Annotated in this window: 65 protein-coding genes and 3 pseudogenes (2 of these 68 cut by a window edge); 37 read left to right on the forward strand and 31 right to left on the reverse strand. The window is 63.6% G+C overall.

The window, feature by feature from the left end; translation table 11 throughout:
• Positions 1-630, reverse strand: partial view of a FadR/GntR family transcriptional regulator gene (locus AV521_RS00475; protein WP_076082137.1) — the 5' portion only. The gene continues 96 nt to the left of window position 1, outside the view; only the first 630 of its 726 coding nucleotides appear in the window; it begins with the start codon at positions 628-630; the stop codon falls past the left edge of the window.
• 196 nt (positions 631-826) lie between these two features.
• Here AV521_RS00475 and AV521_RS00480 point away from each other — a divergent pair, with 196 nt between their 5' ends.
• Genes AV521_RS00480 through AV521_RS00515 form a run of 8 tightly spaced genes read left to right on the forward strand, consistent with a single transcriptional unit; the run spans position 827 to position 8,637 of the window.
• Positions 827-1,891 (forward strand): sugar ABC transporter substrate-binding protein, encoded by a 1,065-nt coding sequence (locus tag AV521_RS00480; RefSeq protein WP_076082138.1) that lies wholly within the window; start codon positions 827-829, stop codon positions 1,889-1,891.
• A complete protein-coding gene (locus tag AV521_RS00485) occupies positions 1,888-3,378 on the forward strand; it encodes a sugar ABC transporter ATP-binding protein (protein WP_076082139.1) in 1,491 nt (496 codons plus the stop codon). Before AV521_RS00480 ends, AV521_RS00485 begins: the two co-directional genes overlap by 4 nt.
• Positions 3,371-4,399, forward strand: coding sequence for an ABC transporter permease (locus AV521_RS00490; RefSeq protein WP_076082140.1), 1,029 nt, complete (start codon positions 3,371-3,373; stop codon positions 4,397-4,399). Before AV521_RS00485 ends, AV521_RS00490 begins: the two co-directional genes overlap by 8 nt.
• A 36-nt stretch (positions 4,400-4,435) precedes the next feature.
• Positions 4,436-5,776, forward strand: a complete 1,341-nt coding sequence (locus AV521_RS00495; protein WP_076082142.1) for an L-fuconate dehydratase — start codon at positions 4,436-4,438, stop codon at positions 5,774-5,776.
• Positions 5,773-6,528 carry an SDR family NAD(P)-dependent oxidoreductase gene (locus AV521_RS00500; protein WP_076082144.1) on the forward strand — a complete coding sequence of 252 codons (756 nt, stop codon included), beginning with the start codon at positions 5,773-5,775 and terminating at the stop codon, positions 6,526-6,528. The genes AV521_RS00495 and AV521_RS00500 overlap by 4 nt, the downstream gene beginning before the upstream one ends.
• Positions 6,525-7,496 carry an aldo/keto reductase gene (locus tag AV521_RS00505; protein ID WP_076082146.1) on the forward strand — a complete coding sequence of 324 codons (972 nt, stop codon included), beginning with the start codon at positions 6,525-6,527 and terminating at the stop codon, positions 7,494-7,496. The genes AV521_RS00500 and AV521_RS00505 overlap by 4 nt, the downstream gene beginning before the upstream one ends.
• Entirely contained in the window at positions 7,493-7,807 is a 315-nt protein-coding gene (locus AV521_RS00510) for an L-rhamnose mutarotase (protein WP_076082148.1), read from the forward strand. The genes AV521_RS00505 and AV521_RS00510 overlap by 4 nt, the downstream gene beginning before the upstream one ends.
• Positions 7,804-8,637 carry an amidohydrolase gene (locus tag AV521_RS00515; RefSeq protein ID WP_076082150.1) on the forward strand — a complete coding sequence of 278 codons (834 nt, stop codon included), beginning with the start codon at positions 7,804-7,806 and terminating at the stop codon, positions 8,635-8,637. The genes AV521_RS00510 and AV521_RS00515 overlap by 4 nt, the downstream gene beginning before the upstream one ends.
• On the opposite strand, the pseudogene AV521_RS00520 reads toward AV521_RS00515, so the two are convergent.
• Positions 8,625-8,909: pseudogene (locus tag AV521_RS00520) on the reverse strand (lipase maturation factor family protein); the annotation flags it as partial. The gene AV521_RS00515 and the pseudogene AV521_RS00520 sit on opposite strands and share 13 nt — an antisense overlap.
• 49 nt (positions 8,910-8,958) lie before the next feature.
• Between AV521_RS00520 and AV521_RS00525 the strand changes: the two are divergent.
• Positions 8,959-10,590 carry a recombinase family protein gene (locus tag AV521_RS00525; RefSeq protein WP_076082152.1) on the forward strand — a complete coding sequence of 544 codons (1,632 nt, stop codon included), beginning with the start codon at positions 8,959-8,961 and terminating at the stop codon, positions 10,588-10,590.
• Between the two features lie 139 nt (positions 10,591-10,729).
• Here AV521_RS00525 and AV521_RS00530 read toward each other — a convergent pair whose 3' ends face one another.
• Together AV521_RS00530 and AV521_RS48515 are read right to left on the reverse strand one after the other, a co-directional pair.
• Positions 10,730-11,110 (reverse strand): hypothetical protein, encoded by a 381-nt coding sequence (locus tag AV521_RS00530; protein WP_076082154.1) that lies wholly within the window; start codon positions 11,108-11,110, stop codon positions 10,730-10,732.
• A gap of 355 nt (positions 11,111-11,465) precedes the next feature.
• On the reverse strand, positions 11,466-11,783 hold the full coding sequence (locus AV521_RS48515) for a hypothetical protein (RefSeq protein WP_143658549.1): 318 nt from the start codon (positions 11,781-11,783) through the stop codon (positions 11,466-11,468).
• Positions 11,784-12,511: 728 nt separating this feature from the next.
• Here AV521_RS48515 and AV521_RS48520 point away from each other — a divergent pair.
• The 17 genes and pseudogenes from AV521_RS48520 to AV521_RS00620 all read left to right on the forward strand — a co-directional run bounded on the left by AV521_RS48520 (position 12,512) and on the right by AV521_RS00620 (position 22,842).
• Positions 12,512-12,733, forward strand: a complete 222-nt coding sequence (locus AV521_RS48520) for a hypothetical protein (RefSeq protein WP_143658550.1) — start codon at positions 12,512-12,514, stop codon at positions 12,731-12,733.
• A gap of 2,133 nt (positions 12,734-14,866) precedes the next feature.
• Complete coding sequence (locus tag AV521_RS00540; RefSeq protein WP_076082157.1) at positions 14,867-15,646, forward strand: hypothetical protein; 780 nt, start codon at positions 14,867-14,869, stop codon at positions 15,644-15,646.
• 1 nt (position 15,647) lies between these two features.
• Positions 15,648-15,989, forward strand: a complete 342-nt coding sequence (locus tag AV521_RS00545; protein WP_143658551.1) for a hypothetical protein — start codon at positions 15,648-15,650, stop codon at positions 15,987-15,989.
• An 87-nt stretch (positions 15,990-16,076) separates the two neighbouring features.
• Positions 16,077-16,325, forward strand: a complete 249-nt coding sequence (locus AV521_RS00550) for a hypothetical protein (protein WP_143658552.1) — start codon at positions 16,077-16,079, stop codon at positions 16,323-16,325.
• Between the two features lies 1 nt (position 16,326).
• The gene (locus AV521_RS00555) at positions 16,327-16,518 is read left to right on the forward strand and encodes a hypothetical protein (protein ID WP_076082162.1); all 192 of its coding nucleotides are present in this window, start codon (positions 16,327-16,329) and stop codon (positions 16,516-16,518) included.
• A complete protein-coding gene (locus AV521_RS00560) occupies positions 16,518-17,066 on the forward strand; it encodes a hypothetical protein (protein ID WP_143658553.1) in 549 nt (182 codons plus the stop codon). Before AV521_RS00555 ends, AV521_RS00560 begins: the two co-directional genes overlap by 1 nt.
• 10 nt (positions 17,067-17,076) lie before the next feature.
• Positions 17,077-17,397, forward strand: a complete 321-nt coding sequence (locus tag AV521_RS00565; protein WP_143658554.1) for a hypothetical protein — start codon at positions 17,077-17,079, stop codon at positions 17,395-17,397.
• A 237-nt stretch (positions 17,398-17,634) separates the two neighbouring features.
• The gene (locus tag AV521_RS00575) at positions 17,635-18,168 is read left to right on the forward strand and encodes an antirestriction protein ArdA (protein ID WP_076082166.1); all 534 of its coding nucleotides are present in this window, start codon (positions 17,635-17,637) and stop codon (positions 18,166-18,168) included.
• A 98-nt stretch (positions 18,169-18,266) separates the two neighbouring features.
• The gene (locus tag AV521_RS00580; RefSeq protein WP_076082167.1) at positions 18,267-18,569 is read left to right on the forward strand and encodes a hypothetical protein; all 303 of its coding nucleotides are present in this window, start codon (positions 18,267-18,269) and stop codon (positions 18,567-18,569) included.
• Positions 18,566-18,817, forward strand: coding sequence for a hypothetical protein (locus tag AV521_RS00585; protein ID WP_076082168.1), 252 nt, complete (start codon positions 18,566-18,568; stop codon positions 18,815-18,817). Before AV521_RS00580 ends, AV521_RS00585 begins: the two co-directional genes overlap by 4 nt.
• Positions 18,817-19,260: a hypothetical protein gene (locus tag AV521_RS00590; protein WP_076082169.1), complete on the forward strand. Its 444-nt coding sequence runs from the start codon at positions 18,817-18,819 to the stop codon at positions 19,258-19,260. The genes AV521_RS00585 and AV521_RS00590 overlap by 1 nt, the downstream gene beginning before the upstream one ends.
• On the forward strand, positions 19,260-19,406 hold the full coding sequence (locus AV521_RS49000) for a hypothetical protein (RefSeq protein ID WP_179022744.1): 147 nt from the start codon (positions 19,260-19,262) through the stop codon (positions 19,404-19,406). Before AV521_RS00590 ends, AV521_RS49000 begins: the two co-directional genes overlap by 1 nt.
• A gap of 276 nt (positions 19,407-19,682) precedes the next feature.
• Complete coding sequence (locus tag AV521_RS00600; RefSeq protein WP_076082171.1) at positions 19,683-19,961, forward strand: hypothetical protein; 279 nt, start codon at positions 19,683-19,685, stop codon at positions 19,959-19,961.
• 111 nt (positions 19,962-20,072) lie between these two features.
• Positions 20,073-20,414, forward strand: a pseudogene (locus AV521_RS50275) (Lsr2 family protein); the annotation flags it as partial.
• A gap of 471 nt (positions 20,415-20,885) precedes the next feature.
• A complete protein-coding gene (locus tag AV521_RS00610; protein WP_076082174.1) occupies positions 20,886-21,074 on the forward strand; it encodes a hypothetical protein in 189 nt (62 codons plus the stop codon).
• A gap of 21 nt (positions 21,075-21,095) precedes the next feature.
• Entirely contained in the window at positions 21,096-22,526 is a 1,431-nt protein-coding gene (locus tag AV521_RS00615) for a DUF3987 domain-containing protein (RefSeq protein ID WP_076082176.1), read from the forward strand.
• Between the two features lie 118 nt (positions 22,527-22,644).
• Positions 22,645-22,842: a hypothetical protein gene (locus tag AV521_RS00620; protein ID WP_076082178.1), complete on the forward strand. Its 198-nt coding sequence runs from the start codon at positions 22,645-22,647 to the stop codon at positions 22,840-22,842.
• Positions 22,843-22,951: 109 nt separating this feature from the next.
• Here the strand turns inward: AV521_RS00620 and AV521_RS00625 are convergent, their stop codons facing one another.
• The 25 genes from AV521_RS00625 to AV521_RS00745 form a co-directional block, all read right to left on the reverse strand.
• Positions 22,952-23,224, reverse strand: coding sequence for a hypothetical protein (locus AV521_RS00625; RefSeq protein WP_076082180.1), 273 nt, complete (start codon positions 23,222-23,224; stop codon positions 22,952-22,954).
• Entirely contained in the window at positions 23,214-24,347 is a 1,134-nt protein-coding gene (locus AV521_RS00630) for a LysM peptidoglycan-binding domain-containing protein (RefSeq protein WP_179022746.1), read from the reverse strand. The genes AV521_RS00625 and AV521_RS00630 overlap by 11 nt, the downstream gene beginning before the upstream one ends.
• Positions 24,348-24,602: 255 nt before the next feature.
• Positions 24,603-24,833, reverse strand: coding sequence for a hypothetical protein (locus AV521_RS00635; protein ID WP_076082184.1), 231 nt, complete (start codon positions 24,831-24,833; stop codon positions 24,603-24,605).
• Between the two features lie 58 nt (positions 24,834-24,891).
• On the reverse strand, positions 24,892-25,446 hold the full coding sequence (locus AV521_RS00640; RefSeq protein ID WP_143658555.1) for a hypothetical protein: 555 nt from the start codon (positions 25,444-25,446) through the stop codon (positions 24,892-24,894).
• Positions 25,430-26,656 carry a hypothetical protein gene (locus AV521_RS00645; protein ID WP_076082186.1) on the reverse strand — a complete coding sequence of 409 codons (1,227 nt, stop codon included), beginning with the start codon at positions 26,654-26,656 and terminating at the stop codon, positions 25,430-25,432. Before AV521_RS00645 ends, AV521_RS00640 begins: the two co-directional genes overlap by 17 nt.
• An 8-nt stretch (positions 26,657-26,664) precedes the next feature.
• Positions 26,665-27,387, reverse strand: a complete 723-nt coding sequence (locus tag AV521_RS00650; RefSeq protein ID WP_076082187.1) for a hypothetical protein — start codon at positions 27,385-27,387, stop codon at positions 26,665-26,667.
• A gap of 118 nt (positions 27,388-27,505) precedes the next feature.
• Positions 27,506-28,315, reverse strand: a complete 810-nt coding sequence (locus AV521_RS00655) for a hypothetical protein (RefSeq protein WP_143658556.1) — start codon at positions 28,313-28,315, stop codon at positions 27,506-27,508.
• Positions 28,316-28,327: 12 nt separating this feature from the next.
• Entirely contained in the window at positions 28,328-29,425 is a 1,098-nt protein-coding gene (locus AV521_RS00660) for a hypothetical protein (protein WP_076082189.1), read from the reverse strand.
• The gene (locus AV521_RS00665) at positions 29,426-30,763 is read right to left on the reverse strand and encodes a siphovirus ReqiPepy6 Gp37-like family protein (RefSeq protein WP_076082190.1); all 1,338 of its coding nucleotides are present in this window, start codon (positions 30,761-30,763) and stop codon (positions 29,426-29,428) included.
• Between the two features lie 8 nt (positions 30,764-30,771).
• Positions 30,772-31,770, reverse strand: coding sequence for a phage tail domain-containing protein (locus AV521_RS00670; protein WP_079249051.1), 999 nt, complete (start codon positions 31,768-31,770; stop codon positions 30,772-30,774).
• 66 nt (positions 31,771-31,836) lie between these two features.
• The gene (locus AV521_RS50280) at positions 31,837-37,653 is read right to left on the reverse strand and encodes a transglycosylase SLT domain-containing protein (RefSeq protein WP_076082191.1); all 5,817 of its coding nucleotides are present in this window, start codon (positions 37,651-37,653) and stop codon (positions 31,837-31,839) included.
• Positions 37,654-37,661: 8 nt separating this feature from the next.
• Positions 37,662-37,994, reverse strand: a complete 333-nt coding sequence (locus AV521_RS48525) for a hypothetical protein (RefSeq protein ID WP_143658557.1) — start codon at positions 37,992-37,994, stop codon at positions 37,662-37,664.
• A 74-nt stretch (positions 37,995-38,068) separates the two neighbouring features.
• A complete protein-coding gene (locus AV521_RS00685) occupies positions 38,069-38,356 on the reverse strand; it encodes a hypothetical protein (protein WP_076082193.1) in 288 nt (95 codons plus the stop codon).
• Positions 38,357-38,469: 113 nt separating this feature from the next.
• A complete protein-coding gene (locus tag AV521_RS47390; RefSeq protein WP_076082194.1) occupies positions 38,470-39,384 on the reverse strand; it encodes a hypothetical protein in 915 nt (304 codons plus the stop codon).
• A 104-nt stretch (positions 39,385-39,488) separates the two neighbouring features.
• On the reverse strand, positions 39,489-39,872 hold the full coding sequence (locus AV521_RS00695; RefSeq protein WP_076082195.1) for a hypothetical protein: 384 nt from the start codon (positions 39,870-39,872) through the stop codon (positions 39,489-39,491).
• Positions 39,869-40,147, reverse strand: coding sequence for a hypothetical protein (locus AV521_RS00700; RefSeq protein ID WP_179022748.1), 279 nt, complete (start codon positions 40,145-40,147; stop codon positions 39,869-39,871). The genes AV521_RS00695 and AV521_RS00700 overlap by 4 nt, the downstream gene beginning before the upstream one ends.
• 50 nt (positions 40,148-40,197) lie before the next feature.
• Positions 40,198-40,530 carry a hypothetical protein gene (locus AV521_RS00705; RefSeq protein ID WP_076082199.1) on the reverse strand — a complete coding sequence of 111 codons (333 nt, stop codon included), beginning with the start codon at positions 40,528-40,530 and terminating at the stop codon, positions 40,198-40,200.
• Complete coding sequence (locus AV521_RS00710) at positions 40,527-40,937, reverse strand: hypothetical protein (protein ID WP_076082201.1); 411 nt, start codon at positions 40,935-40,937, stop codon at positions 40,527-40,529. Before AV521_RS00710 ends, AV521_RS00705 begins: the two co-directional genes overlap by 4 nt.
• A gap of 35 nt (positions 40,938-40,972) precedes the next feature.
• Positions 40,973-42,091: a hypothetical protein gene (locus AV521_RS00715; protein WP_179022750.1), complete on the reverse strand. Its 1,119-nt coding sequence runs from the start codon at positions 42,089-42,091 to the stop codon at positions 40,973-40,975.
• A gap of 72 nt (positions 42,092-42,163) precedes the next feature.
• Positions 42,164-42,724, reverse strand: a complete 561-nt coding sequence (locus tag AV521_RS00720) for a hypothetical protein (RefSeq protein ID WP_143658558.1) — start codon at positions 42,722-42,724, stop codon at positions 42,164-42,166.
• A 75-nt stretch (positions 42,725-42,799) separates the two neighbouring features.
• Positions 42,800-44,293, reverse strand: a complete 1,494-nt coding sequence (locus AV521_RS00725; protein WP_256725370.1) for a phage portal protein — start codon at positions 44,291-44,293, stop codon at positions 42,800-42,802.
• A 22-nt stretch (positions 44,294-44,315) separates the two neighbouring features.
• The gene (locus tag AV521_RS00730; protein WP_256725371.1) at positions 44,316-45,878 is read right to left on the reverse strand and encodes a terminase large subunit; all 1,563 of its coding nucleotides are present in this window, start codon (positions 45,876-45,878) and stop codon (positions 44,316-44,318) included.
• Positions 45,879-45,890: 12 nt separating this feature from the next.
• Positions 45,891-46,331 (reverse strand): hypothetical protein, encoded by a 441-nt coding sequence (locus AV521_RS00735; protein ID WP_076082204.1) that lies wholly within the window; start codon positions 46,329-46,331, stop codon positions 45,891-45,893.
• The gene (locus AV521_RS00740) at positions 46,331-46,513 is read right to left on the reverse strand and encodes a hypothetical protein (RefSeq protein ID WP_076082206.1); all 183 of its coding nucleotides are present in this window, start codon (positions 46,511-46,513) and stop codon (positions 46,331-46,333) included. The genes AV521_RS00735 and AV521_RS00740 overlap by 1 nt, the downstream gene beginning before the upstream one ends.
• A gap of 34 nt (positions 46,514-46,547) precedes the next feature.
• Complete coding sequence (locus AV521_RS00745) at positions 46,548-46,883, reverse strand: HNH endonuclease (RefSeq protein WP_076083354.1); 336 nt, start codon at positions 46,881-46,883, stop codon at positions 46,548-46,550.
• Between the two features lie 611 nt (positions 46,884-47,494).
• On the opposite strand from AV521_RS00745, the gene AV521_RS00750 reads away from it, so the two are divergent.
• Complete coding sequence (locus tag AV521_RS00750; RefSeq protein ID WP_076082208.1) at positions 47,495-47,980, forward strand: hypothetical protein; 486 nt, start codon at positions 47,495-47,497, stop codon at positions 47,978-47,980.
• 69 nt (positions 47,981-48,049) lie between these two features.
• Here the strand turns inward: AV521_RS00750 and AV521_RS00755 are convergent, their stop codons facing one another.
• Positions 48,050-48,454, reverse strand: a complete 405-nt coding sequence (locus AV521_RS00755; RefSeq protein ID WP_076082210.1) for a thioesterase family protein — start codon at positions 48,452-48,454, stop codon at positions 48,050-48,052.
• Positions 48,451-49,293 carry a helix-turn-helix transcriptional regulator gene (locus AV521_RS00760; protein WP_076082212.1) on the reverse strand — a complete coding sequence of 281 codons (843 nt, stop codon included), beginning with the start codon at positions 49,291-49,293 and terminating at the stop codon, positions 48,451-48,453. The genes AV521_RS00755 and AV521_RS00760 overlap by 4 nt, the downstream gene beginning before the upstream one ends.
• A 441-nt stretch (positions 49,294-49,734) precedes the next feature.
• On the opposite strand from AV521_RS00760, the gene AV521_RS48530 reads away from it, so the two are divergent.
• The 10 genes and pseudogenes from AV521_RS48530 to AV521_RS00805 all read left to right on the forward strand — a co-directional run.
• A complete protein-coding gene (locus AV521_RS48530) occupies positions 49,735-50,073 on the forward strand; it encodes a hypothetical protein (RefSeq protein ID WP_143658559.1) in 339 nt (112 codons plus the stop codon).
• On the forward strand, positions 50,070-50,876 hold the full coding sequence (locus AV521_RS00765; RefSeq protein WP_256725372.1) for a PD-(D/E)XK nuclease family protein: 807 nt from the start codon (positions 50,070-50,072) through the stop codon (positions 50,874-50,876). The genes AV521_RS48530 and AV521_RS00765 overlap by 4 nt, the downstream gene beginning before the upstream one ends.
• Positions 50,877-50,905: 29 nt before the next feature.
• Positions 50,906-51,730, forward strand: coding sequence for an AAA family ATPase (locus tag AV521_RS00770; RefSeq protein ID WP_076082214.1), 825 nt, complete (start codon positions 50,906-50,908; stop codon positions 51,728-51,730).
• A gap of 66 nt (positions 51,731-51,796) precedes the next feature.
• Positions 51,797-52,228, forward strand: coding sequence for an endonuclease VII domain-containing protein (locus AV521_RS00775; RefSeq protein ID WP_218639322.1), 432 nt, complete (start codon positions 51,797-51,799; stop codon positions 52,226-52,228).
• Positions 52,225-52,473: a hypothetical protein gene (locus tag AV521_RS00780; protein WP_076082218.1), complete on the forward strand. Its 249-nt coding sequence runs from the start codon at positions 52,225-52,227 to the stop codon at positions 52,471-52,473. Before AV521_RS00775 ends, AV521_RS00780 begins: the two co-directional genes overlap by 4 nt.
• A gap of 1 nt (position 52,474) precedes the next feature.
• A pseudogene (locus AV521_RS52495) lies at positions 52,475-52,660 on the forward strand (CHC2 zinc finger domain-containing protein); the annotation flags it as partial.
• Positions 52,661-52,691: 31 nt separating this feature from the next.
• On the forward strand, positions 52,692-53,378 hold the full coding sequence (locus AV521_RS50285) for a toprim domain-containing protein (protein ID WP_256725373.1): 687 nt from the start codon (positions 52,692-52,694) through the stop codon (positions 53,376-53,378).
• Positions 53,375-53,782 (forward strand): DUF3310 domain-containing protein, encoded by a 408-nt coding sequence (locus AV521_RS46270; RefSeq protein WP_079249054.1) that lies wholly within the window; start codon positions 53,375-53,377, stop codon positions 53,780-53,782. The genes AV521_RS50285 and AV521_RS46270 overlap by 4 nt, the downstream gene beginning before the upstream one ends.
• Before the next feature lie 74 nt (positions 53,783-53,856).
• Positions 53,857-54,522: a ribonuclease H-like domain-containing protein gene (locus AV521_RS00800; protein WP_079249055.1), complete on the forward strand. Its 666-nt coding sequence runs from the start codon at positions 53,857-53,859 to the stop codon at positions 54,520-54,522.
• 8 nt (positions 54,523-54,530) lie between these two features.
• A protein-coding gene (locus AV521_RS00805) for a hypothetical protein (RefSeq protein ID WP_079249056.1) crosses the window boundary here: on the forward strand, positions 54,531-54,992 show its 5' portion. The gene runs 105 nt beyond the window's last position; only the first 462 of its 567 coding nucleotides appear in the window; the start codon lies at positions 54,531-54,533; its stop codon lies off the right edge, out of view.

A 54,992-nucleotide genomic window follows, 5' to 3' on the forward strand; every position in this document is an offset into this window, starting at 1 on the left:
CTCCGGATCACGCGCGGCGAGGGCGCGGTGGATGGCGGCGTGTTCGCGCCGGGTACGGGCGAACGCGCCCTCCTCCTGGTAGCCGCGCCAGACACGGGCGCGGAAGGTGCGGGAGGACAGGCCGTCCAGGATGGCGGCCATGGTCTCGTTGCCCGCGGCGGCGGCGATCTCGCGGTGGAAGGCGAGGTCGTGGGCGAGGATCTCCTCGGGGTCGTCGGTGGCGTTCATTGCCGCCAAGTGCTTCTCGACCGCGGCCAGTTGGTTCCCGGTGATGCGGGCCGCGGCCAGCGCGGTCGCCGTCGACTCCAGGATCCGCCGTACTTCCAGCAGTTCCACCAGCCGTGGGCCCCGGGACAGGTCCGCGACCACCCCGAAGGTCTCCAGCAGGTCGCCGGCCTCCAGCGCGGTGACGTAGATCCCGGAGCCGTGCCGGGCCTCCAGGACGCCCATCACGGTCAGGGCGCGGATCGCCTCCCGCATCGAGCTGCGGGAGATGCCCAGCCGAGCCGCCAGATCCCGCTCGGTGGGAAGCCGCTGGCCGGGCTCCAGCCGGCCCTCGGCGATCATCGCCTTGATCTCCTCGATGGCGCGCTGGGTCACCGTGCCCTTCTGCGGGGCTTCCTCGTCCACGCCACTCCTCCAGTCACCCCGTGCCGACGGCCGGTCACCCGGCGCGACGCAGTCTAACCACCCAAGTGGTCCGACCACTATGGGTCGGACTCCCGGATTTTCCCTGCACGAGGGTGTTGTCTTCGCTCATTGGTCTGATAAGTATGCGGCGTCTGCTCGAAAACCCTCGACAACACCCTCAACGAGGAGCCGCGAGATGCCCGCCAGCACTGTCAGGAAGCGCAGCAGGTCCCGGATCATCGGCGCGGCGGCTCTGGCCGCCGGTGCCTCGCTCATGCTCGCCGCCTGCGGCAGTACCAAGGACACCGCGAGCCCGGGCGGTGGAGGCACCGGCAAGGTCGGTGTCATCCTGCCGCTGCTGACCTCGCCGTTTTGGCAGTCGTACAACGACTACGTGCCCAAGATGGCCAAGTCCGAGGGCGTCGAGGTGCTGAAGACGGTCAACTCCAACAGCGACCCCTCCCAGCAGATCACCGACATCGACAACGAACTCACCCAGGGGGTCAAGGGGTTGGTGGTCGCGCCGCTGGACAGCGCCGCCATCCAGGCCGGACTCGACCAGGCCGAACGCAAGGGCGTGCCGGTCGTCGCCGTGGACGTCGCACCCGACAAGGGCAAGGTCGCCATGGTCGTCCGCGCCGACAACGTGGCCTACGGCGAGAAGGCCTGCGACTACCTCGGACAGCATGTGAGCAGCGGCAAGGTCGTGCAGATCATGGGCGACCTGGCCTCGGTCAACGGCCGCGACCGCTCCGAGGCCTTCCGCTCCTGTGTGAAGAAGAAGTACCCGCGGCTCAAGGTGCTGGAGATCCCCGCCAAGTGGGAGTCCGACACGGCCGCCGCCAAGCTGGACACCCTGCTCAACGCCAACCCCGACATCAAGGGCATCTACCTGCAGGCCGGCGGCGTCTATCTCGCACCGACCCTGCAGACCCTGAAGTCCAAGAACATGCTGAAACCGGCCGGGCAGCAGGGCCACATCGCCATCGTCTCCAACGACGGCATCCCGCAGGAGTTCGACGCCATCCGCAAGGGCCAGATCGACGCCACGGTCTCCCAGCCCGCCGACGCCTACGCCCAGTACGGCCTCTACTACATCAAGGCGGCGATGGCCGGGAAGACGTTCAAGCCCGGGCCCACCGATCACGGCTCCACGATCGTGAGGCTGCCGGGCGGCATCCTGGAGGACCAGCTGCCCGCGCCGCTGGTCACCAAGGCCGACGTCGACGACCCCAAGCTGTGGGGCAACACGGTCAAATGAGTACACCGCTGGTCGAAGCCGAGGGCATCGTCAAACGGTACGGCCCCACCCTCGCCCTCGCCGACGGACGGCTCACCGTCCTGCCCGGCGAGTCCCACGCCCTGGTCGGCCGCAACGGCGCCGGCAAGTCCACCCTGGTCAATGTCCTCACCGGCCTGCAGGCGCCGGACGCGGGCACCGTCCGCTTCGACGGCGTGCCCGCGCCCCCGCTCGCCGACCGGGACGCCTGGCGTCGCAAGGTCGCCTGCGTCTACCAGAAGCCGACGGTCGTCCCGGAGCTGACGGTCGCCGAGAACCTGTTCCTGAACCGGCAGCCGACCGGCCGTGGCCTCATCAACTGGCGCCGACTGCGCCGCGAGGCCGCCCGACTCCTCGACACCTGGGACGTGCGCGTCGACCCCGAGGCGCGTACCGCCGACCTCCGGGTCGAGGACCGTCAAATGGTGGAGATCGCACGGGCGTTGAGCTTCGGCGCCCGGTTCATCGTGCTGGACGAACCCACCGCCCAGCTCGACAGCCGGGAGATCGAGCGGCTGTTCACCCGTATGCGCTCCCTGCAAGGTTCCGGCGTCACCTTCCTGTTCATCTCGCACCACCTCCAGGAGGTGTACGAGGTCTGCCAGACGGTCACCGTGCTGCGCGACGCCCGCTGGATCACCACCGCACCCGTCGCCGACCTGCCGAAGGCCGCCCTGGTGGAGGCCATGGCGGGGGAGTCCATCACCGAACAGGCCGTTCAGGAAAGGACAGTCGACGCCGGCGCTCCGGTCCTTCTGGAAGCACACGGGCTCACCTCACCGGCATACGACGGCGTCGACCTCACCGTGCGCCGCGGCGAGGTCGTCGGACTCGCCGGGTCCAGCGGCAGCGGCAAGACCGAGCTCGCCGAGTCCTTCGCCGGACTGCACACCCCGACCGGCGGCAGCGCGCAACTCGACGGCAGGGGGCTCCCGTTCGGGGATGTACGGGCCGCGCTGCGGGCCGGGATCGGCTGTGTCCCGCGCGACCGGCACGAGCAGGGACTGGTGTCCGGCATGAGCATCGGCGACAACGCCACGCTGAGCGTGCTGGACCGGCTCGGCAGGGCAGGTTTCGTCGCCACCGACGCGCGACGCCGCTTCGCCGCCGAGCTGATCCAGCGCCTCGACATCCACGCCGAAGGCCCCGACCAGCCCGTGTCCGACCTGTCCGGCGGCAACGCGCAGAAGGTCGTCATGGCCCGTGCCCTCGCCTCCGACCCGCGCCTGCTGGTCCTCATCAACCCCACCGCCGGGGTGGACGTGAAGTCCAAGGAGTCGCTGCTCGCCCGCATGGACAGCGCCCGCGACGACGGCACCGCCGTCCTCGTCGTCTCCGACGAACTCGACGACCTGCGCCGCTGCGACCGCGTCCTCGTCCTCTTCCACGGCCGTGTCGTCGCCGAGCACCGGGCCGGCTGGCGTGACCACGAGCTGATCGCCTCCATCGAAGGAGTTGACCATGGCTGACACCCGGGCCGCCCCGCCGCTCGCACCCCCGAAGACCCCGGACGCCCGCTCGGCCCGCACCGTCCTGCTCCGCCGGGCCCGTGAACTCGCCCTGGTCCCCGCGCTGTTGCTGCTCATGGTGCTCGGCACGGTGGTCAACGACTCGTTCCTCACCGAGCGGAACCTGATCTCGATCCTCGGCGCCTCCGCCGCGCTCGCCATGGTCGTCCTCGCCGAGTCCCTCGTCCTGATCACCGGCAAGTTCGACCTGTCGCTGGAGTCCGTGGTCGGCATCGCACCGGCCGTCGGCGCCCTGCTGGTGCTGCCCGCGAGCCAGTCCGGCTGGGGCACCGGCTTCCCGGCCACGCTCGCCCTGCTCGCGATCCCCGTGGCCGGCGCGGTCATCGGCGCCTTCAACGGTGTCCTCGTCGTGAAGTTCCGGCTCAACGCCTTCATCGTGACGCTCGCGATGCTCATCGTGCTGCGCGGCCTGCTGGTCGGCGCCACCAAGGGCAAGACCCTGTTCGGCATGCCCGACAGCTTCTACTCCCTGGCCACCACCACCTTCCTCAACGTGCCCATGTCGGTGTGGCTCGCCGCGGTCGCCTTCGCGGTCACCGGGTTCGTCCTGAAGTACCACCGCACCGGCCGTGCCCTCTATGCGATCGGCGGCAACGCGGACGCGGCCCGCGCGGCCGGAGTCCGGGTGGACCGGATCATGCTCGGCGTGTACGTCGTCGCGGGCGTGCTCGCCTCGGTCGGCGGCCTGCTGCAGACCGGCTACGTCGGCGCGATCAGCGCCAACCAGGGCCAGAACATGATCTTCACGGTGTTCGCGGCCGCGGTGATCGGCGGCATCAGCCTGGACGGCGGCAAGGGCACCATGTCCGGCGCCCTGACCGGTGTCCTTCTGCTGGGCGTCGTACAGAACCTGCTCACCCTCGCCCAGGTCCCGTCGTTCTGGATCCAGGCCATCTACGGCGGGATCATCCTCGTCGCCCTCGTGATCGCCCGCGTGACCACGGGCCGCGCTCAGGACTGACGAGCAGACAGGCATTCCACGACCGAAAGGACTTCAGTGTCCCAGGCCCCCGCCCGCGTCACCGCGGTCGACACCCACGACATCCGTTTCCCCACTTCGCGCGAGCTGGACGGCTCCGACGCGATGAACCCGGACCCCGACTACTCGGCGGCCTACGTCGTGCTGCGCACCGACGCCGCCGACGGGCACGAGGGACACGGGTTCGTGTTCACCATCGGGCGGGGCAACGACGTCCAGGTGGCCGCGATCGACGCGCTGCGGGACCATGTGCTCGGCCGGGACGTGGCCGAGCTGTGCGCCGACCCGGGCTCGCTCTTCCGGGACCTGATAGGCGACAGCCAGCTGCGCTGGCTCGGCCCCGAGAAGGGCGTGATGCACATGGCGATCGGGGCCGTCGTCAACGCCGTCTGGGATCTCGCCGCCCGGCGGGCCGGCAAGCCGCTGTGGCAGCTGCTCGCCGACGCCGAACCCGAGTGGCTGGTCGGGCAGATCGACTTCCGCTACATCGCGGACGCGCTCACCCCTCAGGAGGCTCTGGGTCTGCTGCGTCGGGGCAGGGAAGGCGCCGCGAAGCGCCGGGCCCGGCTGCTGGAGCGCGGCTACCCCGCCTACACCACCTCACCGGGCTGGCTCGGCTACGACGACGACAAGCTCGGCCGGCTCGCCGCACAGGCCGTCGCCGACGGCTTCAAGCAGATCAAGCTGAAGGTCGGCGCCGACCTCGACGACGACATCCGGCGCTGCCGGGTCGCCCGCGCGGTCGTCGGACCCGACATCCGCCTCGCCGTCGACGCCAACCAGCGCTGGAACGTGGACGAGGCGATCCGCTGGACCCGGGCCCTCGCCGAGTTCGGCCCGTACTGGATCGAGGAGCCCACCAGCCCCGACGACGTCCTCGGCCATGCCGCCATCCGCCGCGCGGTGGCCCCGGTCAAGGTCGCCACCGGCGAACACGTGCACAACCGGGTCGTGTTCAAGCAACTCCTCCAGGCGGGCGCCCTCGACATCGTCCAGATCGACGCGGCCCGCGTGGCCGGCGTCAACGAGAACCTCGCCATCCTGCTGCTCGCCGCGAGGTTCGGCGTCCCGGTCTGCCCGCACGCCGGCGGCGTCGGCCTGTGCGAACTCGTCCAGCACCTGTCGATGTTCGACTACCTGGCGATCTCCGGCACCACCGAGGACCGGGTCATCGAGTACGTCGACCACCTGCACGAGCACTTCGTCACCCCGGTCGTCATCCAGGACGGCCACTACTCGGCACCCACCGCGCCCGGCTTCTCCGCCGCCCTTCGCCCGGAGTCCCTCGCGCGGTACACGTTCCCCGGCGGCACCTACTGGGCCGCCGCCCCCGACCCCCGGAAGGGACAGGCCGCATGAGCGACTTCGAGGGCCTCAGGGCCCTGGTCACCGGCGGGGCGTCCGGTATCGGCCGGGCCACCGCCGACCTCCTCGCCCACCGCGGAGCCCGGGTCGCCGTCCTCGACCGGGATCCGGCGGACGTCGACAAGCCGCTCCACGCCCACCGCGCCGACGTCACCGACGACACCTCGGTACGGGCCGCCGTGGAGCGGGCGGCCGAGGACCTCGGCGGCCTGGACGTCCTGGTCAACAACGCCGGGATCGGCGCCCGGGGCACGGTCGAGGACAACGACGACACCGAGTGGCGGCATGTCTTCGACGTCAACGTGCTCGGTATGGTCCGCGCCGCCCGCGCCGCCCTCCCGCACCTGCGCCGCTCCTCACACGCGGCGATCGTCAACACCTGCTCCATCGCGGCCACCGCCGGTCTCCCGCAGCGCGCCCTGTACAGCGCCACCAAAGGCGCGGTGTACTCCCTGACCCTCGCCATGGCCGCCGACCACGTCCGCGAGGGCATCCGCGTCAACTGTGTCAACCCCGGCACCGTGGACACCCCATGGATCGGCCGGCTGCTGGCCGCGGCCCCCGACCCGGCCGCCGAACGCGCCGCCCTGGAGGCCCGCCAGCCCACCGGACGGCTGGTCTCTGCCGCCGAAGTGGCGGGCGCCATCGCCTACTTGGCGAGCCCGCTGTCCGGCGCCACCACCGGCATCGCCCTCGCCATCGACGGTGGCATGCAGGGCCTCAGGCTCCGGCCGGTGGAACGGTGAGGAGGCTCGGCCGCAGCGGCGTCGAGGTCACTCCGCTCGGCCTCGGCGCCGCGCCGCTCGGCAACCTTTTCACCCCACTGGACGACGAACAGGCCGGGGAGGCGGTACGGGCCGCCTGGCAGCGGGGCATCCGGTACTTCGACACGGCCCCGCACTACGGCCTCGGCCTCTCGGAACGCCGGCTCGGCGCGGCCCTGCGCGCGTACGACCGCGCCCACTACACCGTCTCCACCAAGGTCGGCCGCCGCCTGGACCCCTCCGACGGCACGGGCGACGACCTGGCCAACGGCTTCGCCGTACCCGCCACCCACCGGCGTGTATGGGACTTCAGCGCCGACGGAATCCGCCGCACGCTGGAGGCGAGCCTGGACCGGCTCGGCCTGGACCGCGTCGACGTCGTCCATCTGCACGACCCCGACGACCACGCCGAGCAGGCCTTCCGCGAGGGCTACCCGGCCCTGGAGAAGCTGCGCGCCGAAGGCGTCGTCGGCGCGATCGGCGCGGGCATGAACCAGACCGGGATGCTCACCCGGTTCGTCCGCGACACCGACGTGGACGTGGTCCTGTGCGCAGGCCTCTACACCCTGCTCGACCAGAGCGCCGCCACCGAACTGCTGCCCGCTGCCGCCGAGCGCGGGGTGTCCGTGATCCTCGGCGGCGTCTTCAACTCGGGCCTGCTGGCCGATCCGAAGCCCGGTTCGACGTACAACTACACACCGGCGCCAGGCGAGTTGCTGGACCGAGCCCTGCGCATGAAGGCGGTCGCCGAACGGCACGGCACCACCCTGCGCGCCGCCGCACTGGCCTTCTCCGCCGCCCATCCGGCCGTCGCCACCGTGCTGGTCGGCGCCCGTTCGGCGGCCGAAGTGCAGGACTGCGCAGACCAGTTCGCGGCAGCGGTGCCTGCGGCACTCTGGCCTGAGCTACGGGAGGCCGGCCTGCTGCCCGGCGAAGAGGAGCTGTCATGAGAGTCGCCCTGCACACCAAGGTCCGCCCCGACCGCATCGCCGCCTACGAGGCCGCCCACCGGGACGTCCCGAAGGAACTCACCGCGGCCATCCGCGCCGCCGGCGCCACCTCCTGGACCATCTGGCGCAGCGGCACCGACCTGTTCCACCTGCTGGAGTGCGAGGACTACGCCCGGCTGCTCGCCGAACTGGAGCAGCTGCCGGTCAACGTCGCCTGGCAGGCCCGCATGGCCGAGCTGCTCGACGTCGTGCACGACTACTCGCGCGACGGCGCGGAAGCCGGGCTGCCGGTCGTCTGGGAGCTGCCGTGACCGTCGACGCCCACCACCACGTCTGGGACCTGTCGGTCCGCGACCAGGACTGGATCCCCGAACACAGCCCGCTCAGGCGGGACTTCACCCTCGCCGACCTCGAACCCGAGGCGCGCGCGGCCGAAGTCACCCGTACCGTCCTCGTCCAGACGGTCACCGTGCCCGAGGAGACCCCCGAGTTCCTGGCCCTGGCGGCCGCACATGACCTGGTCGCGGGCGTCGTCGGCTGGACGGACCTCACCCGCCCCGACATCGCCGACGAACTGGCCCGGCTGCGCGCACTCCCCGGCGGCGCCCACCTGAAGGGCATCCGGCACCAGGTGCAGGGCGAGCCGGACCCGGAGTGGCTGCTGCGTCCGGACGTACTCCGGGGCCTGACCGCACTCGCGGACGCGGGCCTCGTCTACGACCTCGTCGTCCTGCCCCACCAGCTCCCGGCCTGTGCCAAGGCCGCCGAGACCCTTCCCCAACTGACGTTCGTCCTTGATCACTTGGGTAAACCGCCGATCGCCTCCGGAGCGCGCGAACCCTGGGCATCCGCCCTGCGCGCACTCGCCGCCCGCCCGAACACGGCCGCCAAACTCTCCGGCCTGCTCACCGAGGCCGACCCCGCCTCCTGGACGACCGCCGACCTGCGGCCGTACACGGACATCGCCATGGAGGCCTTCGGCCCCGACCGGCTGATGTCCGGCTCGGACTGGCCGGTGTGCACCTTGGCGGCCACCTATGCCGTAGCGCTGCACACCACGGCCGAGCTGACCGCAGGCCTCAGCGCGACGGAGCGCACCGCCGTCCACGAGGGCACGGCCACCCGCGTCTACGACCTCTGAACCGCCCGCGCCAGCCTGGTCGGCGGCAGATACTCGCGCACATACGTCCGCTCCCAGCACGCGCCCGTCTCACGCAGTTCCCGCCAGGTGGTGTAGCGGTAGCGGAAGAGACGGGCCCGGATGTAGTGGGGCGGGGTGTCCGGTGGGAAGGGGGAGCGGCGCAGCAGGCGCAGAGTGGCACGGTCGTTCTCCAGCAGGCGTTCCACCAGTCCGCCGAACCAGTCGCCGGCATAGGCGGGGGACAGCGCCGCGAACCACATCAGCCAGTCCAGGTACCGAGTGGTTTGACAAAAATGTCACATCCCAACTTAGGATACCTGTATGTTCCACCGCGCCACCCCCTCTGACCAGGTAATACGCTGCCTCGGCAGCGTCCGACTCTCCCTTGAAGGCGACCACACCACGAGCCCCGAGCGGCAGCACGACACGCTTCAGCGCATCACGGGGCGCGACGACCGCGCACTCATCGACGTGGCCGAAGACCTCAACGTCTCCGGCACGACGCACCCGATGGAGCGAGAGGGTCTGGGCCCCTGGTTCCGGGACCTCACCCCGGCCTGCAAGACGAGCACGTGCGACCACACCCCCGACGCCCCCTGCATGGGGCAGTGGGACGCCATCGTGGCCTGGAAGATGGACCGCATCACCCGAAGGGCCATCCACTTCCACATCGTCATGGACTGGATGAAGACCTACGGGAAGGCGATCATCACCGATGACGGGATCGACACCACCACCAAGAGCGGACAGGTCATGGCAGAGATGATGGCCATGGTCGCGTCCTGGGAGTGGCAGGCGATCCAAGAGCGCAACATGGACGCCACCCGGAAGCATCGGACCCTCGGGTACTGGAAGGGCGGCCCGGTCGCCTACGGCTGGGCGGCCGTGCGCGACCCCAACCGGAACGGCAAGTACTTCCTCTTCTTCGAGGAAGCCACGATTCGCTGGGTCGAACTCATGGTCAACCTGTCCTGGGACGGGCACTCGGACGGTCAAATTGCACGTCTCCTGGAGGAGAAGGGTGCCGTGGCGCCGGCCGAATGGAAGGAGCGCAAGCGCCTCATCAAGGCGGGGCTGCTGACCGAGGAAGAAGCGGCACGACGCGCCCCCGGACAGTGGCACGCCGGCGCCGTCCACGCCATCCTGACCAACCGCGTCCTCACCGGGGAGTCCTGGCACGACGGCCGCCCCGTCCGCAACGACGAAGGCGAGGTCGTCATGCGGGCGCAGCAGCTCATCACGAAGCAGAGGTTCGAGGCACTTCAAAAGAAGCGAGCCTCGCGTTCCAAGCTGGCCGGAAACGCCGCGGCCTCCAAGGGGTCAATGTTCCTTCGCGATGTGGCCTTCTGCCTGAGTTGCAACCGCCCCGGGTACGGCGTCGTCGGTCACCGAGGCGCAGACGGGCACGTGGACTACAAGTACCTCCGCTGTGCTTCGGCCAACGGCACCCGGAAGTGCCACCCGGAGGTCAAGACGGTCCACATGGACGAGGTGAAGAAGCTCATCCAGGACTACTTCCTCGCCCGCGTCGGGGACGAGCCCGCCATGAGGCGCGAGTACCACCCGGGCAACGACGTGGGAGAGCGGCTGGAAGAGGTGAACCTTCTGATCCTGGACATCCGGGCAGAGAAGGACGCCGGCCTGTATCGCTACCAGGGAGGCCAGGAAGACTACCTGGGCCGCTTGAAGAAGCTCACGGACCGGAAGGTCTCCCTGGAGGCGCAGGAGGCCATCAAACCGCACTACGAGTGGGTTGATACCGGCAAGACGTACCGGGAGAGCTGGGAAGAGCTGTCCTGGGTCAGCCGCGGAGACCTGCTGAGGGAGTGCGGGGTGACCGCGCAGTTCTGGCCCACAGGCCAGACAGGAAACCCCGTACGGATGGTGCTCGACTTCCCGGACGACATGATCGACCGTCTGCGTGAGTACACATCAGCAGCGGCAGCAGCCTGAGTGAGGTCGGCGTGCTCCTGGGTGAGCGGGCGCAGAGTTAGGGCCTGTCCGACGGGTTGCGTCACCGGTGTCCCCCGTTCGGCCGACAGCACTCGCCGCAGCCTCCTCGTCTGGCTGCGATACCGCCCTGAGGCGCCTGTCAGATGTTCAGCTTCGCGATCCGGATATCGCAGGTGTTAATGCTTCCGAAAGATTCGCCTTCAAGGTCGAACTTGCCATAGAGGTCGTGGCCGCCGTCTGACCTGTTGACATCGGCAAAGAGCGTGACCCTCCCTTTAGCCGTCTCTGCGTCGATTTCCGTCTCGATCCCGACGTAGAGCTGGCCCGCGAACCTCCCGATCTCCACACGTTCCCCCGACAGCTTCACCTCCTCATCATCCTCCACACCCTCCTCAAACGTCTTACGTTCCTCCTCCGTCAGGGGCGTCATGTAGAGGACGAGATCGGCTTCCATCTTCTCATCGACCGTCCCGACCACTTGGAAGAAGCGGAGTGCTGGGACATCGACGGTAACGCTCATGGGAGGACCCTCCTGAGGTTCGACAAGGTCAGAACACGGAGAGTATGAGCTGCTGCGACGCTCCGTAAACACGACGTCATGCCGCGAAGTCAGCGCCTACCCGCCGCGTACCGTCCGCGAGGGAAACCTGGGGTTGCGTCTCTCTCATCGTGATCGGAGAGGCAGAACCTAGTTCATTCACCGCCACAAGAGGAGGGGGCTCCTTCAAGGGCCCCCTCCTCTTGTGCCCACATCTGCACCATGGTTAGTTCATTCACTCTCGCGGTAAGCCCAACGCCCCCAACCATCCGTCACTCACGTATACGAAATGCGCCGCTTTTTACCGACCAGGGCAGTCGGAGGTCACGATGTCTTGCTACTGGCAGCGCGGTCGGTATTGATGACCCAAAATTTTCCCGGCAGCCGGGTCGGTCACGTATGCCCGCTTGCTCCCGGGCTTGACCAGCTTGACGATTCGGAGATCCACGTCCGTCGGTAGGCCCTTCTTTGCGCTGTGCTTGGCCGCGCGGACCACCACCCAGTCGCCCTCCTTCAAAGACTTCGTGAAGTTCTTGGGGATGTACGCCGGAAGCGGTGCCCCGTCACTCGGCAGCGCGAGGACGGCGGGCTTGAGCAACGCCACATCGTTCGCGTCGGTCTGCCTCCCAGCCCAGGCCGTCACGATGTACGTCATGGAGTAATGCCGCCGCCGGACACGGATCTGGGGATTGCCCTTGCGCTTCAACGTTGAGGGAAGCTTATAGTTCCTCGCTAGCACGCGCAGTGCCTGGCGACCTGTCATTTCTCCGCCCTTCATCAAGCCACATGCCCCCACCGGGCACCCCACACATCAACGGGGTGCATCCTCTCCCAGAAACTCATCCCGCAGGCGGCATGGCGCCACAGCATCCGCCGTTCGAGTGAGCACGGGAGCCCGTTGCCGGGCATGCACTGTTTTCCGCTTCCCGCACCGTGCGAGCGCAGTTAGTTCACTCATCACGACACAAGATCTGGGGCCCTTCAGGGGCCCCTTCTTTTGTACCTCGTTCTGTATCAGGGTTAGTTCATTCATTCTTGCCTCAATGCAGGCACTCCCACCTTCCCTTGGGGGAGGGTGGCAAGACCTCAACGTGGCCAACGAGGACGGAAGGAGAACCCCGTGCGCATGGCGCTCGGCTTTCCGGACGACATGATCGACCGTCTGCGTGAGTACACGTCAGCAGCGGCAGCAGCCTGAGCGAGGTCGGCGTGCTCCTGGGCGATCAGGCGCAGAGTTAGGGCCTGTCCGACGGGTCGCGTCACTGGTGTCACCCGTTCGGCCTGCAGCGCTCGCCACAGCACATGGGTTCGGTTTCGATGGGGATTAAGCCCCCTGGGTTGTGGCCAGGGGGATCAACACCACCGAGCGAAGGAGACACGTCTATGCCTCAAGGTTTTGTCAGCGAATGGGATGTGAAGACGGGCCAGGGCGAGATCCAAGACGCCAATGGCGGTGACCCACTGAAATTCTCGTCGAAGGACATCGACACAGAAGAGGATCGCATCTGGCTGGAAAAGGGAAACTATGTCTCCTTCGAAATTGACGATGACGATGCCCGACACGCGATCGGCATCGAGAAACATACAAAAGGATTTGGAAACTGAGTCTCGAAGCACCGCACGGCATCGAAATCCAGGCAATCGCCCCCCAGACCCTAGGTGAGAACACAGCCCCCTGTCCGGCTTCGGGCGGGGGCTTTTGTATCTATATCTGTAACAGGGTTAGTTCATTCATTCTTGCCTCAATGTAGGCGCTCCCAACCTCCCCCGAGAGAGGGTGGCGAGACTTGAACCTGACCAACGAGGCCAGACCTGGCCAGAACGTTCGGGGTATATAACCCCCTCACTATTAATGTCGGTGTCACCTGGGGCCAGAGGGGACGCGAAACCCATAAAGAGTGGCCCAGATCACCTCCAGAGGGCCATTTGGTGCCCCTAATCGACCCGAAGGCCGGCCGAGCGGGATAGGTGAGGCCGGCGGGGTGGGGGCCTGACGAGACGGAGTGGTTCGTTCATACCCGTACACGCTCGGAGGAAGGCACCCCTGGTGGGTCCTTTGAATGAATGCACAGGTATTACCCCCGTCTATGTATCATGCATTGCATTATGGTTAGTTCGTGCATGGAATAGGCGTGAATGAACCCAGGAATCCATGGGGGCATTCGGACTAGTGCTGAATACCTTTCGGGAATGAATGAACTAACTGTATTCCGTGGGTAACGAGACCCGAGCGTTGCGTTACGTCATAGTCATACCGCTGTCTGCATAGCCGCTAATGTCGTACGCACAGGTTGGGATGTGACATCAGTCTCATTGGGGCGTGACTACTAGGCCGGTGAAGCGCTCCATGGGTGTGACATAGGACACAAGAAGGGCTCTAAAGCGGGTGTAGGCGTGTGGCGCTAACCACATCAGATATGCCCTTTGGGCTCTTGCTTATCCGTGACGACTGTGCATCCAGGGTCTGTTTAGCTAGTTGGAATGTGACGCATGCCATGCATCTGGATGTTGCCTGAACGCGCGGCTTATGTAATCGCGCACGTCTCCTTTGAAATCAAGGGGTTTGGCGCGAGGTGATGTCTGTATTGACGTGTCCATGTGAGTTGCAATCCAGGTTGGGATGTGACACCTTTGGGTCATCGCAAGGAACGCCCCACAGGGAAGCGCCCCTAGTACCACTCGCCAAGCGAGAATGCGGAACGGGAGATCAGCACACCGGGGATGCGTACAGCGATAGGAACGCCCCTCGAATGGGCGAACCCAAACCACCTAGGAACTAGTGCTAGGTCCTCATGTAAGACCCCAGAATGGGGTTATGAGGATACCAACTAGGGACATCACATAGGCCACACGGGGTGAAGCGAATAACCCTGGAGTGAGTGCGTACCGGAGCGGGGTGAATCCTGCGATGATCGGCGCGCTACGTGAGCGGATAGCGGGAGATTGACCGGCCCGCAATGGATAGGTCAGACATTCAAGCTAGCGGGGAAGCTACCCCCGTAACCATCTGAGATTGACTCTCACACACCCAATCGACACGACGTGTCCAGCGCACAGGGGCAAAGCCATGAGCAACGGCCCGCAGTGCGTCTCTAAGCGCCTGAGAGTGAGTGTGTGGGGGTGAGTGTCAGTGATGGGCTGATACCAAGAGAGAAAGGCGCAGAGATGAACTGTGCGGTCTGTGGGATGTGGGGTATCGAGCGCGCGGCGCGATATGTAGGCCCATGGTCTGACAGTGGCAGAGAACATGGACGCTGCAAAGCGTGCATGGCGGGCATCAATTTGGAGCGTGACGGGTTCCGTCTCATCCCTGATGTTGTCCACCCTTGCCCGACTGAGGGTGTTGCGAATCAGTATTACGTGACGTTCTCTCACCCCAACCAGAATGAGCGGGACATCCCCTCTCATGTGTGGGCGGAGACCAGTCGAGACGCGCTCAAGTGTGTGCGGGAAGAGATGTTCAAGGCTCCGACTATATGGGATGGCTGGGATGTTGAACTCACTGGGGGAGTCCAGTACGGGGAATCCTTCTGATGAGGCGCGGCGCATGGCTGCGCATGGTGAATGCCGATAACCACTGGAGATTACTGCGTGGACAGGCTCAAAAGATCCACAGGGGAACTCTCATAGCTACGCGGTAGCGCGCTTTACTCATGCCCTCAAGTTGGGATGTGATACTTGAGGGTGCGAGTATGGCGCTCTAGTAACAGGCGAGAGTGACTAGGAAGGGTACATGCCATGAGTGTGATCATTGACGTCAAATTCAACGACTTCGCACGGGGGTACGCCGACAGTTCGCGGTATGCCCCCGACCTTGATGACATGGCTGAACTCGCCTTCGAGTTCGGTTGGCGAGGGTTCGGAATGGTGGATGACGGTACGGGCGAGCCCCTGACCGTGTGGGATGTCCACAGTTACTACAACTGCGACTGTTCCGAGAATCGGATCAGGGTCAACTGTGAAAGCGCGCTCGCCGCATTCAAGGTCGCTGGTGTGGAGACTTACAGCCACAAGGGGTGGATTGTGTGGGACGCGTCCAGTCGCGCCGGGCACGAGATAGCGCGGAAGATTGGCGCGGCGCTGGCCGACTATCCCGTCTTGGATGATGAGCGGTTGTCTGAACTCGAATGGGACAACGCTGTACGGATGATTGAAGATCTGTACCGTCTCCCCGAGGGTGTGACCGGCGACGACGTGATCCGGGAAATGCCGGAAGTTCCGCACTGCTCTAACTGCTCATCCTGCGATGTTGAAGACGCGATGGCATCGCTCGAATACTCGCAATGCATGGACTGTGACACGTGGCTCAAGACGGGTGAGTACCCGTCGGATCGAGTCTGCTACGACTGCGCGGACCGCGAGCGAGAGGGCGACTGCGAGTGCATCCCGAATTACGTAGACGGCCTCCGTAATATGAGCCTGTATCCGACCGCATCTGATCTGCGAGAGATCCAGCGCGGTTGCGAGACCTGTTACCCGGTCCGCTGGCCGCACGGCCGCGCAAAGCTGGGGGTCTGACATGGATTACATGGCACACAATGCAATCCGAGACATCATCGTGGACCACAACACCCACCGATCCGGATACGGATATTCGGATACGGAAGTGAGTCAGATGATCGAAGCCGTTAGGGCCGTAGACAACCCCGACTCCACTTACGTAATCACGGTGAACACACGGGACTCTGAAGGGGTCTTCGATGTGCAGGAATACGGGATGACCTACTGGACCTTTGAGGCAGCCAAGACGGCTGCACAGTGGCGCGTGAACCGCTCCCCGTGGGCGCTGTGCGGACATGTCCGCCTCGTCGCTCCTGGCGGAGCCTCGTTCAAGGTCGGGACCGTGTGGCCGCACCGCTGAGGTGCTTTAGGCGGGCTCACAAGTTGGGATGTGAGCCGGTCTATGGACTCTCAGAACCGAAGAGAGTGCAAGGAAAGGTGAGACGAAATGGCGGCAACGCGGCACATGGCCACGCTCGACATGACCGGCTTCAAGGTCGGTAAGCGAGTGCGGGTAAAGCTCCCGTACTGCCAGTACACCGGCCGCGAGGCCGGGACCTATCGCGGGTCCATCGAGTACATCAAGGGCGATCACGTGGGCATCTGGGTGCCCTTCAAGGGGCACGGTGCGGCGGACGGCTTCCTGACCGGTGCCGCTCGAATCAACCACAACGGCGTATGGATTGAGGGCCGCTGACGTGAAGACGTACCAGATCGAATACTTCCAAACGGCCACCTACCGCTTCGAGGTACAGGCAGAGAACGAGGACGTGGCGGAGGATGCGGCAGGCGAATTCTGGAGGACGCTTCCCGCGTCGAAAGAACACGAATACCTCTACGACGTTGACGACTCGTTCATCGACCGTCTGACCGTGAAGGCGGACGTGTGATGCGGATCAACGAGTGGACCGGAATGGTTGAGTGCTCGGAATGCCGGATGGACCTTGCGGCCTACCCCTCCGATTACGACGCAGGCCCGGATGACGATGTGTACTGCGGTCACTGCGAGAACGAGCGGCACGTATGCCCGGAGCCGGTCAACGAATCGGTTGCCTCCAAGACGCTCCGCGATGCGATCGAGCGGATCAAGTGGCACGAGTTCGAGTGGCGGATGAAGGGCAACGGCCCGGACCACCAAGAGCTACTGCGGTCACTGCTGGGGGAGTTCCAGGCTCAGGCCCAGGCCGGCCGTGGGGGTGACCTGCCTTACACCGTGGTCTTGGACTGGGAATCGGATTGGTGGGAGTCGGGCGCGGACGACTTCCGGGAGTACGGCCAAGACGACCCCGTGACGTTTCACGTGTGGGCGCCCAATGCGTCGGATGCGTGCGACGTAGCGCAAGACAAGGCGGAAGCGGTCTTCAAGGAAGCGTCCGTATACCTCAAGAGTATTGCAGTTCTTCATGGACACGCGCCCCTGGTTCGAGACGGAGAGTAAGGACATCCCTATGACGATGACTCAAGAGATCACCCGTGTAATCGGTTCCCACGTGGTGAAGGTGGGCGAGCGGGCGGCGGCTCTGTCCGGAGACGTTCACGAACCTGTCTACGTGTGGACCCGCGAGGACATTTCCAGCGCGGTCAACAACGGCATGGACCTGGTGGCGGATGAACTCGCCGGGGGTGAGCGGGATACGGACCTGATGAACATGGTCGTGAACGCGGTCATGACCCTTCTGGAGAACCCGCACTACACCTTGGATGAGGTCATAACCGAGTGCTACGACGAGGACCCGGACGAGGTCCGCTCATGGTGGTCGGGATGGTAAGCCGCTCAACACTCCAGGTCGGCATGTGGGTTGAGTATCGGACCCGGTACAGCCGCAGCCGATCGCGCGGCGTGGTCATTGGGGTTGTGTACGGCGAACCCAAGATGAAGCGCGACAACATCACGCACCTAGTCATTCAGGACTGGTACTCGGCCAGCAGGGGCGAACCGCCGCACTTGATCACTTCCCCCGACATCATCCCGATTGCCGACGCTCGAAAGCCCAGGAGCTAACCCCATGCACCAGATCTACGCCGCGTGCCTCGCGTCCTACAACAACGGCATGTTGCACGGCGAATGGATTGACGCCACGCAAGACCCGGACTCGATCAACCGTGAGATCCAGCTCATGTTGGAAGCGTCCCCGATACCTGGCGCGGAAGAGTTCGCGATCCACGATTACGAGGACTTTGGCGGTATCCAGCTCGGAGAGTACGAGTCGATTGATGACCTCCACTTGATCGCGCTGGCACTGGACGACTTCCCGGCCGTGGTGGTGGCGCACTTCCACGGAGAGGTGAGCGTGGAAGAGCTGTACGAGACGTGCGAAGACCGGTTCATCGGGACGGTGGAGGAAGAGATAGGCCCGGAGGAGAACGCATACGCCGCGTACATCTTGGAGCAGGAAGACCACTACTGGGAGCGTCTGCCGAAGGAGTACCAGAGTCACATGCGAGCCATCGCGGTAAGCGAGGCCCAAGACCGGCTGCTCTCCGGCGAATTGGCCCTCTACGAGGGCCGGGGTACCTGGCACTTCGTACGCAACTACTGACGCTTAGCGGCTGGATATCAGGGGCTCAAGTTGGGATGTGAGCCCCTGGTGTCGAGCTTCTAGGGCACGCCTAGAGCCGAGACAGGAAGGAACGACCGATGTCCAGCGTGGAACACATCCGCTTCAAGCTCGATGACGGATCACGAGAAAGCCTCCACAGCGCGGTTGCAGCCGCTCGCCGGAACTGCACCGCCGACCAGGAGGCGGACGGCCTCTGGGACGCGTGGAAGGCCCTGGAAACAGCCGACCCTGACGGGTCGTTCGTCCTCACCGGCCGCGAACTGTACTGGGTGGGCAAGGCGAGCCGAGTGGAGTTCTGGCGCGACGCACAGACCATGCAGCGGGTCATGGGCCTGATTCAGCAGCAGTTCAACGCGTGGTCCATGGGGGCGGACAAGTGAGCCGCATCAAGGACTACATCGAGCTGGAGGACTCCGTGCTGGACGCGGCAGAGGACGCCGCCCACCACGAGGACGTGAAGACCCGACTGCGGGCGATACAGCACCTGTTCGAGGCGATCGGGGAGCACGTCAACCGCTCACGCTTCCACGACAAGCCGAAGGTCGTCGGCATCCTCGTGCGGCGGGCCGCTGAGACCTACGTGAACGCCAGGCGTGAGCTGCACGCGGACATGAGGACGGCCGCCTGATGTTCCCGCCGATGATGTGCGACACCTGCTGTGTCCCGCTCGACCCGTACATGCCGTTCGCAACCGGGGTCGTCACCTACAAGCACCCGGCGTGGGTCGGGAAGGAGTGGGACCACGACCCCGAGCCCGTACCCGTGGACCCCAGCCGGCTGAGGGGGGTCTGCGACTTCTGCTCCGCGGACCTGCCCACGACGGCCTTCGCAACCGTCAAAGCGATCGTGATGTTCGACGGCCCCTATACCCGTGTGTTCGCTGAGCCCTGGGCGTCCTGTGAGCGGTGCGCCGTGCACGTGCGGAACCGCTCGCCCCACCTCCTCATAGATCGGGCGGTCCTGGTACTGCCCGGTGACCTCAACCGCCCGCAGCGTCGAGCAAGGCGCAAGGAAATCAAGGCACTTCACATGAAGTTCTTCGCAGCACAGCCCTACGAGGTGCACCAATGATGACCACCAACAGGCGCCCCCGACTCTGCCTGTCGTCCGATGACATCGCAGCCATCTGCGAAGTGCTCGACATGCAGGGCGACGAGTTGGTGTACGTCCTGGACGACGGCCAGGAGATCGTTCTTACCCCCGTGGAGTGTGACTGACGTGGACGACCTGACCCGTTGGCACGTTGAGTTCCGTCTGAAGGGCGAGGACACGCCAATATCCCGCCCCTGCATCCTCGAAGAGGGGCGGAACCCGCTTGAAGACTTCCCCCGGATGATTGCAGTTGCCTACACGGGCACGGCCAGCCGGGCGGATGAAGTGCAGGTCATCGCAATACGGAGGGCGACGCCCAGCCGATCGGCTTAGTCGGTTCTCGTTGTTCAAGGCCGGGATCATTCCCGGCCTTTGTTGTATCCACGAAAGGAACACTGAGGGTGTTTGACAAGTTCTGGGACCTGATCGACGCGCAGCTCAAGGAGCTTGAGGGCGCCAAAGGGGCGGACGATGTGATTCGCATCTTGGCAAGTGAATCTTGCGTGGGCGATGGGTTCTTCGCGGGGTCCGGAGGCGATGGAACCGTGTACGACTCCCTGCTCACGGCCGGATGGTCGTTCCTGTGGTCAGAGGCGGACTACTACTACGCGATGAGGGCGCCGGACGGTTCGGCGATCACCTACATAGAGGGCGACATCTACCGAGGGAACCGACGCTGAACACGTTCACTCACTAGCCCGTTGGGCTTTGGTCAGGCCCCGACTCCGGTCGGGGCCTTTTCCATGGCCGGTCGGTCATCCCAACCCACCTATGAAGAGGAGCAGTTAGTCATGGCTACCAAGGTTCTCATTGTCAACGTTGACGACCTGGACGGCACGGAGAGCGCCGAGCCCGGCATTATCCAGACCATCACCTTCGGGCTCGACGGAGCCTCGTTCGAGATCGACCTGACCGGAGAGAACGAGGCGGAGCTTCGCACGCTCCTGGCCCCGTACGTGGCTGCCGGACGGAAGGCTCAAGGCGAGGCCGGCCGCCCCGCCCAGCGGTCGGCGGCCCGCAGCGGAATCACCCTCGACACCAAAACGGTGAGGGCTTGGGCGCGGGAAAACGGCTACGAGGTCAACGACCGTGGCCGCATCCCGGTCGAGATCCAGGAGGCGTACCGCCAGGCGGTCATGAACGGCTCGACGGTCACCACGCCTGCCACTCCTGCCACGATTTCGCAGTCTGACGTCATCGAGAGCGAAGAAGAGGCAGCCAAGCACTACGAGGAGCTGCCCGTCCCCAAGGGGCGCGAGAAGAACTGGCACAAGCGCGAGGGCTCGGGCTGCGAGCGCACGGCACGCATCGAGGAGATGACGCTCCTTGAGCGAGTCCACACGTTGACGGACTTCAACCTGAACGTGCTGGGCCAGATGGCAGGCGACCGCCCCACGGGCAAGGGCGGAAAGATCAAGGGACTCGGCACCTCGGGTACGCGGCTCCGGAACTTCGAGTTCATCGACGACGACCACGAGATCACTGCGTTCGGCCGGTACGCCTACGCGGTGCGCGGCTGACCACAAACGCAAAACCGATCAGCTCTGTTGAGGGGCCGCTACGGCGGCCCCTTCTTCATGGCTCATCGGGCGAAAGGAACCACGATGGCAAGGAAGATGATCGAGCAAATCACCTGCGACGCGTGCACAGCCAAGGGCGAAACCGCCGAGGGAGTCACGGAGCTGACGATCGGCTCGGACTCCTACGACCTGTGCCAGGAGCACGCCGACCGCTTCGCCGCGCACTTCGCGGAGCTGTTCACCACCAACACAGCCGAAGCCGTCGCGGCCTAGTCAAAGGAGAACGGTACAGCCATGAATGATCAGTTCAAGACGATGCAGTACGGCCCCCTGGGCAAGGCGGTTATGGCAGCGATGCCACACACGGAGGCTGACCCCATTGGGGTGTACGCGGCCACACTGTCTCTGTGGTCGGCCGCCGTGAACGGTCAGGTGCTTCAGCCCAACGGGCGGCCCACAGTGTTCTGGTCGGCCCTCGTGGGACGGTCCAAGATCGGGCGTAAGGGCTTCGCCCTGGCGACCGCTCGCGCGATCGTTGATCCATCCATCGGCGCCTTCCTTTCCACTAGGAGCCGTAAGGGAATCTCGTCCGGGCCGGCGCTTGTGACGACCTTGTTCGAGGTCGAGCAGGAGTCGCTTACCTCTGAGGACGGCCGGGACGGTCGAGTGATGGTCGCGGAAGACGAGTGGGCGTCCATCCTCAAGCGGGCGAATCGGGATGCCACCTACCACGATCAGCTCATCAACGCATGGGATGGCGTGGCTGTCGCCAACACCACCAAGGGCAAGGGCGGCAAGCGCGAGGAACAGAGGATCGAGCGCCCACTCCTCGGCTACCACGCGCACATCCAGCCGGGCCGCTGGGCGCCGCTGGTAAAGCCGGAGGTTGCACTCGGCGGCGCCTTCAACCGCATCCCGCACTTCCTGGTGGAGAAGTCCAAGAACCTGCCCTCCGACATCAAGCGACCGCTCGACGCGGTGAAGGAGACCCCGGCACTGACCAAGGCGTACCGGTGGGCTCGGGAGAAGGCCAGGGAAATGGAGCTGTCGCCGGAGGCGGCCAAGGTGCACGATGCGTACCGGCTGGAGTTCGATGACCGGTGCGCGTCCTTGCCCGAGGAGGTGTCCTGCTTCATCGAGCGTGGGGACGAGAACCTTCTCCGCATCGCCTGTCTGCTGACGGCCGCGGAGCGTAAGACCGTGGTTCCGCTTCGGGCCTGGAAGGCCGCTCACGCCCTGATCGAGTACAGCATGGCGTGCACGGAGAAGCTGATCAACGAGGCTCAGGCCGGGACGGGCCGACAGATGAAGTCGGTGGAGCAGATCATCCGAGAGGCGCTTCAGCGCTTCGGCGGAGAGGCGACCCGGACGCTCATCCTTCGGTCGCTCGGTACCCGAGGCAACGCCGACTCGCTGACGGCCGCCGTCGAGAAGATGCCGGATGTGGTGATGGAGCGGAAGGGTTCCGGAGCGAAGGGCGGCGCCCCCACGTTTGTGATCCGGTTCGTTGACCCTGCCAAAAACGACCAGGTGCAGGGCGAGCCCGAGCACCAGGAGGAGCCCGAGGAGCGGCCGAAGCTCGCCGTTGTCCCTACACAGAGGGAACGGCCGGCACCGCGGAAGCGGGCGGCCAGCACAGGTCCCAAGCGGCCGACTGCCAAGAAGACGGCTCTTGCGAGGAAAAAGGAAGAGACGCCCAAGAACCCGATGGCTGACCTGCTGTGAACCCGGGTCAGATGCCCCAGAGGCGACCCAACCGCATCGTGCGGGGGCGGTACGCGGCCCTGGCGCGACGCTGGGCCCCAGGCGTTTGGATCAACATGGATGAGGTGGAGGAAGGCTGATGCTGGACACACAGTTGAGGCAGATTCTGACCGAGGCCGGGTCGGATGGAGTCACCTGGTCGTTCGTGCTCCGGCAGCTCGGGGCGCGGTCGGCGGACGTTGAAGCCGCAGCAGCGCGTATCGGAGCCTTGGTCGAAACCAAGCGAACGGGCAAGGCTGGTCCTCCGGTCAAGATCGTGAAGCACTTCAAGGACTAATGGATACACAAAGAGCCGGGGCCCCTCATGGGGCCCCGGCTCTTTTTTGTGCCCACATTGTACCAACCATTGTGCTGCGGTTAGTTCATTCATTCGCGGGCGTTCTCATCTACTCCTTCACGGTCCCCACCGTGGCGGCGTGCTCTACCTCAAGGAGCGCAAGTCGTGCCTGCGCCACTTCGGCAGCCAGATCAGGGGCGGGCTCGGCAAGAGCCTCCGCAGTCTTCCTGTCCTCCATGCGCTGGGCGGCCTCGGCGCCACCGAGGAGCGCGATGGACAGGGGTATCAGGGTCACCCAGTCCACCTGGGGGACGAGGGCGACCAGGAGCGGAGTGAAGGCCGCCAGGACACCGAGGAAACGGACGATGTGGTTACGGAGCAAGGTGCACCTCCGGGGTAGGAATGATCTGCTGCGGTACAACCGGGATGTCGGTCGGCTTGGACTGCTCGGGCTGGACCGGTGCCGGAGGCTTGGTCTCCATCGGAGGCTTGGGCTTGGCCGGGGGCTCAGGCTTCTGGTCCGGAGTCGGAGGAGGGGTCGGCTTCGGCTTCACCACTTCCTTGATCTCCTTGAGTTCCTTCTTGATGTCGCCGAGTTCCTTCTTGATGCCGTCGAGCTGGCCGCAGCACTCACAGTGCTTGCCGTGCTTCGACGGCTGCTCCACAACAGGCGCGATCCGCTTGGGAGTTACCGGCCGAAGGGTCGGCCGCGGAGTGCTCGTCGGAGCGGCCGGCCCCTTCACGGAGACGACCTGGCCCACGACGACGAGGTTCGGGTCCGCCTGGTGCTTGGGGTTCCACGCGAGGAGCTGCGCCAGAGAGATTCCGTGCCTGTGCGCGATGGCCCCAAGGGTGTCGCCCTTCTGCACGATGTACGTCGAGGAACCGCTCGGAGGCTTTGACGGCTCTGGCTCCGGCTTCGGTGTGGGCTTCTCGGGCGGGGGCTTCGGCTTTTCCGTCTGCTTGGGGACGTTGATCTCCTGGTCAGGGCGGATCACGTCTGGGTCCTTGATCTGGGGGTTGACCGCCAGGAGTGCGGCAAGGCTCACGCCCAGGAGCGCCGCGACGCCCGCGAGCGTCTGCCCCTTCTTGATCTTGTACTTATCTGCGCCCGACGAGTCGCCCGTGCTGCCGGTCGGGCCCGAAGCCTGCGTCGCGTAGGTGTAGCCGGGCTTGCCCTTCAGGGCAGGGTCCGCGGTGACGATGCCTTCGCTGTAGGCGGGTAGACCGTAGCCGTGGACGTAGTCGTCGCGCCGCCGCCGCTGCCGCCGCATGACGCCGTTGCCGTTGGCGTCGTTGGTGAGCGACGTGTTGCCTTCCACGGTGTAGATCCACGTCGAGTCGAATCCGACGCAGAGACCGGTGTGCGTGCTGCCCGACGTGCCGTAAATGACCTGGGCACCCACAGCAGGGTAGGCACTCCACCGGCCCTTGTTCTTGAACCACTGCATAGCGGTCCATACCGAGGCCGTACGGGGAAAGAGATCCACCACGCCGGCCTTCATCGCGACCCACGAAACCCACGTTGCGCACCAGGGCTGGTACTGCGACCACTCCAGGCCGGGAACCTCTGGGCTGTACTTCTGGTGGCCGGACGGCCGTTCACCGGGCGCTCGCTCGGCCCGGTAGCCGACTTCACCTGCGGCTATGGAAAGGACCTTCGAAACCTGACTCATGCTGCCCCCTTTCGGGCATGGAAAAGGGGCCGTCCAGTCGGACGGCCCCTGCGTGAACTAACTGGTTGCAGACGGTTCGTTCATTCAGTGGTGGCGGAAGATGTTCAGTCGTTCGGGGTCGATGGTTGAGACCAGTTGCACCAGGCGCTTGTTCTCCTCCTCGATGCGTCCAAGGCGGTCCTTGATCTCGGTCAGGTCCTCCTGGAGGCGATCAGCGCGAGCCTTCTGTGCTTCGGCTTCGGCCTTCCAGACCTCGGCCGTCTTGACTTCCCTGGCTGCCCGGACAACAACAAAGCCACCGACTACGGTGGCCAAGATTCCTGCGATCCCGAAGAGATTCAATATGAAGGTTGTGGTATTCAATGCGGCCTCACTAACTGGTCGCGTCGGGGGCTATGAGGACCGCGGAGAGCGCGGAAAGCGACTCTTCAGGGTTGCCGGATTTGGCCTTGGTCCATGTTCCTCCGTAGCCCAGGATTGATGCCCGCAGGGTTTGATTGGCGTTCAGGTACATCAGGCCGGAGGTGTGGGCAGCCTGGTAGCTTCCCTTCACCTTGGTCGAGGTGAAGCCCTTCATGACGGTCGTAGCCGAAGATCCCTCTGCGGTTCCCACCTGGACGAGCAGCGTTCCCGTATTGGTGAGTCCATCCCAGTTCGCTGGGGTGGTCAACGTGGCTGTGCAGGTTACCCAGTAGAGGCCGGGCACCGGGGGCTTGAAGTCAATCCGGTCCTTGCTCGTGAACCCGCCCGTGGGGGTGTACTGCCTCCAAGCGATCGGCGCTTCAGCAGTCACGTTGTCGTTGGTCATGCCGACCGCCCGGAAAGCCGGGGGGTTGGCCAGCACCTGAATAGGAGCGTAAGAAGCCCGGTTCAGTGTGGCTGCGTCAACCTTCTGGCGACTAGCCCACTTCTCATCCACCGCTGCCATAAGTCCCCCTTCCGAGATAGGTGACCGCGAAGTTCCACCAGCGCGGGCTGCCCAAAGATCCACCATCACGGCCTGAGTCCCAGTTCGTTGCCGAATTGGCCCCCCAGAAGCGGACGTTCAGCTTGGTGCCCGCCTTGAGGAACACCACGTCGCTGATGAGCTGACCGGACTCGTGGTCCGTGCGTGCGTTGCCTCCCTGGCTGAGCAGGATCGGCTTCGCGGCAGCCCCGCCGCTGTCGTAGATGGCCACCTGGTAGATGTATTGGACGTTCGCGATGGGCTGGGCGCTGTGGCGGGCGTTGCCGATGACGGAGACGAGGTAGATGCCGTCCCAGGGGATCTCCACGGCCGTCTTGGCGCCCCAACCGGGGTCGGCTTCCGCTTCCTGGAGCCAGCCGGGCCGGGTGCTGTTTCGGTAGATGCCAGCCCAGGTGACCGCGTTCTTGTCCTCGCGCTGTCCCTTCCAGTTGAAGGCGACTCCGCGGCCGGTCACTCGCGCCCGGTTCTCCAGGGCGTTGAACTGGCTGGTGGTCTGTTCGTTCATGCGCTGCTCGTCAAGGCCCTCGTCGTCCGCCCAGGGTTTCATGGTCGGGGCTGGCCCGGGGGTCGCGTAGTGCCAGCCCTCGGAACTCGGGGCCACCATGAAGACGTGGAAGGAGGTATCCACTGCGCCATCCGAGATGACCCAGTGCCCCTCGGCGCCGCCGTCGAGGTACACCTTCGCCTTGAGCTTCGTGCCCTTGGTCAGGAACTCGGTAACCCCTACCGGCGTCGAGTGGTAGTAGTTCGTCGTCACATGCTGCTGAATCACCACACCGAGTTCACCGATAGCGCCGTTACCGGCAGCGTTGTTCTCGGCCTCGATATAGACATTGATGTTGTTTCCAGTCGTACGGTTCTTGTCGCCGTACGTCGCAGCCTGGAAGTGCATGTGGTAAATGCCGTCCTCGGGGACGATGAAGTACTTCCCATCAGGTGAAGTCGTGAACCCGAAGTTCTTCACCTTGGCCGCGGGCCAGAGAACATCTACGAACTGGCCCTTATAGAGCGCCATCCCGCTCCGGGGGTTGGTGGTGTTGCTGGCACACCCGCGTGCAGAGAAGTACGGCATCTTGCCGTAATACTTCTGCGGGGTCGTGATGCGGTCCATCATCGTCTTCGGGGCAACCACCTCCCGCTTGCCCCACGAGGTCAGATTCGGCTTGGGCATGGTTCACCTCACAGGAGATACGTCGTCTTACCGAGGACAGAAGCCACAGGGTCACCGAGGACCCAGACCCCTTGCCCGTTGGGGTCACCTGGAATCTTGATCGTGATCACGGAAGCGGCCGGCACGGTCGTATCGAAGAGGACCTTGCCGAAGCCCGTGCTGCCCGTACCAGGCATGTCGCCCGAATGAATGAGGAGCTGGAACTCACCGAACGAGCCCTGGAGCGGCGGCTTGTGGGAGGTCACGCCCTCCGGGAACCTCACGTGCGTGAGGTTCTTCGCCTCGGTCAGCGCCAGGAACAGGGTCGTGTTCCCTGCGGGAGAGTTCAGGGGGACCTCGCTGACGTTCGCGTACTCCTTCACCTCGTGGAACGGGGTGATCGGAATGTCCCGGGTCTCGGCACCCCGGTACACGTAGTTCGCGATCGAGGCACCGCCACCACCAGGAACCCTCCAGCGCACCGAGTCACCGTTGCGGAGGTTCCACTCGCCGTCGTACCGGAACATCACCGCGGAGACCCACGTCCCCGAGGCGAGTTGCTTCGTGGCGGTCAGGTTCCCGGCCGGGTTGAGGAGCTGTGGCATGGAGTCGCGAGACACGCACAGGGTGATCACGAAGTCCCCGAGGCGCATCCCTTGGGGGAGCTTGAAGGTCCGGTACTCGCCGTCCTTGATGCCGCCGTTGGAGTCCAGCCAGGCTGGGTAGTACACGGGGTCGGGATACTTGGCCATCCACTCCGCGCCGTCCCATACTCGGAACTTCGGCTTAGCGGTCCACTGTTGCCCGTCCCACATCTTCTTCGGCAGCTCAGTCCATCGGGTTCCATCCCAGAGAACAACCTTGTTATAGCTAGCTGCCATACTGAACCCAAATATCGCCGGGCTTGAGTGTGACTCCTTGAGTGGCAGGATCAACCGTCCCGGAAAAGACTCGGGCTGTACCGATATTTGCTGCCGCCACAGTTCCGCCGACCGCGACGTCTCCACCAACTGTCACGTTGCCGCTGCTGTCGATATTGCCCGCGAAGTCCACCTTGAAGGCGGAGTCCGCGTTGCCACGCATTCCATCGTTGATGACCATGGCGTACTTGTGCGGCTTGTCGCCTGCCTGGATCTCCAGCGGAATGTTGTTGGCGGAGTGCGCAACGTGAATAACGCTGCCATTTTGCCGGAGGGCGAAGTTGAACTTGTCGTCGCCGGCCTGTCGTTGCACGAGGGTGTCACCACTAGGAGCGGTGCCCTGGCTGAAGATCTCCAGCCACCTGCGCCCCGTTTCGAGTGGAATGGTGTTGGTGCCGGGCAGGGTGACATAGTTCCCCAGCCGGTCATTGGTGTACTGCTTCGAGCCGTGTGGGTCATCCTGTACAAGGTGCGACTGGAGCCGCTTGCCGACGTCATTCGGTGTCAGCATCACGCGGCCGGCATTGAAGTCCACCCACAGTTGCTCGATCCCATACGGGCCCTGGAACATCGGGATCATGCCTCGCTCATCGGTGAGCAAGCCGTCCTTCAACTCGTTGCCCGCCATGTCGAGGAGATCCTTCACCTCGTTCGGGTCCTCCTCCGTGAGGTAGACCCGCCCCTTCAGGTTCGGTAGGCGGCCACCAGATTCATTCTCAGCCGCGTCCGCAGCCGTGCCACCAAATACGTTGCGTGTCATGTGCCCTCCCGGTTACTTGAGGCCCTGCGTCTCGTAGACGCCGGAGAAGAGGATGTACGACTTGCGAGGGAAGACACGGAGGTAATCAAGGCCCTCGTGAAGGTATTTCGGGTTCTGATAAAGCATCCGAACGTAGTCGCCCTTATGGCCACCCCACGTGTAGCCGCGGAGGTCTACGAAGTTCGGCATACCGGCGTCGTATCCGCCGTTCACCATGACCCCCGAGAACACCTGGCCGTTGGCGCCATGAAGCTGGGCATCCTTGGGGAGAGTAAACGCCATACAGTTGTCCTGCGCGTCATTCCAATAGTCGGTATTGGTCGGGTTGTTGATATCGGCGGAGTACCAGACAAGGTTGGGAGCGATACGCCGGTATCGCCCCCTGGTGACCAGCCCCCTGGGCGTAACCCGCGTGTACCGAATCTCCGGCGTGTACGTCCTCGTATCGCCCAGGTCCCGCGTGATGGCGAAGCCGTCGGCACCGGCAAACGCCTCGTACTGGCCACCGCCGGCCGATGGGGCAAGGTTGCGAATGAACGAGCCCTCCGCCTGGTGTGCGGCTACCGACTGGGCCGGGGCCACCGCGGAAACGTCCTCCGGGGCCTTGTACGGATGGACAGGGGAGATGACCGGCTGGCCCTGCTTCTTGGGGACACGGATCACATAGAGAGGAAGCTCCCACCGGCCTCCGCGCTCCTTGAGCACCTTCGGCACCTGGGGGTTGGCCGTAGCCGCTCCCTGGGAAACCTCCACCTTGCCGTAACCCTTAGCGAGATCAACCCGGATCACAAGAAGGTCCTGGCGGTCGTACTTCTGGTCGAGGTTGTGTTCCACGCGAACCGTCGTCGGCGCGTCCAGCTTGTAGTAGAAGCCGCCGACCGTGGCCTCGCCCCGCTGCACCCTGATGGTGTTCACGTCGTACACCTCGGCATAGAAGGGCATCGACTCAGCGACCATGTTTCCGCTATTCAGAACGTGGTCAATCCGGTCATCAGCAAACTGTGTTGCGAGGTTCTGCCAGTCGTTCTGAGTGACCGCGGCTCGACCTCCACCCTCCTCGGGCTTGCCTATGTTGGTGTCCTTGTCGAACGGATAACTGATCTCAGCCATCTACATCCTCGCTTCCAACTTGCGCAGCTTCTCTCGCATTTCAAAGACCTGCTTGTAGAGGTTCAAAGGCTGACCAGTTCCCTGATCGCCAATCTTCGGAGTCACCGACTCGATACGACCCCCGTCGTCCACCGTGATGGTTACTTCATTCACCTTGTCCGTGATCGTCTGACCATCGGCTTCCACGGTCACGATGTCGCCCACCACGTAATCCCTGCCGTACATGCACTGCGGGGTGTCGATCGGGTAAACCTGGAAGTGGCCCGACTTCTCGCCCTCCTTGAGGGCTGCCTTCGCGGCATCTTGGACAGCCTTCACGTAGTGATTGAGGGCTGCTGCCTTCTGCTCGGCCGGCGACTTGCCGGGCCACGGTTTTCCGTCCGGGCCGGTGCCGATGTCCTCGGTGCCGTCGTCGTTCTTGCGGGCGGCCAGCTCGACCTTGCCGTTGACGGTCTTCAGAGGGATGTCGCGGCGGTCCACGAACAGCTCGACCACCGAGCCCCAGACCTTCTCTGCCTCGGTGTCGGTGGCCTGGAAGATGTACCGTTCCTTGCCCTCGCCCTGGCAGGCCACGATGGCTCGGGTCACTGTGGGGGCCTTGAGCTGCCAGGTGTACTGCTTGATGTTGCCCAGTTCAGGCGAGAACCGGATCAACCCCCCGCGATCACGGCAGTTGGCGATCTTCAGCTCGATCTTCTGTGAGATCGGGTTGTAGAGGAACCGGAAGCCGGTCCGCTTGTCCTTGAGCCAGTCACCGAACTTGGTGCCAAGGTTGTCGTAGCGGAGCGTGTCCTTGATCTCGTTGCCAAGGTTCGGGTTGGCACCGACGACCACACTGGGAAGCGCACGGTCAGGCAGTGCGCGGGCGCCGAACGCGAGGTCGCATTCGACCCACACGGCCTGGCCCACGGCGCCGCCTGCGGGTCGCCTGTCGATCCCATCCCACTGGTTCGAGATGGGCCGGAGCTTCATCGCGTCCGTCCCTTCACCCACCACCGAGGGAAAGGCCAGGTAGTTGAACGGGATCTGGTTGTCACACTTCCCGCCGATGAACACCGAGCCCGGCTCCGTGTGCTGCTCGGTCGTCCAATACTTCTCGAAGGCTTCGATGCTCCCGCTAAAGATGGGGTCGGGTACGCCGTCCTGGTAGATGACGATTCCGCGGCCCTGCTTCAGCAGCCGCTCGTGTGGCGTGCCGACGCGGACGAGCATCTGCCAGGAGCCTGGCTGGTTGAAGCGGACTGTGAAGTCGAGCTTGATCCAGGTGTCTATCTCGCCCAGGAGCGGCATCCTGCCGTCCGCTCCAGGGGAGTCCCGGACGAAGATCCTGTATCCCATCGCCCCTCCTAGTAACTCTCGAAGCGAGGGGAGATCTGGAGGCGGAGAGCCGCGTTCGACGCACCCGGATTCATCTGGACGTTGACCTTCGACTCACCGGCAGGCAGCTCGAACATCGCGGGGTTCGGGTCGAGGCGCGGCCAGAAGTTCTCTCCGTTGGAGCGGGTGATCGTCTTGTAGCCGGGACGTGTGTCGATCGTCAGCGTCTCGCCCGTGCTGATCAGATCAACGCTGGGGTCCTTCGGGTTGATGCCGAACTTCCGGCCGTCAGGACTGGAGATCGTGAACGAACGAACCGGGCCCCCGATCTCCCAGACCGGCCATGCCTCCACGTCGCCGGGGTTGAAGATGGCGACCCCGCGCGAGGAGATAGTTCCCTCACTGATCGCCAGAGGGAGGAACGGCTTGTCCGCCCCCTTCAGGAAGACCTTGCCGACGCCGGTTTTCCACTCGGCTATGACGTCGCGGTCCCCGTAGAACCAGGGGTCGAAGGCTGTGAGTTGGATGCCGTACCGGCACCAGGTGAACCCGGCATTGTCCGAGCCTTCGTTGCCCTCCATGCCGCCCTTGTAGTAGGCGGTGAGGTATCGGGATGTGCTGTCGCCCTCGGTGAAGCGCAGCACGCAGTAACCGTTCTTCGGGTTGAGCGTGCGGGAGAGCTTCCGCTTCAGGTTGAGGATCGTCCTGCGGTCGATGCCGTACAGGTAGAGGGGGAGCAGGATCGCCCGCTCGGCCGCCCTCGTGGAGCGGAACCAGCCCCCGTCGAGGTTAGGACTTGTGTCTGCGTAGACCTCCATCGGAGGCATGTCGAGGCCCGTTGCACCGTCCTGCAGAAAGACGGCCGGCCAGGCCCGGCCGGAGAAGTCGGTGAGGTGGATCTCCTCGCCCGTGCCGTTGGCCCCGGTGATCGTGACCTTGGTATGGCCCCAGTGATCCGGTTCCGGGGGGACTCCGATGATCGGGGCATTGTCCTCCCAACTGGGGAGCCGGTAACCCGGAATTGGCATTGAACACCTCGCTATCCGGACAACACAAAGGGCCCCGACCGAAGCCGGGGCCCTTCATGCCATCTGTTACATGCCGTACATGGTCTCCACGTACTTGAGGCCGCGAATCACGGCCTGAGTCGTGTCTTCGCTCTTGGCCTCATGAATGTGGATCTCGTAGCGCTGTCCGAGGAGATCGCGGGTTTCCGCGTTGTTGTAGACCCGCTCACCACCACGGAAGTTCACCAACTCGGGTCCCTTCTCGCCCACGAGCGCCAAGCCAGGAGACGCATAGTTCGTTCCTGTCCAGTAGCCCTTCGGGGGCTTGCTGGGGTCGGCCTGCTGCACTCGGGAGATGTCTCCGTACCTGGACTTGATGTAGTTGATCGCGGCGGCGATGTTCGCCACTGGATCGAAGATGTCCCAGCTCGTACCGGCCTGGTGATAGGCACGGAAGGTGGTCGGGATCACCTGCATCAAACCGCGAGAAGCGTTCCCTGCCGCAGCGTTGGAGTCCCAGTTGTTGATGGCCCGTGGATTGCCTCCGGACTCACGACGGATGATCGTTGCAATGCCGTCAGCCCACTTGGAACCCCTGACCCCGGTGAGGGACATGGCCTTGGCGATGGCCTTGGCGATCTCCCCATCAACACCGCCACCGAGTGTCCCCGAGAACTTCGGAACACTGCCTGGCCACGGATTGAGAACTGGCCCGTCCGACGAGGCCACGCCGCCCGATGGGCGGAGAGCAGCCGTAGCCGAACGCCAGTAACCACGCTGGCGACGGAGGGAGTTGGACTCGTTGCCACCAATGGTTTCATCAGCACCGGTCTTGATGTTGATGTGGCCGTCGCCCCTGTAGGTCAGAAGGTCGCCGGGCTGCGACTGGGAAACCGGAACATGGCGCATTGCCGCGTTCCAGGTAGCCACTGCCGGCCACCGGTTCTGAGGAGCACCCTTGGGGGAGTTGCCGTAAGCCGAAGTGGCTCCGGCCTTGTCCACCACGTAGGAGACAAAGTCGGCACACCAGGATTCGCCGTTGCCGAGGTTGTACTTCGAGCCGCCCACCATCGGGGCTTCCTTCTGGTACTCCTCGATGGCCTTCTTCACGACTGCACCGCCCCCACCGGAGGTGTGCTGATCGACCCAAGAAGTCCACTTCTGGAGCCAGGGCTGTGCCTTCTCGAAGCCTCCAGAGGCAAGAGAGCCCGCAGCCCCGAAACGCTGCTTGACGGTGTCGAGCATCGGCTTGACGACCGACGTCCAACCCGCCTTGAGGGCGGAGGTGTAGCCGTCGTAGTCGTCGTCCTTGTGCTTCTTCACCCAGTCCGAGCCGGAAGCACCAGACCAAGAAGCCGGGCCTACAACCCCGCCGTTGGCGTAGATGTTTCCGGACCTACGAGCCTGGGCGTTCCAACGATGAATCGTTTCTGTGCCCAGTGCGCGAACAACCTCCGGGCGGAGGATGCCCTCGCCCTCGGAAAGCATCGCGGGAACGGTGTCGACACCCGGCCGGTAACCCGGAACAACACCACCGGTAGAGAAGTGCAGAGCCGAAAGCGGAGCGTTCGTCCCGGCAAGCTTCGCCATCGACGACATCATGCTGACGGCGCCGCGGTTGTACGGGCCGTCCACCGTGCTCCTGGTCGAGCTGTCCACGTAGGACATGGCCGACCGCCACACGTCCTTGATGCGGGTCGAGCTGGTCTCGAAGAACCGCTTCAGGTCGTCCAGGTTCGAGCGCAGTCGCGCGAACGAGCTGCTGGTGTCGGACACCGACGAGGAGACCTGCGACGCCACGTTGGTCCAGGTAGACCGGCTCGCGTTCTGGAAGTTCCTCTCGGCCTGTGAGAGCGGGCCCTGAAGGTGCTGAATCCAGCGCTGCTGAGCGGGCTTGATGCCGCTGTCCACCGCTACGCGAACCGAGTCGGAGACCTTCGTCCAGTCGGTGCGAGCCGACGCGCTGTGAGCCCCCACTGCCTTGGTCAAGTCGTCCAGGGCAGCCTTGATCGCGGCTACGGCCTCCTCGTACGCCTTCGCGTCAGGAGGAGATGTCACATCCCAACTTGTAGAGCTGGAAGAAGAACTCGGGAGGGTACCGGCCTTCGCCTGAGAGTTGAGCTTCTGCACCATCGAGTGGCCCAGGTGGCGAGCAGCCTCCGGGCGGAGAACCGCTTCCCCTGGGGAGAGCATCGCCGGAACCGAATCGACGCCCGGCGCGAAGCCGGGAACGATCCCGCCATCCGCGAACTTGAAGAGGCCCGTGGTGTTGGGCATCAGCTCCTGCACACGCACGATGAAGTTGTCGAAGACTTCCTCGGCGTACTCGGACGGATTCGACCAGATCTCCTGGAGCAGGCGGACCATCTCACGAACCTGGTCGACCATGCCCTGGAACATCTCCTTCACCGATGACAGTGCATCGTTGAAGAAGCCGACTGGATCAGAGATCGCGTCCTTCAAAGCACCGAGGATCTCGGCGCCGGAGTCCCAGATATTCGATACAAGATCCTTCAGAATCTTAGGTATCGACTTCACCATGTCGGTCATGAACCGACCGCCACGCTGGAGGATGTTCCCGTCACCCTTCCAGACGTCATCCCAGAAAAGCTGGCCAGCAGTCGGCGCGATGCCGCCTGCGGCGATTCCGATGAGATTTCCGATTCCAGTGGGAGCCTTCGTTAGGAACGAGGGAACCCGCTCAAGAATGAAGTCCTTCATCCTGCCGAAGCGGTCGTTCACCAGTCGGCCGGCGCCATCACCGCCAGCCTGAGCGCCCCAGTGGCGGACGCTCGAACCCGTAGAACCACCGATGGCTTGGCCTGCGCCAGCCATGCCGATGCCGCTCGTGAACGCCCCAATTCCGGGGCCAATGTTCACGATGTCGTACAGCTCCTCCAGGATCGACAGCGGCCAAGTTCCGCTCTTCGAGGTGCCCTTGCCCGCCTTTCCCTTGGCGTGCCGCGAGATACGGCCACGGGCTGCTGCCGAGTTCCATTGGTTGATCCGGTCGGAACCAAGCGCGTTGGCGACCTCCGGCCGCAGCACTGCCTCACCAGGAGAGAGGATGGCGTGGTAGTTATCCACCCCCGGTGCGTAGCCGGGAATGACGCCGCCCAGGGCGTGCTTCTTGCCGCCCTTGCTCTTCCCCTTGTTGTCGCCGCCCCCACCAAAGCCGGTGAGCCCGTTGACCGCAATGAGCTTGCCTTCCAGACCGCCGGCCTTGCCTTCGGCCTTCTCCAGGGCATCGGCCAGCGTGCGGACCTTGCCCGTCACCGAGCCGAGTCCCCGCCCGTTGACGTCCTTGATCCGGTCGTTGAGGTCCTTGGCCTGGGCGTAGGAGCCCTTGACCGCTGGAGTAAGACCGGAGCCAAAACGCCCCCGGATCTGCTCCAGGGAACGGCCGTTGACCTCTTGGATCTCTCGGGACACAGCGCTGATGTGCCGCTGGGAAGTGTCGGACTTGTCCTTCAGGTACTCAAACTGCTGGCGGACCATGCCGAGCTTGGCGTCATTGAGGTCGTTCACGGCCTGACGGACCTGCTTGATGCCGCTCTCCGCCGTCCCGGCCTTCTCCTTGAGGGATATGAGCCGCTGCCCGAGTTCGGTCAACGGAGATCGGTCCAGCTCGCCGACGGACAGCCGAGCCTGATCGATCTCCCGATCCGCGCTGCTGGCCCGACCGCGAACCGAAGTGCCGCCCTCGCCACCCAGCTCGGACGCGAGCTGCGTCAGACGCTCCTGGTTCAGGTTGTGGATGCGGTTCTGAATCTCCTGGATCTTCTGATCCACCTGACGAAGCGCGGCCTCGGCCTCGCTCGTCTGCACTGTGAGCTGCGTCGAGCGGCTGTCCTGCCCACGCACTCGATCCAGGCCCCGTCGAGCAACCGAACGGTCGTCCCCATCGTGGTAGTCGGCGCGACGCTGCCGGTACGCCTCTCGGAAGCCACCTCGGCCGGCCTGGACGCCGGAGAGGAACTGGTTGGTCGTCCGGAAGGCACCGCGGGCACCCTTGGCTATGCCGTCACCGACCTTCACCAGTGGCGAGACGGACTTCATGATCTTGCCGAAGGTCTTGGTCAGTAGCCCTGTTGCAATGGCAAGGGGACCGAGGACCACTGCGAGCTTGACGACCTGAGCCACGAGGCTCTTGAGGGCCGGGTGGTCGTTGAGGAACCCCTGAACCTTCTCGAAACCGGTGATCAGCAGGTTGATAGCACGAACGAGGTTTCCGGTGAGACTCCCGGAAAGCTGTTTGAAGTCCGGGTCTTCGATCAGCTTGCCGAGCCGGTCGGCCAGTTTGTGGGTGTTCTGGCCCAGCTCGGTCCACTCGAACTTCCCTGTGTCCTCATTGAACTGGCCGAACAACTTACCCAGGTTCAGCTGAGCTTGTTCCTTCACCGATGTGAAGTGGCCCCCGATGGAGCCGGTACCCAGAGCTTCGGCGGAACCCTTGACACCCGGAGCCTTCTGGTATTCCTTGATGAACTTGTCAAAGAACTCGCGCGAGTTCACGCCGCCCTTGGGGTCCTGAACCTCCTTGAGGAAGTCAGGGCCCCCCTTGTAACCGGCGATCTTTCCGATTTCGTTCATCGGGATGCCGGTGCCGCGAACGAACTGACGGAGATAACGGGTGGACAACTTGCCCTGGTCCATCATCATGTCGGCGGCCATCATGCCGCCCTTGACCTTCTCCGGGTTCGTGACACCAAAGGATGCCGCGTAATCCGCGATGCCCTTGATGAGAAGCTCGGACTTCTGGAGCGACTTGGAAGTTGAATCTCCGTATGACTCAAAGTTGCGAGCCACCTGGGAGAACTTATCCGTCATGTCCTCAAGCGAGAAAGGGGTTTTGACGGCGAAGTCCTGGATGGACTGAATCCCCTTGGCGACTTCCTTCTGATTGAAGCCGGCCCGGTTCAGGCCCTCCGAGGAGTAGAACTGCATATCGGCGCTGGTGGCACCAATCTTGGTCATGATGCCCGCAGCCGCAGCCAGAGGCATCACAAGGTTCTGGTTGATCGAGCGACCAACTTGCTCAAGGTTCTGGCCGTACGTCTCCGTGGCCTGCCCGAGCTGCTTCCACTGCTGCCCAGCGGAGCGAGTTGAGGTCCTGTGATCCCGATCCCAGGTTGCGATCTGACGGCGGTTGGCGGCGATCGTGGCAGCGAACTCCGATCGCTGCTGCTGAAGGCCCCGAAGCTCGTCACGGAGGAAGCCCTGACGGGCCATGTGGGCGGCGCGCTCCTCGGCCAACCGCTGTCGCGCAGCTGCGGCCAGCTCACGTTCCGCGGCCCTCTGCTCGGCTGCGGCCTGACGGGCTGCTGCTGCCTGCTGCTGCTTGACCTGCCGGACCTCGGCGGCCAGAGCCCGTTCCTCGGTCTTCTCGGCCTGGATGCGACGACGAGTCTCCGCCAGCCCCTCACGCTGGAGCCGTGCCTTCTCCTGCTCCTGCTGCCGAGCTTCCCGAAGGGTCTCCTGGGTCGCCTGCCGGTTCGCTCGAACCGTGTCGTTGATGGCTTTCCTGGTTGCCCGGGAGGTGCCTTCTTCAAGCTGCTCGCGCTGCTTGGCGAGGTTCCGGTAGGTCCGGAACTGCTTGCCGGCCTCGTCGCCGTGGAAGCGGGTCAGGGACCGCTCGATCTGCCGGAGCTTGTTGGAGGTGTCCACCGTCTCCTTCTCCGTGGCGGCCTTAGCCGACTTGGCTGCCTTGGAGGCAGCCGAAGCCAACGTGGAGAATCCCTTGCCCGCCGACGCAGAGAACGACTTGGCGGCTTGCTCTCCCATGCGGGTCATCTGACGAGTCAGGTCGCCCCGCATCTTCGACAGACCTGTCTTAGACAGCTCCGGGTAGATCTCGATGTAACCCGAGCCGATCTTGACCGGCGCCCTTCCTCGTGTAGCCATGCGGCCTCCTAGAGATTGCTGAAGTTGGTGAAGAAATCAGCCACCTCTTCGCCGGAGGCAAGAGCGAGTTGAGGTTTCGGCTCCTCAGCAACCTGACCTGGCCGGGGAAGTGGCTTCGGAGGTTCAAGGTTGTCTTCCTCTGCGGAATTGGCCTTGATGAAGAGATAGTTCGACAGCTCCAAGCCATCGCTGATCCGAGCAAGGATGTGGTTCGTCTCAGTCCATGAAGTGGCTTCATCGAGGTCGATGAGGAGGAGAGATTCACCAGGCTTCTTGAACAGGCCCTGAATGAGGACGTGAAGACGCCTCAATGACATCCGCCCACGCCACAGGTCCAGCAAGTCAACGCCGAAGTGAGACAGAAGGTCCGCCTCAAGGGGGTCACTGTGGTCCCGGAGGATGCGGGCGGTTTGAATTAGTTTCCCGACTCACCGAATCCGGCAGCCTCGCTGACGAGATCCAGGAAGTCGTTGAACTCACCGATCGTGCAGCGAAGGCTCTTGTACGTCGCCCACTGCTCCTGACCGACGATCGCACGGGCAATGGCACGTTCACCGCCGCCCTCCTCGATCACATCGAGCACATCGTCAGAGAGATCCATCGGGGCCGGGATCACGAAGGTCTCGCCCTTGAAGTCGAACTGGGTGGCCTCGGCCTTCGCCTCAGCAGCCTTCGCGGTGGTGTTCGTCTTAGCAGTAGCCATGGGGGACTCCAGAAACCTTTGGGGTGGTGTAGATGAGAGAGGGCGGGGATTTCTCCCTCCCCGCCACGGGGGTACATGCAGTTAGGCGCCGGACGTCTCCGGCGCTGGGGCTGTTAGGAAGTCAGAGTCTTGGCTTCGACCTTGAGCTTGTCCTTGGCGGTGACCTTCTCGGCGACGCCGGCCTTCGCGGAAACCACGTAGTCCGCACCAACGGGGGCATCGTCAGCAACGACCACCGGAATCGTGAACGTGCCGTCCTCGCTCGCAGCCTTCGGGGTCGCGGTGAACTTCTGGCCGCTAGGGGAGACAGTGATCGTGACGGTCTCTCCCTTCGGGAAGCCCTTGCCAACCGCGTCGAAGTGGCCGCCCTGAGAAACGGTGCTCGGCTGGAGCGTGACCTCGATCGGAACGGTTACGGGGTCGTTCTTGATCTTGTCGTCCGTCAGGACGTAGCCGAGCGAACCGGAGTGGTCAAGCGCCTCAATGGTGAGTTCGAACTTGCCGTTTTCGGCGCGCTGGAGCTGGATAGCGCCACGGTCGGAAATCATCGCGCGACCGATAACGCAGCGGTAGCGAACCGGCTGCCCGTCAACGGTCTGAGACCAGTCAACGACAATGGCCAGCTCATCGAGGTCCGGAGTGGACTTCAGGTCGAGGCGCCACACGCCGTCGATCACCGAGCCGTCAGTGTCCTTCGCCTGCACCCACTTGGCGCCGAAGAATAGCTGAGTGGTCAGCTCATTCGTCTCCATGAGAGTGGCCTTGATCTGGAAGGACGCACTCTTCACGTTGTAGAGAACGGGCACCGCGGACTGCCACACGTTCACGGGGTCGGTCTCGATGCTCGGGGTGATGGTGACGCCGCCCTCATCCACGTAGCCGAGGGCCTTGAAGACGTCGTTCTCGGCGATCGGAGTGCAATCGCGAGGCAGCTCCTTCACGGTATGTGCATCCGCAACATAGATCTCGCCCTGCGGGGCGAAGCGAATCCTCTTCGCGTTACCGGAGTTACCGGTCTGATCAGCCATAGGGGTCTCCTGAATCTGGGCATGAAAAAAGCCCCCGTGGGAGGGGGCTGAGTCAGGGATGTCTCACATCCCAACTTCGAGGGAAAGGGAGAGGAGCCGATGGCTCACGAGTCCGTGATGAAGAGCGTGACCTCGCCCTGGTACGTGTGCTCGCGCGAGGTGCTGTCGGGGAAGTAGCGGGGGCTGATCGCCTCGGCCACGTCCAGCACCAGGGCCTCGCCGACGGCTCGGCCGGGCAGCTCCTCAAGCAGGGCCTCGCGCACGACGTATGCCAGCTCGGCGGCCACCGAGCGCTCCTCCGCGTAGACCTGGTACGTGATGTCGGCTCGATCCATGCAGGACCGGATCGCTCGGAAGCCCCCGGCGTGCTCCAGATAGATCGTGGTCTCGTCGGGCTCGCGGCCCACCAGGTCGCCAGTCACATAGGTGGCCAGGTCCTTGCGAGCCGACAGGAAGTCGAAGACGACGGTGACGGGATCAATCCTCATTGGTCCCTCACCTTCATCAGGGCGTTCTTCAAGGCGTGGCTGCCGGGGTGGCGGCGACCGCCCTTGTCTCGCCAGCCGTACTCGATGAGCAGGGCATGACGGTCCGCCTGGACCGCAGAGTGAACGACCCCGTTCTCCTCCCAGGCCGTGATGGACAGGGAGCGGGCGTACATGTTCCACGAGCCCTTCCTGTTCTTCGGGGCGTCATGTCGAGCTGCGGCAGCGACCTCGGACGCCTTCTTGGACAGGAGCTTCGCGGTCTCGCCTGAAGACATCACTCGCTCAAGCGCGTGCTCGTTGAGAACGAGCCTGAACCGAGAAGCCATCAGTGCTCCACCCTCCAAGCTCGAATGCGCACGTGCCGAAGGGAGAGGTGCCGCCACTCCAGCGGATCGCCATCCACCTCGTAGGTCAGCCCGTGGTACTCAACGCGGTCCGCGGAGTCCACGTCCGTCCTGGCCGGCAGGTACACGAGAAGCCGCTCCTGGGCCGTCTCGCGCTCCGGCGAGCGAACCTCGAAGGCTCGATCAGGCTGGACGCAGGCCAGGCCCTCGAACACGGTCCGGGGGTTCGCCCAGTCCCGCTTCCTGGTGTACGGCCCGTCCTTGGTGATGTCAGCTCGGATGATGCGAACCGGGTCGGTGAAGAGGTTCTTCATGGGCGTTCCGCGTTCATCGGGCGCATGGGAACGCTGGAGCCCTCGACCAAGATTCCGTCCCAGGCCGGGGTGTCGATCTGGAGGGGAGTGGAAGTGAGCTTGCGCCGGTACCGCTTCAGCGAAGTCCGGGCAGCAGGGGAGAGGGACTGCGTGGTGGCAGTGGAGCCGAACTCCACCTGAATGTCGCCAACCTTCTCGGACACGATCCCTGGAGCGACGGCAAGCCAGCGGATGACCTCAGCGCAGACGACCGCCCGGATACCGGGGGCGTCCTCGCGGTACCCGGAGCCGCAGTAGTCCGCCACGAGGGCGGAGGCATCCGTGATGAACGCCTCCACCCTCGGCTTCTCGTCGTCCTCGATCTTGCGCCCGAGCCGGACCTCGATGTCCGGGACAGTGATGCTCATTTGTCACATCCCAACTTCGGGGCAAAAGAGGGGGGTTACTTAGTCGGAGCCGCTTCCTTGACCGCAACGGTGCGGTTCTTCTCCGTGGCTGCCTGGTTGTGCTTGCGGATCTCCTCCTCGACCCCGGTGGCGACAAGCAGCTGCTCGGGGCGGATGACCTTGGCGTCGTAGATCACGCGCGACTTGATGGCGTCGGTGAACGACCGCTCAGGCTTGTACGCCTCCATCTGCGCGAACGGGATGACCAGGCTGGTGGCAGACGTCGAGCCCATGAACATGTCGATGTTCTTGAAAGCGTCGTGGCGGCGGCCCTTGACGAGCGTGTTTGCCTCCGCGCGAGCCGCACCCAGGGTGTTCGAGACGCGGACCGGGATACCGAGGATGGTGCCGAGGACGCCGGACGGCATGACCGCGCCGCCACCGAAGTGGGCGGCGTCGATGAACTTGGGGTCGCGCAGAAGCAGCGAGCGCAGGCGCGGGGAGATGAAGAGGTAGCGACTGTCGGGCGCGTTCTTCAGGTCCAGGTTCTCCAGCATCGCAACCACGTAGTCATAGACGCCGATGGACTCGGTGTCCAGAGCGCTGTGCTTGACGGAGTCGATCTTGCCGTGCAGCGCGGGCAGCGTGCTCACGTCGGCCGGCATCGTCTCGGCGCCATTCAGGTCCTTACCGGCGACGGCCGCCGTGATGGTCTGCGCCAGGATCTTGTCCATGGTCACCGCGGCCTGGCGGCCCCGCTGACGAACCAGCTCGGACATCAGGTCGATGCCACCCTTGGTCTGGAGCTGGTGAAGGGCGTCGATCTCGATGTGGAAGCTGGAGCCCTTGCCCACGGTCATCGGGATGTACTCAAGGGCCGCGTGGTCCTTGTCGCCGATCTCACCGTACGCCTTGACCAGACCCTTGTCGGTCACCGTGTCAACGAAGTGGGGAATGCGAATCCGGTCACCCTCGCGCCGGAACTCTCCCTCGTAGTTACGGTTCGTGATCTCGGCAGAGCCAAGGATCAGGTTGTCTTCAAGGTCCTGGAGAAGCTGAGCAGTCCACAGCTCGGGGACAAAGACACCCTTGCCCTTGAGAACGGGGTCGCCGCCCGCAGGGCCGCCAGTCAGAAGACCGGAAGCTGCCTGAGTCGTGAAGTCGTTACCAGCCATATCGATTCCTTAGTAAGATCACAGAAGGCCCGCATGTCACATCCCAACTTGAGACGCAAAAAAGGGGCCTGCTTAGAGTTCGCCTCGCATGAGGGCATCACACTTGCCCGCCTTGCGGGCCTCGTTGATCTCCCTCGGAGACATGCGGGAAAGGTCCTCACGAGTGAGCTGGCCGGCGGCCGGGCTCCCCTGACGACCCAGGCCGATGTTCTGCGCGTAGGAGGGCGCGGAATTCGGCTTAGGGAGAGACGAGACGAACGCCTCGATGCGGGCAGAGTCCGGGCTGCCGTCCTCGCCCACGAACGAGTCGAGATTCAGGTACTCGGCACCGGGAAGGGGCACGCCGGCCGCAGAGGAAGCCGCACGCAGTTCGGCATTCACGAGCTTGGTCCCAACCTCAGAGAGGGCCGCATTGCGCGCCTCCACCTTGGCGGCCTCGATAGCCTTCTCGGTGTCAGTCATCTGGGACTGTCGGAATCCCTCAAGCTCCGTGGACGCCTGCTTGAAACGGTCCTCGTTCTTGCGGGAAAGAGCCTTCCACTTGTCGATCTCCGCCTGAAGCGCAGCCGTTTCGGGCGTGGCCTCACCGGTCGAGCCGGCCTCGGCAACCACGTCGTTCTTGTTCTCGTCCATGCGGATCATCCATTTCGGATCGGCCGAAGTGTCACATGCCAACTTCGGGGGAAAATAAAAAGCCCCATTGCGGGACTACTTCTCGAACCGGCTCCGGTTCGCGTTGCCCGAGTTGCCCTGCGGGGGCTTCTGGGCTTCCTTCTTGAGCTTCGCCTCAGACATGGCCGACTTGTCGTCGGCACCCTGCTGGGCTATCGCCATCTGCTGCTTCTGCTCCTGAGTCTGGTACTTGTCGGCACGCTCCATTTCGGTGCGGGCCTCCTCCTCAAGGAGCTGGTCAAATCGAGCGATCTGCGACGGCGTGTAGCCCGCGTCCTGCCAGAGCTGCTGCTTCGGGACGTTGAGCTGCTGGAGCTTCAGCAAAGAGTCGATGTGCTGGGCCTCGGTGCGGTTCTCCGGGTCACGCCAGATGACCTCCGCAGCCGCGTACTCCTCCTGCTTGCCGCCCTTCTCGACCTCGACGGCCAGGCGGATGACTTCCTCCCACGCCTCACCGAAGTGCAGCATCCGCTCCTTGGTCTTGGAGACCAGACCTGCTTCCGCAGAGGTGATCGCGTCACCGCTCGGCGGCTGGCCGCCCTTGAGCATGTAGTGGAAGGGAATGCGGCTGATGCTCGCCATGTGCTGAACGAGCATGTCTACGAGATCCACGTAGTTGCTCAGGTCAGCAGCGGCGAACTGGCCGAACGAGGCGGCCGGGTCCTCGGCCTGGAGGAGCTTGTCTACAGCCACCTTGAACGGCTCGATGGGATTGCCGTTCTCGTCCTCCTGGATCTCCAGACCCGTCACGTACCGCTGGGGCCAGGCCGCGTACTCCGACGCCACGAGCGAGTCAGCGACGGTCTTGTTGATCGCGTCCTGGATCGGGATGACCGTCGCCAGATCCGACATCGGCTCGCCCACCAGGCGGGCTCGGTTCTGGATCGGCACCACTGGAGGCCGGCCCAGAGGGTTCGGCTCCGTCCGGTCGATCGAGTAGCCCCCGATCTTCCAGTCCCCGGTGTAGACCTTGTCGCCCCACCACAGGGTGCAGAACTGCCGTCCCCAGTCGTCCACGTAGTACTTGGACGCAGCCTCGATCTCGTGGCGCGAGCCCGGCTTGTACTGGACGACCATGTGTTCCGCGGACTCGATGGAGATGACGGCCTTGCCCTCATCGTCAGCCCACACCACCGCGTAGGCCGCACCCTGGATCATCGCGTCCAGGTGCGCTGCGTTGGACTCTGAGTCGAGCCGGTTCCGCTGCCAGATCTCACGAGCGATCGTGTCCTCGGTCGGCTCCTCCGACAGGCGGAAGCCGTCGATGAACATGCGCTCATTAACGGAGTCGATGATCAGGCCGCAGAAGTTGTCGTTCCAGCGCTCAAAGATATGAGCGAACTCGGTCCGGTACTTGGACTGAGCGAACAGCATTTTCTGGTGCTTGCCGTCGTAATACTCGCCAAAGCGCTTGTAGTTGCCGGAGCGGGAAGCGAGCTTCGAGGCAAGATAGTCCATCCACATCTGCGGTGTAGATGGCGGGGACATGACCCCTTCATTGCCAGGAGTGTCGAGCGCGGCAGTAGCCATCTGGTCCCCTTTCGAGCGGGGCTCAGAAACCGACTACTCGCCTCCGTTTGATCTGGAGACGTCCATCCGCAATCGCGTCAGCGCGTGCTTCAAGTGCAAGTACGGCAGCCACCGCGAGGTCAATCTTTCGTTTGGATCGCGGCGAGTCCTTAGTGATGAGATCGCCTTGAGGAACTTCCCGAACAACCGCCTGAAGGACATGGCGAGTCAGCTCGGTCTCACCGACGTGAGAGAGGTCTCCGACCATCACGGCCGTGCGGAAACGCTCCACGGCCTGAACCATCCGCGTGGGCTTGTTGGTCCAGTACTCGAATACGTAGTCGTCGCCCCACTCGACCGCCCAGCGGCCGATGTTCTCTTGCCACCACGGAGGATCTGCGTACATCCACTCCACCCGATAGGTCTCGAAAGCGCGCTTCACCGCGGCCTCCACGGAGAGCACATCAACTTCCCAGTCGTCCTTGGCGTGTTCGGGTCGAATCCACTGTCCGAGGGTGAACAGCTTCGCGTCGTGAAGCCTGATGCCGACCAAGGCTGTGCCGTCTCCTCGGACGCTTCCATCGAAGCCAATGGCTATCTGCTCGCCAGGCTTGATGTCGTTGATGGACTCGCAGGCATCCCACTCGGCCTTGTTCATCCACCCGTCGCTGGACTCAGCGATCTGGTTGAAGAAGAACCGACAGTACGTGCTGTCCGGAGTGGTGCGGTCGTACAGGATGGTCTTCGTGAGACCGTCGATGTCCGCCCAGTGGGCGTCGCCGTACGCCTCGATGAGCGCGGCCCTGACCTTCTCCTCGTCTCGGATGTCCTCGACAGCGATCGAGCCCTCAAGGCAGTCGTAGAGCCAGAAGCCCTGTGAGACCATGTCGGATTCGAAGATGATCTGCGCTACGGAATCTTCGTTGGGATTGAAGGCGTTGGTGGTCGTAACCCACCTTGAACCGGCCTTAGTTGTCTTTTCAATGTTGCGCTTCAAGGTTTGGTAGAAGTCCGGGCCTCCCGTGCTTCCCACCCAGTGATGTACCTCGTCCATCACGCAAAACGATGGCCGGTTTCCTTCATTTGTTCGGCCCGCCGTGGCCTTCGGAGAGATGCTTCCCGGCTTGCCAGACTTGAACTGGACCATGGACTTGGAGATCTCAAGGCCGTACTCCTTCTCGGCCGCAGACTCCGACAACATCCCTCGAATCATGTCGAGGGTCTGCTGCGTCTGGTCGAGCGCGGTAGCGCCGAGCTGAACTACCGGAAGCGGTACGCGCTTCGCCACCGGCATCCCGTCCTCATCCCAGTGGGAGAAGCGACAGGGCCCGATGAACTCCACGATCGCCAACGCGGCGAGAAGCGGCGTCTTGCCCCAGCCCTTTGCTCGGCGAAGAGTGCCGGCCGCGTACTTCCAAGTCCCATCCGGGTTGATGGCATAGAACCAGAGAACGAACTTCAACTGCTCCGGCGTGAACTTCCACGGCTCGCCCGCGGAATCGCCATCAGGCTGGACAATGTACTTCTGCGCCCACCTGATGATCTGGTACCCGAGGGTTTCGTTCGGTGCCGGAACTCCCTTGGGCAGGTTGCCCGTTTGAGCCACGGCACATCACCTCTAACCCTCTGAAAGCAGCTTGAACAGCTCCTTGTCCATGTCTTCATCCGTGAGCTTCTTGGGCCCGTCCTGGGCCCTCTCGATTTCAACCGACTTGTCGAAGGACATGCGCAAGCGGGCGCGATCCTCTGTGGTGGCGCCCCACTTGCCGACCCGCTGACGGATCTCCCCGGCGTACTTCATGTCGCCTAGGTAGAAGGCATCCACGAGCTTGGTGACGATCTCCAGCTCGGCCCAGTCGGTCTCCATCCAGTCCTCGGTCTGAGGAGCGGATGACCACGTCTTCCAGAAGCGCTTGGCCCCGGCAGTCGAGATCCCCAGAGCCTTCGGCAGCTCCCTGCCCTCCCCGGACTGACCGGAGAGCTTCTTCTCACCCAGGGCGTGATCCTTGTTGCGCCGAACCGCGTTCGAGTTCGGCGCCGGCCCGCGTCGAGTTGCCATCAGCGAGCCCCCTTCAGGACCTCGGGGGAGACTCCGTACAGCTCGCCAAGCTCCTCCAGCTCGACCACCGCGGAGCGGTGCCACTCGCGCTTGAGCGCGGCCTTCGACGGGCGCTGGGCTCGAAGACGGGCTTGCTCGTGGTCGCAGTCGTCGGCCCAGGAGTCGAAGGCGCCGGTGGTCATCGCATCATCACTCCATGAATGAACCAACCGTCGCTCACCAGGAGCGACGGTCGTCGTAGTAGGTCTTGAGCGCGTGGCACTTGCCACAGAGCACCCAGAGGTTGTCGAGGTCCCAGGAGCCGCCACGGCTCACGGGGACAATGTGATCGACCTGGAGGTTCTCCCTGGTGCCGCACTTCTGGCAGGTGAACCGGTCGCGGGCGAGAACTCTGGCCCTACGCGAAGTCCAGTTCCCAGGACGGGAGTTGTTCCGGGCGGACTTCCTGTCCCAGCCCTTACGGGCGGGGGGAGCGTGCTCCTCGCACCGCCCTGAGCGGACCGTGATCCTGGTGCAGCCGCTGACGTAGCAGACGCTCTTGGCACGAGGCATGGGCTCACCCCCTATGAAGTTGAAATCCCGATGAGTCCGGACCATCCGGTTCTGGTGTCTGTGTGTGATGCGCTGCTGCATCGGGATCGGTGAATCGACAGGGACTCGAACCCTGACCTGCCTCCCGGACAGGGAGGAGTGCGCTCCTACACCGCGATTCCAGCCGGGAGCTACCCGACCTTGGCCGGCCGAAGGGGATCAGCCTTGGCCGGTCGAATGAGTGGCCCCGGCTGGTTTCTGATCTGGCAGCCGGGGCCAATGCCTTCCTGGACCTCTACCGGAAGAACTCAACGGGAGGTCTGACAAGAAGGAACCTTTCAAAGAGTAGGTCTGGCCTGACCTGTTCTTTAAAGAACTACTAACTAACTAACTTCTTCTCTCTTTCTTCTTCTCACTATAAATGTCGGTGTCTCTGGGGTAGTCAGGGGACAAGTATAAGTAGAGATGTGACACAGGTCTCTTGCGCTAGACTCTACGGGTGAGTAGCGTGTGAGGTGTGTCTCACTTTGGGATGTGATCCGAACCTTCCGATAGGCCCTCGGCGATGTCCGATGTTAGGGTCACGGGTGGCCAAGTTAGTTGAGTGGAGCAAACAAAGGGGAGCGAGTCGGGTGCAGAAGGTTCTTCCAGACCTCAATGCGCTGGTCCGCCTGAAGGAGCAAGGCCTCACGGATGACCAGATCGGCGCCCGGTACAACGTGAGCGGCCAGGCCGTGAACAAGGCCCTGACCTTGGGCGGGTACTACACCCAGGCCGTCTCCAGGGAAGTGATCGAGAAGGCCATCCCCTGGACCATCAAGCGCACCGAGGCGGCTGGCAGCCACCACAACTCGTACCTGGGCAAGTCCGTCATGGCGTACCTGCGTGTGGCCATGGGGGATGAGACAGCCAAGGACAGTCACCGCTTGGCTGCCAAGCGCCTACGCGCACGGCTGCTCCGTGACGACCAGGTCATCGACTACGACTCCCACAGCAAGGACGGCTTCATTCTGGAGGACAGGGAGGAGCGGGACGGCGCTCTCATCTTCCGTTGGCCTGTCGGCAAAGACCTGCCGGAGGGGAAGATCCTTCATGCCATCACCCTCGATGAAGGTTAGTCCCCACGCACTTCCCACAGGGTGCGACGAGGCCCCCACGGTGACACCGTGAGGGCCTCGTTGGTGTTGTCAGGTCGCGTAGGACGTCAAGACGTTTCGCTCGTGCTCTGAGAAGCGGCGGACCCGGCCAGTGTTGGAATCGAACGCGGCGATCACGGAACGGGACGCTACATATACGTCCTCGCCATCCTTGATCTCGCAGCAGAGCGTGATCGACGCGCCCCTCACGTTTTCTACCCACGCTTCTATGGTCGCTGGCTCGCTTCGGTACACCAGAGGTCGGACAAACCTGAGTGTCTGCTCGTGCACGACGAAGTTCGAGGCGAGCCGTTCAGAGGGATCATCCGGGATGAGTTCGGAGAACATCCGGAATCGGACGTCCTCCAGGTAGACGGCATAGACGGCATTGTTCACGTGGCCGTTGGCATCCATGTCGGCCCACCGCAGAGGGCACGAGTGTATGTAACGGGTCACTGCTGCTCCTCGGTGTTTCCCGGGGTCTTGAACCCATCCATGTCATCCGGCCATGTGAGGAGTACGAGTCGCAGGCTGGGGAGGCTGGCTGGTGTGAACACCTGACTGATCGCGTCGATCGGCTCGTAGTTGAAGTATGGGAGCCGGGCTCGGAAATGATGTCCGTCCCGGTTGGAAACTACCGTGGTCTCCTCTTCCCAGAACGCGCGGATGATCGGATCTTCCAGGGCAGCGAGGAGGATACGCGCGATGGTTGTGTCTGCCCCTCGGCGGGCGATGTCCATGCGAATCATGCCGAGATAGACCCGGCAGTGCGACTCCCAGCTCACCAATTCCTTCCGGGCGTCGGGGTGGAGGAACGCCCAGCGCATCAGGTTGGCGTCAGGCTCGTATACCCACGGGGCCCAGTTCCCCCACGCCTTGTTGAACGCGACGATGTTCCAATCCTCGTCGGATACGTATGCGGGTCGCTCGCCCTGGTGGTTGAGTACCCAGGAGATGGGCCGCAACTTGGGGTCGTCTCGATGGGACGTGACGCCGACGGGGCTGGGGACGCCCATCGTCATCAAGAACAGAGTCATCCGTTCTGCGGGACCGAGGCCCAGGCAGTCTGCGATTCGCTGGAGCACATCGGCGTCGTACTTCACGGGCAGGCCGGCCTCGAACGTGCGATACCACTTGTCGCTCTTCCCGCTGGCCTGTTGGACCTTGGACTGCGGCAGCGGTCCGTTCAGCCCCAGCTCCTGTCCGCGAGCCGCACGCCATGACTTCAGGTACCTCGTCAGGTTCGACGCTGCGATGAGATCGGACACCTCGTACCGATGGGCTTGCTCGTTCACCCGATGTGCCTTCCATGTTTGCTTACGCGTAGCTCCCACCATATGCAGACTGATCACCCGAACTGTTGGTTGCAACGGCATATCCCAGTGAATGTGGGATTAAGGTCACACATCGGTGATCACCGGTAAAAAGTTACCGGTGACTGCTTACCGGTGAGAAAGTGCCGCCCTTGTCCTGCTATACCTGCCCTTGACCAGCAGATTGCCCCTTCTGGATCGTTTGACGAGGCGTGAATATGTCGTGTGCATGCCTGTCATCTCGTCGTCGGATATGCGGGGTACGTGCTGCGGCGGGTGAGGGGGTGGATGGGGGAAGGGGGCCGTGGTGAGCGCCACAGTTGGGATGTGATACAAACTGTCGCAGGTGCCCTAGAGTGGTTTTAGAGTTGCTTTAGAGTGGCTTGGGTCGCATAGGCCCGACAAAAGAAAGGCCGTCAGAGAGTGTTTCAAACCTTCAAGAACCTCAAGACCAGCGACCGCGCGGGCGAGATCCTGAAGGCGATATCGACGGTAGACACTACGTGCAATAGTCGTGTATACACCGCAGCTTCCGGAGTTGTGGCCATGACAGCTCATGGTCTTGGGAGCGTCACCTGCGTCACCATTGCGGACAACATGGCAGAACCTGAACGGAAGATGCTGATGGAACTTGAAGCGCGCATCGGCTGCTGTCTCGGGGACGCCGAGATCATCCTTCGCGAAGAGTGCGACTGGCCGCACCCGCAGATGAAGGGCTCCACCTGCTTCATCCAGTTCGAGATTTTCGAGGAGTATGTATGACCGTCGAGGCCAACTACGAGCGGTGGGCAGAGATGCCCCGCTCCGTCAGCCAGATCACAGAGTTCGAGGAGTGTCCGTACAAGGCGTGGCTAAAGCGTGTCGAGCGGGTCGAGCCGAGGCCGGCCGCGTGGAGTACCCACGGCACGGCCTTCCATGTGGCCGCCGAGCACTTCGAGAAGTCCGGCCGGGAGATGACGGTCGACCAAGCCGTCAACGTCTTCCAGGACGAGTACAGCAAGGGCATCAACCGTGACCTGGGCAAGCTCAACGACATTGACCAGTGGATGAGGGCCAATCGCGGCACGGCTGCTGACGACCTGGAGGAGCGCTTCGCCAAAGGAACCGAGCAGACGCGCCGCTACGTCGAGTACGTGCAGGACCAGGCCCCCGTGCTCTGGAACCACGACGGCGTGCCCGCCGTCGAGATGTACTTCAAGGCCGACTTCGAGAGCGTCAAGGTCCGCGGCTATATCGACCAGGTTGTCTTGAACAAGGACGAGACCCTGCGGGTTCGGGACCTCAAGACCGGCTCCACCAAGTCAAAGTTCCAGCTCTGGGTCTACGGTCTGGCCCTGAACCAGCTCTACCCCGACGAGCAGGTGACCAACGGGGACTGGTACCTCGCCAAGGACCACCGGCTCTCCCGGCCCGTCAAGATGGCCGACGCCGACCAGGACGAGATCACCGAGCGCATCGTCGCCATGGACCAGGGCGTGAAGTCCGGAGCCTTCCCGGCGAAGCCGGGCTTCGGATGTCGATTTTGCGATGTGTCCCATGGCTGTTCTTTTCGCTCTCGAAGTTGAGATGTGACATTCAGTAGGAAGGAGAACCGTTGTTCAGCCTCAATCAGTCCGTCCTCGTCCGAGGGGCGGCCGGCGAACCCATCCCGTCCCCGTACAAGGGGCTCAAGAAGCTGGAGGTCGAGTTCAGGCGCGGGGACTTCTCTGTGGTGTGCGCCGGAGGTGGCACGGGCAAGAGCCTCACTGCCCTCTTCCTGGCTACCTGGTCCAACGTCCCCACGCTGTACTTCAGCGCCGACAGCACGGCTGCCACGCAGCTCTCCAGGGCTACGGCCATGATCACAGGTGAGAACGCCCGTGAGGTCAAGCAGGCTCTTGTGGCGGACGACGGCTCGTTTGCCAAGTACGAGGAGGCCCTGAGTAAGCGGTGGTGGCTGCGGTTCAACTACAGCGCCAGGCCGACGCCAAGGGATATCGAGGTGCACCTTGAGTGCTACCGCGAGGTGTTCGGCTGCTACCCCCACTTGGTCGTCATCGACAACATCACCAATGTGGACGGGGGAGGCTCCTCGAACGCCGAGGAGTACACCTTCGGGCTGGAGGGGTTGTGCGACTACTTCAACGAGATGGCCCGCGAGACCCGCGCACACGTCATGGCCATGCATCACGTCGTGGGCGAGTACAGCTCCGGTATCAAGCCCATCCCGCTCGACGGCGTGAAGGGCAAGATCGGGCGCGTCCCCTCCGTCGTCCTCACTATCCACGCCGAGGTGGACGGAATGCAGGGCAGGACCCTGCATATCTCGCCGGTCAAGAACCGTGAAGGCTTCACCGACCCCTCCGGGGAAACGTATGCCTCGTTCGAGGTCAATACGTCCAACCTCCAGATAACCGACCTGGATGAAGAGGTGTTCTGACTCACAACCTCTTCATTTGGCCCTGAAGTTGGGATGTGACATACTGGATTCAGGAGAGCGGAGGGCATGAGTCCCCCAAGGAAAGGATTCCGAAAGTGCCAGAGGTGCGAAAGGAATCGAGCGGAGAAGTTCTTCACCTCCGCGCGTGGCAAGGTGTGCTCCTCGTGTCGTAAAAAGACCCGCAGCGCGAGCGCACACGAGACCAGGGTGCAGGCGACATACGGACTTGGCCCGGGGGAGTATGCCGAAATGTTCCGACTCCAGGGCGGCAAGTGCGCCATCTGCCGCCAAACGAGGCAGCAGAGGCTAAGCGTCGACCACTGCCACAAGAGTGGAGTGGTTCGTGGACTCCTGTGCCGGCGCTGCAATTCACAACTGATAGCCCGCGGCGCGAGGGATTCCCCAGTGATTCTCCGTAATGCGGCTGACTACCTAGAAGACCCCCCTGCAATCCGCTTCATAGGCAAGCGGTACCACCGAGAGGACGGCAAGAAGTGATCTCGTACGGCGGCGGCCTGCTCCACGTCACCCTCACTCGCAAGACCGGACTGAACAAGCTCGCGCGACTGCTGGAGGCCGAGGCCACACTCGGGATGCACGAGGAGGCCACGGTCGTCTACAAGTGCCGCAAGGGAGTACTCCGTCAGGTCATGCCCATCGAGACCCTTGCCCAGATGGTGAAGCAGGAAGCCGACGCCATCGACCAGATCCGCCCTGAGGGCGCCGTAAGGGTTGGGATGTGACATGTGGAAGCCGGACATCGCTGACGTCTTCCGGCACTACTACCCCGAGGTTGATCTGAAGGAGAGGGACGGCTGGCACAAGATCCACTGCCCTGAGCACCCAGAAGAGAACCCGTCAGCGTCGGTTAGTTCATTCAAGAACCGTTGGCACTGCTTCGCCTGCGACATCAGCGAAGACAGCTACGACGTGATCATGCGAAAGGAAGGAATCGGGTTCCGTGCTGCTCAAGACTTCGCCGCAGGCCGCTTCCATGGTGGAGATAGCCCAGAGCTACAGCAGGAGCTACCAGGGAAGCCCCGCCGAGCAGTACATCAACTACCGCGGTTTGGGCAGTCTCGCGACCTCGCTGGGGTTCGGGTACGTCGCGGCCCCCGCTACGGGGCATGAGAAGCACCTCGGGCGCCTGGCCATCCCGTACATCAGGCCGGCCGGTGGCGAATTCGCCGTCGCCACCATCCGGTTCAGGTGCGTCAACTGGACCTGCCTCAAACACCCGGATGGCTCCTGGCGGGACGAAGAGTTGCACGAAGGCCACGGCAAGTACCAGAGCCTTCCTGGCAGCAAGCCGCTCCTCTACAACACGCGGGCGCTTATCAAGCCCTCCCGGTACATAGGGATCAGCGAAGGCGAGTTCGATGCTGCAAGCGGCGAGCTGGCCGACATCCCCACCGTGGGCGTCCCCGGAGTCTCCAGCTGGCGAGACCACTTCGACCCGGCCTTCCTCGGATACGAGGTCGTCTTCGCCTTCACCGACGGCGATGAGCCCGGCGAGAAGTTCGTACACATGCTGGCCGATCGCCTCCCCAACGTCGTCCCCATCGAGTTCGGCAAGAAGTCGGACACGAACAAGTTTGTAGTCGAAAACGGCCCCAAGGCCCTCCGAGAGAAGTGCGGATTGGAATGAGTTACCAGATCGGACAGACGGTCTACGTGCAGCAGCACCCGGCCACCGTCGAAGCGTTCTACCCCAGCCATCAAGACGGCGTGGACTTCTACGACCTGAAGTTCCAGGACAGTCACACCGTCGCATTCCCCGCCTACGAGATCACCGCGGAGCCCCGAGTGGGATACGAGAAGCCTGACAACATCAACTCCCCAGCGCATTACACCCAGGGCAAGTACGAGGTCATCGACATCATCCAGGCATCCATGAGCCACGAAGGCTTTCAGGGATACCTCCTCGGAAACATGACCAAGTATCTCCTGCGCTGCCAGCACAAGCATCAGGACGGCGGCTCCGAGGATCTGAAGAAGCTCATCTGGTACGCCGAGAAATACATCGCCAACATCCGAGTGGAGACCGCGTGAATATTCTGACCATTGACCTGGAGACCTCTCCGAATCTCGCGCACGTATGGGGCCTTTGGAATCAGAACGTGGGCATGAGCCAGCTCCTCGAATCTGGTGAGGTCATCTGCTTCGCAGCCAAGTGGTACGACTCGAAGAACGTCATGTTCTACAGCGGCCACGAGCACGGCAAGGCGGAGATGATCCAGGCCGCACATGATCTGCTCGAAGAAGCAGACGCGGTGGTCCACTTCAACGGTCAGCGTTTCGACATACCGCACCTCAACCGAGAGTTCCTGGAGGCCGGCCTCGCTCCTCCGGCCCCGTTCGCTCAGGTGGATCTCCTGAAGGTCGTCAGGAAGCAGTTCCGTTTCCCGAGCAACAAGCTCGACTACGTGGTGCAGAAGCTCGGGATCGGCAAGAAGACCGCGCACACCGGCCACCAGCTCTGGGTGGACTGCCTCTCGGGCGACGAGAAGGCGTGGCGGCTCATGCGGAAGTACAACTGCCAGGACGTACGGGTCACTGAAGACCTCTACGACTACCTGTTGCCGTGGATTCCTACCCACCCCAACCACAGGCTCTACGACGGCGAGGGCGACGGGCACCAGTGCCCCAACTGCGGCTCTGAGGACCTGAAGAAGGAAGGCCGGGCGTACACGTCAGTGACGGTCTACCAGCGCTACCGCTGCGAGAGCTGCGGGAGGTGGAGCCGGGGCAACAAGCGTCTCGACGCGTCCGAACTCACCACCATCAAGTAGGGGGAGCCTTGCAGGACAACCAGATCGACTGGGAGCACCTTGCCGACCTGGCGGGCAAAGTCGCGTACGTCGTTGCCGAGCGGTGGCACATCGTTGAGGCCGACGACGTGAAGCAGGCCATGTTGGAGCACGCGCTTCGAGAGCGGAAGAACATCGCTCCCGTGGCCGACAACGAGCGCATGATGCGCAAGATCTTCTACACGGTCGGCCAGCGCTACGCGGCCCGTGAGCGGGTCTATCGAGACCTCATGGACGGCGAATATTTCTACACCGCGGACGAGGCCAGGAACGCCCTCAAGCTCCTGATCTACACCACGGACGAGTTCGCCAACATGATCGGCAAGAAGGACATGCTGAACCACTGCGAGATCACCGACAACTTGCACACAGCGCGCATGGAGGCCGAGGCCGGCCTCAAGAAGCTCAGCGACCGGTATCAGCGACTGCTCATGTCCCACTACGTCTTCGGT

This window comes from Streptomyces sp. IMTB 2501, from assembly GCF_001953885.1.
Lineage (GTDB): Bacteria > Actinomycetota > Actinomycetes > Streptomycetales > Streptomycetaceae > Streptomyces.

Bases quoted from the DNA above. Each gene is read 5' to 3' on its own strand.
- AV521_RS00480 (WP_076082138.1), top strand. From the start codon at position 827: ATGCCCGCCAGCACTGTCAGGAAGCGCAGCAGGTCCCGGATCATCGGC.
- AV521_RS00485 (WP_076082139.1), top strand. From the start codon at position 1,888: ATGAGTACACCGCTGGTCGAAGCCGAGGGCATCGTCAAACGGTACGGC.
- AV521_RS00490 (WP_076082140.1), top strand. From the start codon at position 3,371: ATGGCTGACACCCGGGCCGCCCCGCCGCTCGCACCCCCGAAGACCCCG.
- AV521_RS00500 (WP_076082144.1), top strand. From the start codon at position 5,773: ATGAGCGACTTCGAGGGCCTCAGGGCCCTGGTCACCGGCGGGGCGTCC.
- AV521_RS00510 (WP_076082148.1), top strand. From the start codon at position 7,493: ATGAGAGTCGCCCTGCACACCAAGGTCCGCCCCGACCGCATCGCCGCC.
- AV521_RS00525 (WP_076082152.1), top strand. From the start codon at position 8,959: ATGTTCCACCGCGCCACCCCCTCTGACCAGGTAATACGCTGCCTCGGC.
- AV521_RS00530 (WP_076082154.1), bottom strand. From the start codon at position 11,110: ATGAGCGTTACCGTCGATGTCCCAGCACTCCGCTTCTTCCAAGTGGTC.
- AV521_RS48515 (WP_143658549.1), bottom strand. From the start codon at position 11,783: ATGACGTACATCGTGACGGCCTGGGCTGGGAGGCAGACCGACGCGAAC.
- AV521_RS48520 (WP_143658550.1), top strand. From the start codon at position 12,512: ATGCCTCAAGGTTTTGTCAGCGAATGGGATGTGAAGACGGGCCAGGGC.
- AV521_RS00540 (WP_076082157.1), top strand. From the start codon at position 14,867: ATGAGTGTGATCATTGACGTCAAATTCAACGACTTCGCACGGGGGTAC.
- AV521_RS00545 (WP_143658551.1), top strand. From the start codon at position 15,648: ATGGATTACATGGCACACAATGCAATCCGAGACATCATCGTGGACCAC.
- AV521_RS00550 (WP_143658552.1), top strand. From the start codon at position 16,077: ATGGCGGCAACGCGGCACATGGCCACGCTCGACATGACCGGCTTCAAG.
- AV521_RS00560 (WP_143658553.1), top strand. From the start codon at position 16,518: ATGCGGATCAACGAGTGGACCGGAATGGTTGAGTGCTCGGAATGCCGG.
- AV521_RS00565 (WP_143658554.1), top strand. From the start codon at position 17,077: ATGACGATGACTCAAGAGATCACCCGTGTAATCGGTTCCCACGTGGTG.
- AV521_RS00575 (WP_076082166.1), top strand. From the start codon at position 17,635: ATGCACCAGATCTACGCCGCGTGCCTCGCGTCCTACAACAACGGCATG.
- AV521_RS00580 (WP_076082167.1), top strand. From the start codon at position 18,267: ATGTCCAGCGTGGAACACATCCGCTTCAAGCTCGATGACGGATCACGA.
- AV521_RS00590 (WP_076082169.1), top strand. From the start codon at position 18,817: ATGTTCCCGCCGATGATGTGCGACACCTGCTGTGTCCCGCTCGACCCG.
- AV521_RS49000 (WP_179022744.1), top strand. From the start codon at position 19,260: ATGACCACCAACAGGCGCCCCCGACTCTGCCTGTCGTCCGATGACATC.
- AV521_RS00610 (WP_076082174.1), top strand. From the start codon at position 20,886: ATGGCAAGGAAGATGATCGAGCAAATCACCTGCGACGCGTGCACAGCC.
- AV521_RS00615 (WP_076082176.1), top strand. From the start codon at position 21,096: ATGAATGATCAGTTCAAGACGATGCAGTACGGCCCCCTGGGCAAGGCG.
- AV521_RS00620 (WP_076082178.1), top strand. From the start codon at position 22,645: ATGCTGGACACACAGTTGAGGCAGATTCTGACCGAGGCCGGGTCGGAT.
- AV521_RS00630 (WP_179022746.1), bottom strand. From the start codon at position 24,347: ATGAAGGCCGGCGTGGTGGATCTCTTTCCCCGTACGGCCTCGGTATGG.
- AV521_RS00640 (WP_143658555.1), bottom strand. From the start codon at position 25,446: ATGGCAGCGGTGGATGAGAAGTGGGCTAGTCGCCAGAAGGTTGACGCA.
- AV521_RS00645 (WP_076082186.1), bottom strand. From the start codon at position 26,656: ATGCCCAAGCCGAATCTGACCTCGTGGGGCAAGCGGGAGGTGGTTGCC.
- AV521_RS00650 (WP_076082187.1), bottom strand. From the start codon at position 27,387: ATGGCCAAGTATCCCGACCCCGTGTACTACCCAGCCTGGCTGGACTCC.
- AV521_RS00655 (WP_143658556.1), bottom strand. From the start codon at position 28,315: ATGACACGCAACGTATTTGGTGGCACGGCTGCGGACGCGGCTGAGAAT.
- AV521_RS00660 (WP_076082189.1), bottom strand. From the start codon at position 29,425: ATGGCTGAGATCAGTTATCCGTTCGACAAGGACACCAACATAGGCAAG.
- AV521_RS00665 (WP_076082190.1), bottom strand. From the start codon at position 30,763: ATGGGATACAGGATCTTCGTCCGGGACTCCCCTGGAGCGGACGGCAGG.
- AV521_RS00670 (WP_079249051.1), bottom strand. From the start codon at position 31,770: ATGCCAATTCCGGGTTACCGGCTCCCCAGTTGGGAGGACAATGCCCCG.
- AV521_RS50280 (WP_076082191.1), bottom strand. From the start codon at position 37,653: ATGGCTACACGAGGAAGGGCGCCGGTCAAGATCGGCTCGGGTTACATC.
- AV521_RS00685 (WP_076082193.1), bottom strand. From the start codon at position 38,356: ATGGCTACTGCTAAGACGAACACCACCGCGAAGGCTGCTGAGGCGAAG.
- AV521_RS47390 (WP_076082194.1), bottom strand. From the start codon at position 39,384: ATGGCTGATCAGACCGGTAACTCCGGTAACGCGAAGAGGATTCGCTTC.
- AV521_RS00695 (WP_076082195.1), bottom strand. From the start codon at position 39,872: ATGAGGATTGATCCCGTCACCGTCGTCTTCGACTTCCTGTCGGCTCGC.
- AV521_RS00700 (WP_179022748.1), bottom strand. From the start codon at position 40,147: ATGTCTTCAGGCGAGACCGCGAAGCTCCTGTCCAAGAAGGCGTCCGAG.
- AV521_RS00705 (WP_076082199.1), bottom strand. From the start codon at position 40,530: ATGAAGAACCTCTTCACCGACCCGGTTCGCATCATCCGAGCTGACATC.
- AV521_RS00710 (WP_076082201.1), bottom strand. From the start codon at position 40,937: ATGAGCATCACTGTCCCGGACATCGAGGTCCGGCTCGGGCGCAAGATC.
- AV521_RS00715 (WP_179022750.1), bottom strand. From the start codon at position 42,091: ATGGCTGGTAACGACTTCACGACTCAGGCAGCTTCCGGTCTTCTGACT.
- AV521_RS00720 (WP_143658558.1), bottom strand. From the start codon at position 42,724: ATGGACGAGAACAAGAACGACGTGGTTGCCGAGGCCGGCTCGACCGGT.
- AV521_RS00725 (WP_256725370.1), bottom strand. From the start codon at position 44,293: ATGGCTACTGCCGCGCTCGACACTCCTGGCAATGAAGGGGTCATGTCC.
- AV521_RS00735 (WP_076082204.1), bottom strand. From the start codon at position 46,331: ATGGCAACTCGACGCGGGCCGGCGCCGAACTCGAACGCGGTTCGGCGC.
- AV521_RS00740 (WP_076082206.1), bottom strand. From the start codon at position 46,513: ATGACCACCGGCGCCTTCGACTCCTGGGCCGACGACTGCGACCACGAG.
- AV521_RS00745 (WP_076083354.1), bottom strand. From the start codon at position 46,883: ATGCCTCGTGCCAAGAGCGTCTGCTACGTCAGCGGCTGCACCAGGATC.
- AV521_RS00765 (WP_256725372.1), top strand. From the start codon at position 50,070: ATGACCGTCGAGGCCAACTACGAGCGGTGGGCAGAGATGCCCCGCTCC.
- AV521_RS00775 (WP_218639322.1), top strand. From the start codon at position 51,797: ATGAGTCCCCCAAGGAAAGGATTCCGAAAGTGCCAGAGGTGCGAAAGG.
- AV521_RS46270 (WP_079249054.1), top strand. From the start codon at position 53,375: ATGAGTTACCAGATCGGACAGACGGTCTACGTGCAGCAGCACCCGGCC.
- AV521_RS00800 (WP_079249055.1), top strand. From the start codon at position 53,857: ATGAGCCAGCTCCTCGAATCTGGTGAGGTCATCTGCTTCGCAGCCAAG.